Below are 56,753 nucleotides of genomic sequence, written 5' to 3'. Positions count from 1 at the left end.
CACCCGTGGAGGTGAGCGCCCGGGCGAGGGGAGTGTCGAGGAGGTCGTGGCCATTGACCTTCTCCATTGCGAGCTTGTCCACCGCCCCGCCGCGCACCACGTCGACGAGAGCACGCGCGGCTGGGGCCAGGACGTCCTCGTCGTCCGTGAAGGCGAGCAGCGTCTTCCCGCCGCGTTCCACGTACAGGGTGAGCGCGCCGTCGACCGTCACGACGAGCGCTCCCGCCTTCCGTCCGGGTCGGTGCCCCGTCGCGGCGCCCGGGACCTCGGGCCACGCGAGCGCGGCGCCGTACGGGTTGGCCGGGTCGGTGGCCGCGAGGGCAAGCGCGCCGTGCGCGGGAGCCTGGCCCGGATCGGTTGAGAGCACATCGTCGCGGGAGAACGTGCGCAGGCGGTCCACGGTGGCGGGGACCGCGAACTGGGCCGCGCCAAGCCTGTCGACGAAGTAGCCGCGCCGGCACACCCCAGACTCCTCGAGCCGTGAGAGGACCTTGTACAGCAGCCCGAATCCGCCGGCGACATTCTCGGCGGTAACCGAGCCGCGGGTGAGCACGCCGTAGCGGTCCATGAGCAGCTGGGCGAGAGCGTGCATCCTGACAGTCGTGTCGAGGTCAGTGTGGGGGACCGCGGACCAGCGTCCCACGGCCATGGGGGGCGTCGGGGCCGCGAGCGGTTCGAACCCGCGGCCGCCCAGCCCTCCGAGCCGGCCGGTGCGCGGCGGCCGCCCGTACCCGTAGGACCGGACCCTCGGGGTCCGCGACGGCTGCCGGTGCGCGGTGTGGCCCGCGTCGAGCATGGCGCGGACGGGGGCGAACGTGTCGCCGGTGAGGCGGCCGGCCCACACGAGGTCCCAGATGGCTTGGATCGCTGCCTCGTCCGAGAGCACTGAGTCCATCTGTCCTGCGCGGGCTGCGCCCGCTTCGGCCACTTGGCGGAAGAAGTACCCTCCGCCCCCGGCGAGGAAGTCGAGGATGCGCTGCTGGGCGTCGTCGGGGGTGAAGTCGGTGTCGGGGGCCAGCGTCAGGGCAGCCGAATCGGCCACGTGCAGGCTGATCCAGCCGTCATTGCCGGGGAGCGAGCCAGCACCCGTCCACAGGATCTCGCCGCTGGCCATGAGCTCGTCCAGGAGCGAGGGGGAGTAGTCCTGAATGCGCGATCGCAGGACGAGCGGCTCCCACGCGCTCGCGGGGATCGGCACGCCGGCGAGCTGGTCGACGACGGTCAGCACGCCGTCGTGCCCCTTGAGGGAGCCGCGCGGGCGCCCCTGTCCATGGCCGTCCCGCCTGCCGTCCTGAATCTGGCCGAGGTGCTGCCACGACGCGAGGAACCGGGCGAACGCACTCTGGTCCACGGGCTCGATGTCGGCCCGCAGGGCCGCGAGCGAGCGGCGCCGGATCTTCCGCAGGACCTCGGCGTCGCACCATTCCTCGGCGGGCGACGGCGCGGCGTCGCCGCTGCGGGGCCGGAAGCTCCCCTCGACGACGCGGCCGTCGGCGGCGAGCCGCCTGAGCGTCGTGTGCACGACGGCGACGCCGAGCCCCAGCCGCGCGGCAGCCTCGCCCGCCGCGAACGGTCCATGGGTGCGCGCGTAGCGCCCGACGAGGTCCCCGAGCGGATCGCCCACGGGCTCGATGAACGCGAGGGGAACGCCGATGGGCAGGGGAACGCCGAGGGCGTCCCGTAGCCGGGAGGCATCCTCGATCGCGGCATACCGTTCGGCGCCCGCAATGTTCACGACAAGGGCCCGCCGGGCAGCGACAAGCTCGTGAAGGTAAGCAGAGACCTCGGTGAGGTGCTCCGAAGCGCCGGAGACGGGGAGGGGGCTGCGGGCGTGGGGGGCGTCCGCGAAGGGGGCGGCGGCCCCCTCCCCGTCGGAGGCGCGAAGCCGCTCCGCGACCTCGTCGACGGACAGCGGCCCGAGCAGCCGGAGCAGGTCCGCGGCGCCCTCGAGCCCCTTGAGCTTGCGGTCCTCGGCGAGCCGCTGCAGTTCGCGCTCGGTCTGCTCGATGACCTTGGGGTCGAGGAGTTCGCTGAGCTCAGCGCGGCCGAGGAGCTCGTTGAGGAGCGTCGAGTCGAGGGACAGGGCGGCGGCGCGGCGCTCGGCGAGGGGCGAATCGCCCTCGTAGAGGAACTGGGCGACGTACCCGAACAGGAGCGAACGGGCGAACGGGGAGGGCTGCTGGGTGGTCGTCTCGACGAGCCTTAGCTCGCGCCGCTCCATGGCGGCCGCGACCTCGCGGAGCGCGGGGAGGTCGTAGACGTCTTGGAGGCATTCGCGCACTGCCTCGAGGATGATCGGGAACTGGGGGTACTTCTTGGCGACGTCGAGGAGCTGGGAGGAGCGCTGCCGCTGCTGCCACAGCGGCTGCCGTTTGCCGGGGTTCGGGCGGGGCAGGAGGAGCGCGCGGGCGGCGCACTCGCGGAATCGCGCGGCGAACAGGGCGGACCCGCCCACCTCCTCGGTCACGATCCCCTCGAGCTCGTCGGGCTCGAACACGAACAGCTCGGCGCCGGGCGGCTCGTCCTCCATCATGGGAACGCGCAGCACAATCCCGTCGTCCGCGGCCATCGCCGAGCCGTCGAGCCCGTACCGCTCGCTCAGCCGCCGCCCGACGGCGAGGGCCCACGGCGCGTGCACCGGCATTCCGAAGGGGGAGTGCAGCACCACCCGCCAGTCCCCGAGCTCGTCCTGGAACCGTTCGACCACGAGGGTCCGGTCGCTCGGGACGATCGAGGTGGCATGCTTCTGCTCGTCGAGGTACTGCAGCAGGTTCCCGGTCGCGAAGGCGTCCAGTCCGGCAGCCTCGATGCGCGCCGTCGCCCGTTCCCCGTCCGCGCCCGAGACCTCCCGCTGGAATGCGCCGAGCGCTCGCCCGAGCTCGATGGGCCGGCCGAGGCCGTCCCCCTTCCAGAACGGCAGCTTGCCGGGCTGGCCGAACGCGGGGGAGACGAGGACTCGGTCGTGCGTGATGTCTTCGATCTTCCAGCTCGTCGCGCCGAGGGCGAAGACGTCCCCGACCCGGGACTCGTAGACCATCTCCTCGTCGAGCTCGCCCACGCGGCGCCCACCCTTGGCGGCCTGCGACGCTGCGGACCCGGCGCCGGGCGCCTCCTGCTCGGTACCCACGATGTAGACGCCGAAGAGCCCGCGGTCCGGGATCGTCCCGCCGCTCGTGACGGCCAGCCGCTGCGCCCCCGGTCGGCCTTCGATGGAGCCCTCGGTGCGGTCCCACACGATGCGGGGGCGCAGCTCGGCGAACTCGTCGGAGGGGTACTTGCCTGAGAGGAGGTCGAGGGTCGCGTCGAAGGCGGAGCGCGGCAGGGTCGCGAACGGCGCGGACCGGCGCACGGTATCGAACCACTCCTCGACGTCGATGGGCCCGAGCGCGGTGGCCGCCACGGTCTGCTGTGCGAGGATGTCCAGCGGGTTGGCGGGGATGCGCAGGGCCTCGATCTGACCCGCGAGCATGCGCTCTACCGTGATGGCCGTGTGCACGAGGTCCGCCCGGTGCTTGGGGAACAGGACGCCCTGGCTGACCTCCCCGACCTGGTGCCCCGCGCGTCCGACCCGCTGGAGCCCCGAGGCGACCGAGGGTGGCGACTCGACCTGGATCACGAGGTCGACGAGCCCCATGTCGATGCCGAGCTCGAGGCTGCTTGTCGCGACGACGCAGCGCAGGCGCCCAGTCTTGAGGTCGTCCTCGATCTGAGCGCGCTGCTCCTTCGACACGGAGCCGTGGTGGGCGCGTGCGAGGACCGGGTCCGCGCCAGCGGTCTGGCCAGCCTGCGCCATCATCTCGGCGGGCGTGCGGGTCTGGTTTCGGCTCCGCTCAACCACGGTGGACACGGCGCGGCCCGCGCTCGTGATCCCGCGTTCTTCGTCTGGGAGCGGTTCATCCCACACGCTCGGCTGCATCCGCTCGGCGTAGATCTCGTTGAGACGCCCCGTGAGCCGTTCGGCGAGGCGGCGCGAGTTCGAGAACACGATCGTTGAGCGGTTCGCGAGGATGAGGTCAACGATCTTCTCCTCGACGTGCGGCCAGATCGACGCCTGCGGCTGCAGGCCCGACGCCGGCCCCATGTCATGCGCAGCGGCCGCGCCGGCCAGGTCGCTCATGTCTTCGACCGGCACCGTGACGGTGAGCTCCCACGTCTTCGCGGCCGGAGGCGCGACGATCTCGCACGGTGCCTGCCCCGCCAGGAACTGCGCGACCAGCTCGCGCGGCTCCACGGTGGCCGAGAGCCCGATCCGCTGGGCGGGCCTGGCGAGGATCGCGTCGAGCCGCTCGAGCGAGACGGCCAGATGGGCGCCCCGTTTCGTACCGGCAACTGCGTGCACCTCGTCGACGATCACCGTCTCGACCTCGGCCAGGGTCTCACGAGCCTGCGAGGTGAGCATGAGGTACAGCGACTCGGGCGTGGTGATGAGGATGTCCGGCGGGTTCGTCAGGAGCGCGCGCCGGTCCGATGCGGACGTGTCTCCGCTCCTCACCCCGACGCTCACCGCCGGGGCGGGCAGGCCGAGCCGGCGCGCGGTCTGCGAGATGCCGATGAGGGGGGCCCGCAGGTTCCGCTCGACGTCCACGCCGAGGGCTTTGAGGGGGGAGATGTACAGGACTCTGGTGTGGTTCTTGGGCGCACGACGGCGCCGCCCGCCCCGCGCGGCCGTCTCGCCCGCGTCCGGGGCCGCCGGCAGTGCGGTGGCGTCCAGCCCCGGAAGCGCGTCTCCGCGCTCGGCTCCCACCGCATGAGGTGCGCCGGAAGCGCCCGGCGACCCCGCGACGTCGTGCGCCAGGAGCCGGTCGAGGGACCACAGGAACGCCGCGAGCGTCTTGCCGGACCCGGTCGGGGCAACGACGAGCGCATGGCGGCCCGAGGAGATCGCCTCCCACGCGCCCGTCTGAGCGGGCGTGGGCTCCCGGAAGGAGCCGAGGAACCACGCGCGCGTCGCAGCACCGAAACGGTCCATGACCGCTGTGCTGCCCCCGCGAGGCTCTCCGCCCGGTTCCCGAATCACGGCACCATCATCCTCCACCCCACCGACAGTCCTCGGGGGAGCGGATCTTCACGCGACATGCGGCGCCGCAGGGACGCCCGCTGTCAGAACGGCTGGAACGCCCTGAGTGTCAGGAGGTGGATGTCTGCATTGCTGCACGCCGTTGCGGGGGCGGGGATGAACAGCGAGCCGTAGTCCTCCGGCGGGTACACGCGGTAGCCGGCGGCCGTGACGACGGTGCAGCCCTGGAAGTTGCCCGCCTGATGCAGGCCGAAGTCCGCGGCCCCGCTCTGTCCCGGCTGGAGCACGATCGGCACGACGGCCACCGATGTGTCCCTGTCCGCCGGCGCACCGATCGGATCGCCCGTGGGCCCGTTCGTGAGGGAGACCCCGGCGAAGCCCTCGAGCAGGCACGCCGTCTGCGACGTGTTCTTCAGGGCGATCTTCTGGTAGACGGTTCCCGCGGCTCCGCCACCGCCGGGCTGGAGGCTTCCCTCGAGCTGGGTCGAAAGGCACCGCGCAGGGCCGCCCGCGACGGGGGTGCCCGTATCGCTCGGTGACCCGGAGCCGCCGCCTGACGGCGTCCCGCTAGGCGAAGCGCTCGGGGACTGGGTTGCTGAGGGCGACGGCGATCCGGCGGTCTGCGACGAGGACGGTGCCGTCCCTCCCGAGCCGCAGCCGGCAAGCGCCGCAGCGAGCACGAGGGGTGACGCGAGGACGAAGGCGCGTTGGAAGCGGTTCATAGTCCCACGATTCACTCCAGTCACACTGGCGTCAAGGCACAATACGACCACGGTCCGAGGACACATCGGCCAACGGGGTCGGACCGCGTGGGGTGCACGCGGACCGACCCGGGCTGCAACGGCTGCGAGTGGCCGACTACGCCCTGCGGCCCCGCGTCCGGAAGAGTGCCACGCCGCCGAGGAGCAGCCCGGCCAGGCCGGCGCCGAGGCCCACCCAGCCTGCGGCGCTGCTACCCTCGGCGGTCGTCGAGGACGCCGGTTCGGCGGTGGCAAGGGCCTCGGTGGCGGTGTGGCCCGTGTGGGTGCCGCCCGCACTGGCCGCCGTGGCCGCCGCCGTCACGGTGATCGAGGGCGCGGGTGCCTTGAGCGAGTCATGGTCCTGGCCAGCAGCCGGGATCTCCTTCCAATCGGTCTGGCCCTGCTCACAGGTCTGCAGCGTCGGGAAGTACAGCGACCGGCCCGCGGCGTCGGCCGGGAGCTTGAGGCTCAGAACGAACGTGTCGCGCTGGTGGGGGTCCAGCGGTGTCTTGGCCGTGTAGACGATCTGCCCGGTCCGCTGGGTGATGGTCGCGCCGTCGGCCGTCTTCTGCGGCGTGTCGAGCTTCTGCGTGACCTTCTCGGCCATCCAGTTCGGATTGACCGTGGGCGTGGCGTCAGGGATCTCGGCGGGGAGCGAGATCGTGAGCTTCGTGGTGGGGCTGTCGCCGCAGCCATGCGGGATGGCCAGGGTGAGGAGGGTGGACGAGCCCGCCGCGGTGGACGTGGGGTCGATCCCCACGTGCGCGGATGCGGCCCCGGCTGCGGCCAGGAGGAGCCCGCCGGCGACGACGGCGGGGGCAACGGCGCGGGTGGCGCGGCGGGTTCGGGTGGTCTGGGTGGTGGTGTTCACAGCATGCCTTTCGCGGCGCGCAGCAGCGCGCCGGCGTGTCAGAAGGGTCCAGTGGCGGCGCCGCCGGAAGCCGGGGCGCTGGTCAGGCGAAGGCGGGTGCTGCGCGGGGCGGCCCGCGTTGGGGCGGCGGCGCCAGCTCGCGCCACGTCCGCGCGTGGCGCACGGGGGCTGCGGCGAACGGCCGGGGCGGGGCAGAAGGCATGACGGCGACCGGTTCCGGCAGGTGCGTGAGGGGCCGGAGCCACTCGGCCATGGCGGCCAGGGCCTGCTCGACCTTCCGGATCGCGAGGGCACAGGCCAGCGTCGCGGCGATGTGCAGTCCGAGCATGAGCGGGGAAGCGTGATCGTTGGCCGCGGAGAGGGACGGCTCGGCTCCGAGCGATTCGAGCGCCGACAGTGCGTCGGCGCTGTGCTGGTGCCGTCCCCTCGCGAGCGCCGAGGCGGCCGACGGCGCGGCGGCACCCGCCGGGGCGAGCGCGGTGAACGCCTCGTGCAGGACCACTTGGCCTGCGCCGAGGGCCGCGATGAGCCCGGGGAGCCGCAGCGGCAGTCGGGCGACCGCTGCCGACACCAGGACTGTGAGGGCGACGAGCGCGCCGAGGATGAGCGGGTGCGGGAGGTCGCCGCCCGCCCACGCGTGCGCCCCGGCGGCGAGGGCCGTGACCGAGCCGCCGAGCGCCGTCGTGCGCAGGGAACGCCGGAGGGAGCCGGGGGCGGGCACGGTGTCGCGTCGACGCGTCATGTGCCTCCCTGCTCTTGGCCGGTCCCCGTGGTGTGGAGGCCAATTCTACCGACCGTAGAGCTCGCTGCAGACGTCTACCTGAAAGAGGCTTCTGTGGATTGTTCGTGTCCGGGCCCCGGCCGTCACCGTTCTCAGCCCGCCGGCTGGGCCTGGCCTCCGCGTGCGCTCGCTGTTGGCGGCCCAGACGCCGCTGCACGTTTGGCGGCCCAGGAGGCTGCCGCGGTAGTGCCTCCGATCGTGACCAGCGCTCCCAACAGGAGGGCGGCGTCCTCCCCAGGCGCGAGCACGCCGAGGCTGTGGCCGATCGTCGCGGCGGCCACGGGCACGCCGAGCTGCGCCGCGGAGGCGATCGCGAATGGCAGCGGAAGGCCCGCGAGCCGGTTGGCAGCGTGTGCCACGACTGCGCCGACGCCAAGGAGCAGGCCGAGCAGGATCATCTGCGGGTGGCCGCCGAGCTGGCGGAGGTCGATCGACGCGCCCAGCCAGACGAAGAAGACCGGGCCGAGGAAGCCGTCGTTGAGCGCGAACAGCTGCCGAGCGAGGCGGCGCGGCTCCCCGACCGCGGAGACCGCGAGGCCGAACGCGAACCCCGCGAGCATGATCGACACGTGGGTGAAAACGGCCAGACCGGCCAGCGCGAACAGGATTGACAGCTGGATGCGCAGCTCGAGCGCAAACTTCCTCGCCTCCGACATGTCGTGGAGGCGTTGGCGTGATCCGTCGTTCTCGAAGCGCCGCAGCCCCCACCAGAGGACGATGGCGCACACGGCCACCGCGAGAGCTCCGAGGGCTTTCGGACCGGCGTTGGCGGGATCGATGGCCAGTGGGAGTGCAACGATCGCGGCGACGTCCGCGAGGGCCACCTGTGCGGTCAGTTCGAGGACGCTCGGACCGCTGAGCTTGAGCGAGTCGACGATGGGCAGGACCAAGGCGGCCGACGACGACGCCATGAGAACCACGTACAGCGGCGCATTCGCCGACCCCAAGAGTATGGCGACGCCGATTCCGAGCGCCGCGGCCAGGACCGCCGTGATGACGACGCGGAGCGCGCCCTTGCCGACCGCGTCGCGGATCGTGCGGTCGCGCATCGGCACGTGCGTGCCGGCAACGAACATCATGAGCGCGAAGCCGATATCCGCCAGGAACGTGAACGTCTCGTTGCCCGCGTTGACCCAACCCAGAAGTGACTTGCCGACGATGACACCCGCGAGGAGCTCGCCCAGGACGAGCGGGAGGTGCCATGACCGCTTTGCGGCAAGTGCGGGGCCCAGGAGCGCGACGACACAGATGAGGGAGAGCTCAACGAACGACACGTGGGCCGGGCCTCACGCGCTCCGGGCGGGGAAGTCCGCGATCTTCACGGGGATGTCCGTGTTCTCGTCCACGTGGTAGCTCGCACACACCCGGTGGTAGCCGTCGGCAACCTGCAGCACCTTCCCAGAGGAGAGGTCTCCGCGGACGAGCAGGATGGGGGAGAGCTTGTCGCCCTTGTGGACCTTGACGAGGTCGGACCGGACGTGGGCGTTCGTTTCCTCGAGCAGCGCGAGACCGGAGGCACGGAGGATGTCCTTGGCCTTCTGGTGCGTGACCGGTGCCTTGCGGAGCGCCTCGACGAGGGTTTTGACATTCTTGGGCCTCGCAAGGAGCTCAAGGTAGGCCGCGGCGGCGGGGTAGTCATGCTCTTCCGGCTCGTCGAGCCATTTCACGGCCAGCGGCTTCCCGTTCTCCGATTTCCCACCCATTGACGCTCTCCTCTTCGACCTCGTGTGGCCTGCATCATACGCTGGAGAGCTGGCGGTCGGGGAGATGACGAAGGCCCCTGTTTCCCCGGGATACCGGGGCCGCAGGGGCCTTCGTGCTGGGCGGTGGTGGAGGGATTTGAACCCCCGTTGGGTTGCCCCAAACATCATTTCGAGTGATGCACCTTCGGCCGCTCGGACACACCACCAGCAGGCATCAACTCTACCGGGCGGTGGCTTCTGCGCCAAACTGAGGATCCTGAGGCGCCCGTGTCGGGTGGGTCAGAGGTACGCGGCGGCCGTCCACAGATGGACCAGGGCATACGCGCGGAACGGGCGCCAGACCTCGCTGCGGGCCGCCGCCTGCGCGGCCGATATCCCCCCGAGTGCGCGTCGGAGCACCAGATCGCCCGGCGCGAACGCGTCAGGGTTGCCGGTGCGAACCTCGAGGTAGTCGACCGTCCACGGTCCGATTCCGGGCAGCGCGAGCAACTCGTCCCTGGTGAGGTGAGGCGTTGCGGCATCGTTCTCCGTGGTGTTCTCGGCCCCGCGGCGATCGGCGAAGGCCAGCGCCACCGCATGCACCGTCCGCGCCCTCGCCGCCGTGAGCCCGACGGCGGCCCGTAGCTCCCCGGGATCTGTGCCGGCGAGGTGCGCGGGGCGCGGGAAGAGCAGGAGGCCGCCTGGTCCGGGCGTGCCGTAGGAGGCCACGAGCCTGCCAGCGAAGGTCCGACCGGCCGCGAGCGATACCTGCTGCCCCAGGACTGTCGTGACGACTGTCTGGAACACGTTCGTTGTGCCGATGACCCGCAGGCCCGGGCGGGCCAGGACGAGGGGCCGGAGATCGGGGTCGCCGACCAGCGCGGCCCGCACGTCGTCCAGATCCGCGTCGAGGTCGAGCCACGTTCGGACGGCAGCCAGGGCTTCTCCTTCGGCTTCCCGGGGACCCTCCAGGGTTACGTCCACGCCCGACGCACGCAGTCTGACCGACGCGGCCACAGGGCCCTGGGTCGTGCAGACGAGCCGCTCGTGGATGCCCGCGCCTGCTTGCGTGCGCTCGGCGCCCGGAATCGAGTGTGCGGCCAGGCTCGCGAGCATCGCGGCGGGCTCAAGGCCCCCGTTGGCTTCGAGGTGTATGGGTCTTGACTCCGCTTCCCAGCGCTCGATGACCGGGGGTCTTGCTTCGCTGGGCCCGGCCACCGTCAGCTGGCTTCCGTCCAGATGCCCGAGCTGCCGCGCCGGTGGCTGCCCACGAGGTGGGTGTCGATGATGCCGATGGCCTCCATGAGGGCGAACATGGTGGTCGGTCCGACGAAAGCGAATCCTTTCTTCCTGAGGGCCTTCGAGAGGGTCACCGACTCAGGGGATGAGGAGGGGATGTCGGCGAATGAGCGCGGAGCCGGTGTTTCGGCGGGCTGGAACGACCAGACGAACTCCACGAGGCCGCCCTCCTCGCGCAGAGCGAGGGTGGCCTTGGCGTTGGTGATGGCCGCATTGATCTTGGCGCGGTTCCGCACGATGCCCGCGTCGAGCATGAGCCGCTCGACGTCGTCCTGCGTGAAGAGGGCCACAGCCTCCGGATCGAAGTCCGCGAACGCTGCGCGGAATGCCGGCCGCTTCCGAAGGATCGTGGCCCAGGACAGGCCCGCCTGGAAGCCCTCGAGGGAGATGCGTTCGTAGAGACCCTGCTCGTCCGTCACGGGCATGCCCCACTCGGTGTCGTAGTACTCGCGCATGAGGGTGTCCACGCTGGCCCAGGACGGCCTCGCGAGGCCGTCCTCGCCCGTGACGAGTGCTGCCTCACTCATGGGTGCTCTCCTTCTGCTCCAGTCCGGTGACTCTCAGGGTGATGTTGATGCGCCCGGCCCCCATGCCGCATCCGGCGGGTGCACTGCAGGGGTAGGTCTTCATGACTCCGTGGTAGGCGAGGCGGGACGGCCCACCGAAAACGAACAGATCGCCGGAGGCGAGAGTCAGGTCCTCATAGGGCCTGGTGCGGGTCTCGGTGTTGCCGAAGCGGAACAGGCACGAGTTGCCGATAGACAGGGAGACGACGGGCTCGAGCGAGATTTCATCCTTGTCCTGGTGCATGCCCATCTTGGCAGCATCGTCGTAGTAGTTCACGAGTGCGGTATCCGGCGCATAGCCCGCGGCCTCCGGGTCGTTCCCATAGGCCTCGGCCACCGCGAGGCGCCCCACTCGCACGAGCCACTCCGGTAAGGCCGAGACGCGGACTCCGTTCACGTCGATTGCCTCGCGCGTGTAGCGATACGGCTGCCAGTGCCAGCCGAGGCAGACGGTCTTGACGGACATTTCATGGCCGCGCACGCTCGCCGCCCGGAGGGGGACAGGCCCGGCCGACCATTCGCGGAAGCGGTCAGCCATCCATGCCTGCTGAGTAAGGCTCAGCCAGCCGGGCACGTGGACTGCGCCGGGGGCCAGCTCCCGGCGGGGCCGCTCGAGGAGCTCGTCGCCGAACAGAGCCGTTGTCACGCTGCCGCCGCCTCTAGCGCCAGCAGAGTTGCCTTTGCCTCAAGGCCGCCGATGTACCCGCCCAGACTGCCATCGGAGCGTAGGACCCGGTGGCAGGGCACCACGACGGGCAGGGGATTGGTGGCGCACGCCGTACCCACCGCACGCACCGCTTTGGGGTTGCCCACTGCGCGCGCCACCTCGGTGTAGCTTTCGGTGCGCCCGAACGGGATATCGCCCAGGTGGGCAAGGACCGTGCGGCGGAACCCGGCTGAAAGCCGCAGGTCGAGGGGGAGGTCGAAGCGCATGCGCTTGCCGGAGAAGTACTCCTCGATCTCGCGCGCCGCGGATCCAAGGCGTGCGGGTGCTTCAAGGATGCGGGGACTGAGCTTGTCCGAGAGTGATTGCAGCACCGCGTCGAGACCTTCGCGCTCGTACGCGACGCGGACGATTCCGCGGTCTGTCGCGGCGACGAGGAGCCGGCCCACCGGGGAATCGACGATGCGGTACGCCACGTCCACGAGGCCCTCGCGGCTTGCCTCAGCAGCAAGGGAACCACGCAGACGCTCAAGCGTGCCCGGCTCGATGACCGTGAGGTACGGAGGGAAGGCAAGGTCGACCGGGCCCGGCCCGTCCACTGACGCCGTCTGGTCAGGCGGCACGGTCTCAGCGGTGCCCGTCGGCGCGTGGTTGTTCGTGTCAGTGCTGTTCATGACTGTCTCCTTCGGGCAGATCTGCCGAGGTGAGGATGCGGAGCTTCTTGATGCCGTCCGCCGCGGAACGGCGGGCCGCGGCAGGCGTGCCGCCAACGATTGCGGCGATCTCGGTGAAGGGAAGATCGGCCAGGTAGCGGTAGGCGATGACCCGCCGCTGCTTGTCGGGCAGCCGGGCGACGTGGTTCCAGACACCGTCACCGGGCGGGTCCGGAATCCCCAGAGGCGATTCGCGGTCCGGGACTGACTCGATCGGAACGGCGCGCCGAGCCGAGGCCCGGACGGAGTCCAGGGAGCGCCGGTGAGCGATGGTCACGAGCCACGCCTCGATGTTCGCGTCTGCCGGTAGCTCGGTGTAGGCCCGCAGTGCGGAGATGAAGGTCTCCTGCCAGACGTCGTCGGCGTCAAGCGGGCCGACGACTGCGCGGCAGACGCGCAGCACCGCGGCGCCGTGGAGCTCGACGAGCTTTTCGAAGGGCTGTTTCGTGTCCATCACCATGTAGACGCTGCAGGGGCCGGAAGTGTGAGGTCGGGGTGTATTGCGACTATCTTTCCACCGACGCACCGGTGGACGGCGCCGAAGGTGCCCAACCTTGGGCCCTACTGGAGCGTCGGTGCCCGCTGCTAGGGTCTCGGCCATGGGGGAAACGCACAGCGGCGGCCCGCCAGCCATCGCCATCTCATCACTCACCAAGCGCTACGGCGACAAGTTCGCCCTCGACGGCATCTCACTCATGATCGCGCCCGGCGAGGTCGCCGCCGTTCTCGGTCCGAACGGCGCCGGAAAGACCACCCTGATCGAGCTCCTGCTGGGCATGAGGACCCCGACGGCCGGCACGATCGAAGTGTTCGGTGCATCGCCGTCCTCGAGAGCAGTCAAGTCCCGGGTGGGCGCCATGCTCCAGGACACCGGAGCGCCGGATGGCCTCACCGTCAGGGAGATCGTCACCCTGGTCTCGAGCTACTATCCGGTGGGGATTCCTGTGGCCGAGGCCCTCGAGCGCGCCGGCCTCACGGAACACCTGCGCAAGAAGACCAACGAGCTCTCTGGCGGTCTGCGGCAGCGGCTCTCGTTCGCCATGGCAGTCGTCGGGGACCCCGACCTCATGTACCTCGACGAACCGACAGCCTCTCTCGACGTCGCCGCGCGGCGCGAATTCTGGACGCAGGTGCAGGGCTTCGCCGGCCTTGGCAAGACGATCCTCTTCTCGACGCACAACCTCTCCGAGGCCGATGAGTTTGCCCAGCGCCTCATCCTCCTGGACAGCGGCCGCGTCATCCAGGACAGCACGCCCGAGGCCGCCAAGCGCCTCGTGGCCGGCCGCCGGGTGGCCCTCACGACCGACGCACCGCTCGACGTCCTGTCGACGACCGCGGGAGTCATCCACGCCGAGTTCGACGGCGGCGACCCGCCGCCCACTTCAGCGTTGCCGGGGAAGGCGCGCGCCGCCGTCGTGCGCTGCAACAGCCCGGAGGCACTCCTGCGCAGGCTCTTCACGGAGGGCTGGAGCGTTGCGGACCTGACGGTCACCGAGGCGACGCTCGAGGATGCCTTCCTGCACCTGACCGACCGAACGACCAAGCCGCAGCCAAGCGATGGGGGAACGCCTTGACCGCCCTTCCGGAACGTCGTTTGAGCCCGACCGCCCGCCGGGGAGGCGGCCTCGCGGCCGCGCTGTGGGCGCAGAGCTGGACCGAGGTCGTCAAGGTGCTCCGCACGCCCGAGTACCTGGTCGGCGTCGTGGTGCTGCCGGCCATCCTCTTCGCGATGTTCGGCCTCGCCCAGTCGAGCCAGAGACTGCCGTCGGGGACGGGGGTCGGCGTAATCCTCTTCGGATCGTTCTCCTGCTACGGGGTCGTGAGCCAGGCACTCTTCTCGATGGGCGGCGACATTGCGCAGGAACGCGCCAAGGGCTGGCTGCGACGGCTCTTCGCGACGCCCATGCCGATGATCGCCTACTTCGTGGGCAAGCTCGTGCTCAATATCGTCTTCTCCGTAGGCATCGTGCTGCTCATCAGCGCCGTCGCCCTGTTCGGCGGGATCAGGTTCGAGCTCGGGCCGTGGGCCGCGGCATCGGCGATCGCGGTGACGGGGTCGGTCGCGTTCGCCACGACGGGGACGGCCATCGCCTACTGGGTGCGCACACGCGCCGCCACGACGATCGTCAACCTCGTGTTCCTCCCGCTTTCCTTCCTGTCGGGGTACTTCATGCCCCTGTCCGTGCTTCCCAAGGTCTTCAGCGACGTCGCCCCGTGGATCCCGACGCACCATCTGGGCCTCCTGGTCTGGACCTCGCTCGCGCCGAAGGACGAACTCCACTTCCTGGGGGTCTCCGCGGACTTCAGCCCCCTGCGCAGTTGGAGCATCGTCGTCGGATGGTTCGTGCTCATGACCGTCGTCACGGGGCTCGGCTACCGGCGCGCGGCCCGCCGCGAGCAGCCGTGAAGCCGCGGGACGTCAGCGGTGCGCCGCGAAGAACTCCCGTAGGATCGTCCCGCACTCCTCCTCGAGGACGCCCGGGTACACCTCGACCCAGTGGTTGAGCCGGCGCTCGCGCAGGATGTCGAACACGCTCCCCGCCGCCCCTGCCTTCTCGTCCCATGCCCCGAACACGACCCGCGGGATGCGTGCGAGCACGATTGCCCCCGCGCACATCGCGCACGGCTCGAGAGTGACCACCAGAGTGCAGTCGGCCAGACGCCAGCCGTCGCCCGCGCCGTCGTGCGAGAGGGCGGCAGCGGCGGCGCGGATCGCCTGGACCTCGGCGTGCGCCGTCGGGTCGCCGGTCGCCTCGCGTTCGTTGCGCCCTGCGGCGAGCACGCGGCCATCCGGCCCGATCACGACGGCACCGATGGGCACGTCCCCCGTGGTCTCTGCCGCCTGTGCCTCATGGAGCGCACGCCGCATCCACGACTCGTGGAGAGTCTCCGGCGCAGGCGAGTTGGGTCGGGTGGCGGGCATGGCACCAATGATAGGTTCGGGCCGAGGCAGCCGAGGAACAGCGAGGGAGGCATGATGCGGGAGCGGAGTGCGCTGCACCGCTTCGTCGATGCCCTGGCCCGGAGAGTCGGCCCCAACGCGTCCATGTGGATGCTCCTCGGGGTGGGCGCGGCCCTCGTCGTCGGGTTCTCGTGGGCTGGCGGCGAGGTGTACGAGTCGGTAGTCGAGCATGATGCGCTTGGGGCGCTCGACAAGCCTGTCCTCGACTTCGCCATCACCCTCCGCACGCCCTGGGCCGATGCCGCCGTCACCGCCTTCACGGACGTCGGCGGCGCTGTGATCGCGCCGATCGTCGCCGCCGTGGCGATGATCATCCTCGCCGTGTGGATGCGTCACTGGCTCCCCCTCGTCCTCATCCCGGCTGCAGGGATCGGGGCGCTGCTCGTGACCGTCTTCGGCAAGCAGGTCACCGACCGCGCCCGCCCGCCGCTCGACCTCGCAGTCCCGCCCTACGAGCATTCGCCGTCGTTCCCGAGCGGCCACACCCTCAACGCGACTGTTCTCGCCGGGATCGTCGTCTACCTCATCTGCCTCCAAGTGCACCACGCTTGGGTCCGCGCGGTCGCGATCGGCCTCGGCGGACTGTACGCGCTCGCGATCGGGCTCTCGCGGGTGTTCCTGGGCCACCACTGGCTCACCGACGTTGTCGCCGCATGGTTCCTTGGGTGTGCGTGGCTGACAATCGTGGTCATGGCGCACCAGTTCTTCCATCTCGTTCGGCAGTCGCGCAATGCTGCGGCCCGTGCGCCGGGCGCGCACGACGGCGGTGCCGGACTGCCGCCGTCGGCCTCCTCCCAGCAGGGGTGAGGTGTACGCGGGGGACTGGTAGTTTCTCTGGCATGCGAACTCTCGTCGTCGAGCACCCCCTCGTGGCCCACAAGCTGACCGTCCTGCGGGACAAGAACACGCCCAGCCCCGTCTTCCGCCAGCTGACCGAAGAGCTCGTGACCCTTCTGGCCTACGAGGCGACCCGGGAAGTGCGCACCGAGCCGGTCACGATCGAAACGCCCATCACCACGACGGTCGGCACCGCATTCACGAAGCCGACTCCGCTCGTGGTGCCGATCCTCCGAGCGGGCCTCGGCATGCTCGAGGGCATGGTCAAGCTCGTTCCGACGGCAGAGGTCGGCTTCCTCGGCATGGCGCGGGATGAGGAGACCCTCGACATCGTCACGTACGCCGAGCGCCTCCCCGAGGACCTCACGGGCCGTCAGGTGTTTGTGCTCGACCCCATGCTGGCCACCGGCGGCACCCTCATCGAGGCCATGAAGTTCCTCTTCCGCCGGGGAGCAAGCGAGATCACGTGCATCTGCCTGCTCGCCGCGCCCGAGGGCCTCAAGCGGCTCGAGGACAGCCTCGGCGATGCGAATGTCAGGATCGTCCTCGCCTCGGTTGACGAGCGCCTCAATGAGAAGTCCTACATCGTGCCGGGCCTCGGGGACGCCGGCGACCGCCTCTACGGCCTCGCCAAGTAGCCGAGGTTCTGCCCTGGCTCCTCGGGTGCGGTGACCCAGGCGTCAGGGCAGACCAGGAAGTGGCGGGGCGCTCGGAAGGATCCCCGAAGGCTTCGCCAGCGGGACGAGGTTCGGCGACGAAGGCGCCGGGCTCGGCGCGATTGAGGTCCCGTCCACCGGCAGCGTGGGAAGCGGCAGCGCGCTGGCGGATGACCGGCCGTTCGGCACGGTGGAATCCCTGGCCACGGTTGGGGGGTTCGACGCTGGCGCGGTCGTGCTGTCCTGGGAGGGCGCAGCGGGGGCCAGATGGGTCTCGACGGCTGGCGGTGTGCCCGGAGCCGTCGTGGCAGCCGTGCTCGGATGCCCAGCGACGGAACTGATGATGGACGAGATGGCTCCGTCGGCATCCACGCGGTTCTGGGCGACGGCGGCAGCCCCCGCCGTCGCGGCCGCCGCAGCGAAGGCAACGGCCACTGCCGTCACGACCGGGCGGCGACGCCACGAGCGGGCGGAGGCTGTGCGCGCGTTCCGGGCGGCCGCGAGGTCCACGACGGGCGCGGGCTTGGACTCTGCCTCGGCCAGCAGCGCGGCGAGCCGGCGGTTCGGAGGGACCGGACCTGCCTCCGCGAGTGAGCGCAGTTCGGCGAGGACCGGCCGCAGCGAGTGGGCGTCCCCGGCCTCCATGCCGGCGAGGATCTCGTCGACGACGCTCGTCTCGTCCGGATCATGTGCAGAAGTCATGGCCTGCTCAGTTCTGTTGTGGGCACGTGGTTGCGGAGTGCTGTAAGGGCCCGGCGCTGGAGCTGCTTGACCGCTCCGGCGGTCCGATCCATGATCGCCGCAGTCTGCTCGATCGAGAGGTCCGCGACTACACGCAGGAGGAGCACCTCGCGGTAGTCGTCGGGGAGGATGTCGAGGAGTTCGAGCGCACCGCTGGTCTCGACCACTGAGTCCTCGGGGGTCGTGGGGGCCCGGCGAGGGTCGGTCTCCGCTTCGTGCGGTACGAGGTGCGGGGTCCGTGCGCGGCGCCGGTGGTGGTCTACCGCGCGGCCGTGGGCGATCGTGAAGGCGAGCGCCTTGGCGCCGTCGAGCCCGCCGGAGACCCCCGGCGAGCCCGCACCCTTGGGCGGCTTCATCCTGGTGTAGAGCGCGAGGAAGACATCGTGCGTGACGGCGTCTGGGTCGTCGACGCCCCGCGCGTGGAGATAACCCCTGACGGGACCCGAAAACGCGCGGTAGGCGGCCGTGAAGAGCGCGGTCGGGCCACCGTGGCCTTCCACAGTGTCGACGGGCCCGGGGCCTTCTGCTGTCTGCAACCAGCGCATCCTGTTCTTTGACTTTCGGCGCGTCCGCAGTCGGGGAGCGACCCCGCCGCGCGCCTGGGCGGTGTCAGCGGGGTCCCGCTTCCGGCGGGACCCCGCTGGCACGGTGAGCCAGCCTACTACGGGGTGTTACTGGTGAGTTCCCGGCTGGGCTGCTGCCGGGAGCGCCGGCACGGTGGCCGGGAGGGACGGGGTGGACGCCGGTACCGATGGCTCCGACGGCAGCGTGCCCTGGCCCGGGAGGGAGGACGCGGACGGCAGTCCCGGCGTGTTGGGGAGGGCCGCGTTCATGTCCCCGGACCCTGCTCCCTGGGCGGAGGCGGACTGGCCGGCACCGCTGCAGTAGGCGGACAGGTTGGCCTCGCCCTTCGCGGCAAGGACCAGGCTCTTGTAGCCCGCCGAGGCCGCGTCGAGGCTTCCCTGCGCGTTCGCGTGGCAGAGCCCGACGACGTCGAGGTCTGCGGCCCCCGACGCCGTGGCAGACTGCGCGGCGTGTGCCGCCGCGTCGCTGGCGGCCTCGGAGGTCGTGGAGGTGGCCGAGCCAGCGGTCTGGGCTCCGCGGGCCTGGCTGTCGGCAGCGGCCTTTGCCGCCGCGGCCGACGCGGCGGCCTGCGCGTCTTGGACAGGCTCCGGGGCGGGGGCGCCGATCATCTGGTGCGCGACCTGCTGGGCATCGGTGGGCAGCGCGCCGGTGTAGGCAGCGGTGCCGACGCCGCCAACAGTCAGGGCGCCGAGGGCGGCTGCGCCCGCCGCGATCTTGCTCGAGGCGAGCACGGTGAAGACAGACATGGAAAGCTCCTGGGGGTTCGAGGCCAGTGGACAGGCCGCGCTGCGGCGGCCTACATGCTCTGAACCGACCCGCAGCCCGGAAAGGTCACTCGCCGCGGAAAAGAATCCTCAGCGGGGCTGCGGACCAATACTGTCCGCAGCGCGCCCGCGAAAGGTTCCGCCCGCCGTCGTGCGCCTCTAGCGTTGGCCGCATGGACTGGAAACTCGAATTGGCCTTCATCCCCGTCAGCGACGTCGACCGCTCGATCGACTTCTACGTCAACAAGGTGGGCTTCCACCTCGACTATGACCAGCGTGTGAACGAGAACCTGCGTTTCGTGCAGATCACGCCGCCCGGGTCCGCGTGCTCGATCGCGTTCGGCGAGGGCCTCGCGCCCGTCCCGCCGGGCACCTCGGCGCTCCAGATCGTCGTAGGCAACATCAACCAGGCCCATGACGAGCTCGCCTCGCGGGGGGTGGCCGTGAGCGATGTCCAGATCCTGGACTGGGGGCACTTTGTGAGGTTCGAGGATCCCGACGGCAACCGGTGGGCCATCCAGTATCTGCCGAACCGTCCCAACGGCTGAACCCGGGGCGGGGGAGCAGGCGCCCGGGGAATGCTACTGGTTCCCGGCCAGCACCGAGGAGAGGTCGTAGTTGACCGGCTCCTCGAGCTGGCCATAGGTGCACGACTCAGGCGTGCGGTCCTCCCGCCACCGCACCCACTGTGCGGTGTGGCGGAAACGGTCGCCCTCCATGTGGTCGTACCGCACCTCGATGACCCGTTCCGGGCGCAGCGGGGAGAAGGAGAGATCCTTGTTCGCGTTCCAGCGGGAGTGGGCCGCCGCCGTCGGAGTGCGGGGGATCGATTGGTCGCGGTTGTCGGGGGTCACGTCTGCGGGCTGCGCCCAGGCCCACGGATGGCCGTCAAACGTCGTGACGAGTGGCTGCAGCTCCGTGAAGAGCTCGCGGCGGCGGGTCATCGGGAAGGCCCCGATGACCCCCACCGAAGACAGCTGGCCGCCCGCGTCGTACAGGCCCAGGAGCAGGGACCCGATGGCGTCGGGCTCGTCCTTGTACAGCCGGTAGCCGGCGAGGACGCAGTCCGCCGTTCGCTCATGCTTGAGTTTGGACATGACCCGCTTGTCCTCGGCGTAGAGCTCTCCGAGGGGCTTGGCGATGATGCCGTCCAGGCCAGCCCCCTCGAACGCACTGAACCACTCGAGGGCCAGAGCGGGGTCCTTGGTCGCCTGGGTGAGGTAGACCGGCGGCTCGGCGTCCTTCAGCGCCTCCTCGAGCGCCGTGCGCCGTTCTCGGAAGGGACGCGCGACGTAGTCGACCTGCCCCAGCGCGAGCAGGTCGAACGCGACGAAGCTGGCGGGCGTCGCAGCGCTGAGCTTGGCGACGCGCGAGGCCGCCGGGTGGATGCGCTGCTGAAGGGCGTCGAAGTTGAGCCGATCCCCGGACGCGGGGTCGATCAGGATGATCTCGCCGTCGATGACGGAGTGGTCGGGCAGGTTCCGCACGAAGGCTTCGACGAGTTCCGGAAAGTAGCGGGTCATGGGCAGGGCGTTCCGCGATCCGATCTCTACCCGGTCGCCGGAGCGCCACACGATGGAGCGGAAGCCATCCCACTTGGGCTCGTACAGGAAGTCGCCTTCGGGGAGCTTCTTCACCGGCTTCGCCAGCATCGGCCCATACGGCGGCGCGATGGCGGTGCCCCACTCGGCGTCCCGCTCCGCCTTCGGCGCCGTGTATTCGGAGTCCGCACGGTCAGCCTTGCGCCGGCTCGGCGGGACCCGCGGCGGTTCGCCGGGCATCTTGGGGTAGTCGGGCGGGAAGTTGAGCTCACCGAGTCCGCGTTCGAGGTCCTGTTCCCACAGGGCCAGCGCGCCAGCGACATCGCCGGGAGCGGCGTCGATGTCCGCCCACGGGCAGTCCCGCGAGGACAGGAGCGCCGGAACCGTGCGGACCGTGAAGTCGCGAGGGTCCGCCTCGGCCAGCTCGTCCCACGTCAGCGGGGTGGAGACCGGCGCGTGCGGCAGGGGCCTGGGCGAGTAGGCGGCGGCGATCGTGCGGTCGCGGTTGGCCTGATTGAAGTCGACGAAGACGCGTTCGCCGCGCTCCTCCTTCCACCAGGACGTCGTCACCAGTTCCGGCATGCGCCGCTCCAACTCGCGTGCGATGCCGATGACGGCGTGCCGCACATCCTGGAACTCGTGCGTGGGCCGGATGCGCGCGTAGACGTGGACCCCCCGATTGCCTGAGGTCTTCGCATAGGCGGTGAGGCCGGCCTCTGCCATGACCTCGCGCAGGGCCTGGGCCGCGATGACGGCGTCGCCAAACGCCCGGCCGGGCTGCGGGTCCAGATCGATGCGGAGCTCGTCCGGGTTGTCCAGATTGGCCGTGCGCACCGGCCACGGGTGGAACGTGACCGTTCCCATCTGTGCTGCCCAGGCCAGCGCAGCGGGTTCATCGAAGACGAGCTGGTCGTGACGCCGATGCGACGGGTAGGTGCACGTCACAGTCCTCAGGTATGGCGGCGCGCCACGCGGCGGACGCTTCGAGAAGAACTCCTCCCCCTCGATCCCCTCTGGAAAGCGCTGCAGCGTCATGGGCCTATCGCCGTTGAGGCGCAGGAACGGGGATGCCACCGCGATCAGGTACTGGGCCAGGTCGCGTTTGGTGATGGGTCCGCCGCCCTCGACGCCGGGCCACAGCACCTTGTCGGGACTGCTCAGCTTGACGTCTCGAGCGCCGTCGGGCCCGTCCACGTGCAGGATCTCAGAATCCGCCATGCGCCCAACGGTAGCCGCCGCAGCAGCTCTTGCGGCACCCCACGCTCACCCGAGCCCGCGGATGTCCACGAGGCGGCGGTCCGCGGGAGGTTCCACGCGGCGTCGTGCGCCCCTAGCGTGGTGGCAGGGGCCCGAGATGGTCTGGGCTGTCGATTGCGCAAGGTCGTACGCGTCGGGTAGGTGAGGGCCAGCCCGGTCCCATCCTTACAAGGAGGAACACGATGTCCGAATACCTGATCCTCATCTACACCGACGAGGCTCGCTTCCCCGAGCCGGTGGGTGACGAGGTCGATCCCAGCTTCCTGAAGTTCATGTCCGACAACCAGCACGTGCTGCTCGGCGGCGCCGGCCTGCAGCGCACTGGGACGGCCACGACCGTCCGCCGCGACGGTGACGGCAGCTTCGCCGTCACGGACGGGGCGTTCGCTGAGACGAAGGAAGCCCTCGGCGGGTACTTCCTCATCGACGTCCCGGATCTTGACGCCGCGATTTCGGTCGCGCGGCAGATCCCGCAGCCGTGGGGCGGCGGGGTGGAGGTGCGTCCGCTGCGGGTCCGGTCCTGACGGTGCCGACACGGGCGGAGGTCGCCGCCGCGGTGGCGGAGGCGCACAGGGCGGAGTGGGGCTTCGTCCTCGCTTCGACCCTCCGCTTCGCCGCGAGCATCGACGAGGCGGAGGACGCCGTCCAGGACGCCTACGTACGCGCCCTCGCCGCATGGGAGTCCACGGGGATCCCCGCCCGGCCCGGGGCCTGGCTGACGACGACGGCCCGTCGCCGCCTGCTCGACGCGCGTCGCCGCGACGCGACCGCAGCCCGCCATCTCCCCGAGCTTGTCGGGCAGGACGACCCCGGCCCGGAACCCGCGGACCCGTCCGATGGTCCGTGGGGCTCGGACAGCCCCGCCGACGACAGGCTCCGCCTCATCTTCACGTGCTGCCACCCGGCGCTGGCGCCCGAGGCACGCGCGGCGCTCACGCTCCGGCTCCTGTGCGGCCTCACGACGGCGGAGATCGCGCGCTGCTTCCTCGTCTCGGAGCCGACGATGGCCGCCCGGATCACGCGCGCCAAGAAGAAGATCGCACAGGCCCGTATCCCCTACCGCGTCCCGGGCATCGACGAGCTCCCCGAGCGGCTGGAGACGGTCCTCGACGTGGTGCACATGATCTTCACGGTCGGCCACACGGCCCCCGCCGGAGAAGACCTCGTGCGGGCCGATCTGATGGAGCGAGCCCACGAGACGGCCCGCCTGCTCCACCGCCTCCTCCCTGAGGAGCCCGGCCCTGCCGGACTCCTCGCGCTCATCGTCCTCACGGACGCGCGGCGCGCCGCCCGCCTCGGGGCGGACGGCGCGTTCATCCCCCTCGAGGACCAGGACCGCGCCCTGTGGGACCGCCGGGCCATGCGGGAGGGGACGGCGCTCGCGAAGGAGGCGCTGCGCCGTCGCCCCCTGAGCCGGTTTGCGCTCATGGCGGCCATCGCGGCGGTGCATGACGAGGGGTCGAGTTGGGAGGCCACGGATTGGCGCGAGATCGTCGGACTGTATGACGTTCTCCTCGGGCTCTGGCCGTCCCCCGTCGTGGCGCTCAACCGGGCCGTCGCCGTCGGATTCGCGGACGGCCCCGCGGCGGGTCTCGCTGCCATGGCCCGGCTCGAGTTCGAGCCGCAGCTCGCCCGCTATGGCTACTTGGCAGCCGCCCGAGCCGACTTCCTGCGGCGCATCGGGAGGCTCGACGAGGCGCGGATCGCCTACGAGGAGGCGCTCGTTCTCACGGACAACGAGGTCGAGCGGGCCTACCTCGAACGCAGGCTCGGCGGCGGCTGAGCAAGCGCTCGCCCTTGGGGCGGGCCCCCGGGGCGTACCGTTCTCCCGCGGATCACCCCAGCTGGTATACCGTGGCGCCGCCGATGGTCTGTGCCGTGTAGTTCGCCTGGACCCACGCCGCGATCTGCGCAGCCGCATTCGAGCCGGAGCTGCCTCCCATGATGCTCGCGGGGATGAACCAGTGGATCCTCTTCTGCGCCACGAGCTGCTGGAACTCGGCGAGGGTGGGCGAGGGGTCGGTGCCGTTGAACCCGCCGAGCGCCATGACGGGCAGGCCGGACGCCAGCTGGTAGCCGGCTGCGTTGTTGGATCCGACGACCGCCGCGGCCCACGTGTACGCGGACGCGTCATTCTGCAGGGCGGCCGTGAGCCCGGACGACGGCGTGCTCGCGCCGAGGAGCCCGCCGGCGCCTCCGCGACCGCCGCCCAAGCCGCTTTGGCTCGTCCCTCCGGGGCCCGTGCCACCGGGGCCCGTCCCACCCGTCTGGCCGAAGCCCTGCGGGGCTGCGGCGCCGCCCTGGCCGAACTGCCGCTGGGCCTGGCCGAGCCCTGGGTTGAACCCGCCGCGGCCCCCGAACCCGAATCCTGAGGACGGCCCGGCACTCACGATCGCGCCTGTGTGGGGGGTCGAGACGGTCTGCACGGTGAACGCGAAGGGCCCGGCGAGGGACGCGACGAGGGCGAGTGCCGCCGTCGTGCGCGGAGCCCACGCCACCCAGCGCGGGGCGAGGCGGGCGCCGAATGCGGGGGCCAGCACGCCGAGGGCCGCGAGGATCCCCGCCACGACGAGGACGGGCGGCAGCCACGCGAGGAAGCCCGTCGCGCGGCCCATCAGGAGGGCGCCCATGAGGCCCGAGGCCAGAACCCCCGCGGCGAGTGCTGCGGCCTCGAACCGCGCGCGCCGGCGCTGCCACAGGATCCCGCCGCCGATGCCGACGAGCGCCGCGATGCCGGGGGCGAGTGCCACCGAGTAGTACTCGTGGATGATGCCCGCCGCGAGGCTGAACGTGAGGCCCGTGACGAGGACCCAGCTGCCCCACAGGATCACGGAGGCACGCACTGGATCGGTGCGCGGCGCGCGTCGGCCGGCCCACAGGACGGCTGCGCCCACGAGGAGCGCGCTGGGCAGGAGCCATGCGATCTGGCCGCCGAAGGAGTCGGAGAACAGCCGCATGAGCCCGGTCTGGCCCCAGCCATTGCCGCCGCCCACCGAGCCGACCTCGCTGCCGTCAAGCCGGCCGAAGCCGTTGTACCCGAACGTGAGCTCGAGGATCGAGTTGGTCTGGGAGCCGCCGATGAACGGCCGCGCGCTCGCCGGAGTGAGCTCGACCGCAGCGATCCACCAGCCCGCGGCCACGATCATCGCCCCAAGCGCGGCCAGCAGGTGGAGGAGCCGGCGCCCGAGCCCGTGCGGGGCCGCCCACACGTACGCGAGGGCGAACCCCGGCACCACGAGCAGCACCTGGAGCTGCTTCGTGAGGAACCCGAGCCCGAGCAGGACACCGGCGAGGACGATCCACCTCGCCTTCGCATCCTGCACGGAGCGCACGGTGGCGTAGGCCGCCGCGGTCATGAGCAGCACGAGAAGCGCGTCCGGGTTGTTGAACCGGAACATGAGCGCCGCGACCGGCGTCAGGGCGAGCACGACGGCGGCCAGCAGGCCCGCGCGGTGGGCTGCGGTCTCGCTTCCGGTCGCTGGGCGGACGGCGCGCCGCACGGCGAGGTAGAGGATCCACGCCGTGGCCATGCCCATGAGGATCTCGGGGATGAGGATTGACCATGAGCTGAGCCCGAAGACCCGCACTGACACGGCCGTGATCCACAGCGAGGCGGGGGGCTTGTCCACCGTGATCGAGTTCGCCGCATCCGAAGATCCGAAGAAGAACGCCTCCCAGTTCTGGCTCCCGGCCTGGGCGGCCGCCGAGTAGAAGGCGTTGGCCCAGCCGTTCGCCGAGAGGTTCCACAGGTAGAGAGCGGCCATCGCCACGAGCACGACGACGAGTTCCAGCCGCCGCCGGACGGCTCCGGCCGCCGCAGCCTGCCGCACCGCGGAACCCGCGAGACTTGACCTCCAGGAGGTGACTCCCAGACGGTTCGGGCGGGGCGTCCGACCCCCGGGCGGGGTTGAGACGGGGGACTCGTAGTCGAGCGAGCTGGACATCAGCCCACCAGCTTGTAGACGGTGGTGGAGCCAACGGTCTGCGCCTGGAAGTTCGCCTCGACCCACTGGGTGATCGCCGAGGTGTCGCTGCCCCCGCGGCCGCCGAATCCGCCGCCCATGCCCCCGCCGGCGATGAAGTAGGTGACATCGCCCTTGGCCACGAGTGCCTTGAACTCGTCGAGGCTCGGGTACGGGTCGCTGCCGGTGAAGCCGCCCATGGCGATCACGTTCGTGTTCGAGGCGAGCTCGAGGCTCGCCGCCGAGTTGGAGCCGTTGGTCGCCGCGGACCACTTGGTGGTGGTCTGCTGCAGGAGTGCGACGAGTTCGCTCGACGCCGTGCCGCCCTCGGGGCCGCCCTGCTGTCCCGCGCCGGCCTGCGTGGCCGATCCATTGCCGGTGCCCGTAGCCGAGGTCCCGGAACCGGTGCGGTCGCGGAACTGGGTGAAGCCCGCGCCGCGGGCGCCGAAGCCGCCGCTGCCTGTGGGACCGGACGTGGGGATCGCGCCGCTATGCCCGATGGAGGCCGTGGCGAGCGTGAACGAGGCCGTGCCCAGTCCACCGGCCAGGAGCGCGGCGACGGCGAGGGCCACCGCGCCCGTCTTGAACCGGCCGGACTGGAGGCGGTCCACCCGGATCACGAATCCGGCGGCCGCCAGGACCCCGAGCACCACGATCACGACGCGCAGCCACGGGAGCCAGGACGCGTTGGACCCGAGGAGCATTGCGGCCCAGAGGCTCGTGCCGAGCACCACGACGGCGAGCACGATCCGCGAGGGCCAGTACGCACGCCCTCGCCACAGCTCGGCCGCGCCGATGCCCACCACACCGGCAATGCCGGGGGCGAGGGCAATCGCGTAGTAGGGGTGCACGGTGCCGGTCATGAAGCTGAACACGCCTGCGGTCACGAGCGTCCATCCGCCCCACACGATGAGGGACGCGCGGACGCGGTCGGTGCGGACCGCGCGGCGGGTGAACCAGAGGCCGGCCACGAGGAGGATGAGTGCTGCAGGCAGGATCCACGAGATCTCGGTGCCGAAGCTCGAGCCGAACATGCGCAGGATCCCGGCGCTCCCGCCGAAGCCCGCGTTGCCGCCACCCGGTCCGCCGCCTCCCGGCGCGCCGCCCGCGAAGCCGCCGGCGCCAGAGGCTCCCAGACCGCCCGAGGCGGCGGCAGCACCGGCGTCGGCCGCGGACCCGGTTCCCCGAGTCGCGCCGCCGAAGCCCGCCTGCCCTCCCGCCTGGCCTCCCGCTCCGCGGGTGCCGAAGATGCGCGCAAGGCCGTTGTAGCCGAACGTGAGCTCGAGGAAGCTGTTGGTCTGCGAGCCCGCCATGTAGGGGCGAATGCTCGTCGGGGTGAGTGTGAACGCGAGGATGTAAGCGCCTGCGACGGCGATGATTCCGCCGAGCGCGCCGAACAGGTGCGCGAGGCGTCGGCGCAGCGTGGTCGGCGCGGCCCACAGGTACGCGAGCCCGAGGGCGGGGACGATGACGACGCCCTGGAGCATCTTGGTCAGGAACGCGAGGCCGATGACTGCACCTGCGGCAGCGAGCCACTTCCAGCCGGCCTTCTCGATCGCGCGAACGGTCAGGTAGGCGGCGAGCACGAGGCAGAACGTGAGCATCGCGTCCGGGTTGTTGAACCGGAACATGAGCGCCGCGACCGGTGTGGCCGCGAGCACGCCGCCCCCGATGAGCCCCGCCGCGGGGCCGCTCACGCGCTTGACCGCCGCGTACATGAGGGCCACCGACGCGACGCCCATGAGCGCCTCGGGCAGGAGCATCGTGAACGAGTTGAAGCCGAAGATGCGTCCCAACAGGCCGGGGATCCAGAACGCGGCCGGGGGCTTGTCCACGGTGATGGCGTTGCCGGCATCGATCGAGCCGAAGAACCACGCAGTCCAGTCCTTGCTGCCGGCCTGGATCGCGGCGGCATAGAACTCGTTGGCCCAGCCGGAGTTGGTGAGGTTCCACAGGTAGACGAACGCCGAGGCGACGATGAGGCCGAACGCCGACGGGCGTACCCACCGGGGCTGGTCCAGGCCGAACGCGACGCGGCGCCAATCGGGCCGCCCTCCGGCGCCTGCGGTGAGCGGACGACGGCGGGAGGCGCCCGACGTCGTCCGCTCGCCGCGGATGGCTGGAGACTCGGTGGTGTCATCCGGGGACCCTGGGGTGGGGGAGGACGTGGTGCCGGGGGCTACGGAGGTGGTCATGGGGTTGGCCTTTCGGTCAGCAGGTTTCGTCTGGGGGTCACCTTCTGGTGGTCACCTTCTGGAGGTCACACCCTGAGGGTGTGGGCGGCGTCGGAAGACCCAATGGCGGAAGAGGAGGAACTTGACGGCGGTCGCGGCGAGGTTGGCGACGATGAGCACGCCGAGCTCGATCCACGTGGCGGGGTGGGTGAGCGAATGGACCCACATGAGGGCACCCGCCGTGAGCGCCCAGCCGATCGCGAAGACGATGAGCCCCTCGAAATGGTGACGGCCGAGCCGTGCTGAACCGAGCACGCCGAACGTGAAGCGCCGGTTCGCTGCCGTGTTGGCCACCGCCGTGATGAGGAGGGCGACGAAGTTGGATGCCTGGGCATCCATGAACTCGCGGCCGAGCACGTACAGCGCCGCGTAGGCGAGGGTCGAGACGAGACCGATCACCGCGAACCGCGCGAGCTGCCCGAAGAGGCTCTGCCGAGGGCCGGCCTCGGCCAGGCGCTCGCCGGCCGGCAGCGGACCGCGGGCCAGAGCCGCGCGGAGCTCGGTGAGGGGGATCCGGCCGCGGGCCATGTCCGTGGTGAGGCGGTACATGCCGCGGAGGTCGTCGAGGGCGGTGCGGACGATGTCGACCTTCGAGTTGGGATCGTCCGTCCAGTCCACAGGAACCTCGTGGCAGCGCAGCCCGCAGCGCTCGGCGATCACCAGCAGCTCGGTGTCGAAGAACCACGCCGTATCGAGGGTGTGGGGGAGCAGCTGCTGGGCCACATCGGCCCGGATGGCCTTGAACCCGCACTGCGCGTCGGAGAAGCCGGCGCCCATCAGGGAGTGCAGGAGGAAGTTGTAGGAGCGCGAGACGAATTCGCGCTTGGGCCCGCGCACCACGCGGGACGTCCGCGCGAGGCGCGTGCCGATCGCGAGGTCCGAGTGGCCGGACAGCAGCGGGGCCACGAGCGGGCCGAGCGCGTTCAGGTCGGTCGAGAGGTCCACGTCCATGTACGCGAGGACCGGTGCGTCCGAGGCGAGCCACACGGTGCGCAGCGCGTTGCCGCGGCCCTTGCGTTCGAGATGCACCGCGCGGACCTCGGGCAGCTCGCGGGCCAGCCGCTCAGCCACGCGCAGTGTGCCGTCCGTCGAGGCGTTGTCCGCGATCGTGATGCGGAAGCCGTGCTCGAAGGCTCGTCCGAGGTGGGCGTGGAGCCGGCGCACGCACTCCTCGAGGTCCGTCTCCTCGTTGTACACGGGGATCGTCACGTCGAGGACCGGGATGCCGGCGGCGTCGAGCGCGCCGACATCGATCGCCGTGCCCGGCCGAAGGCGGGGAAGCTGGGGCGTGTCGGCGTGGAATCCGGGATGAACGACGACGCCGCTCGCCGCCTGCGGGATCGGCCCGCCGGAGCCCGTGGCCGGGTTTGTTCCCGTGGCCGGGGCGCTGGCGGCGGCTTCCGTGAGGGTGGGGTCCGTGAGCGTCATGAATCCACTGTCCCGTTCGGGGTTGTGACGGCCTTAGAGCGATCCTGTGCGCCGACTGTGAGGGGCAAGAGCGCGCGGGGGCGGGGAGGATTCGGTGTGGGCCGAATCGTTCAGAGATGTCGGAGGGCGGGCCTAGAGTGTGCTCGTGACATACACCACTGCTGCTCGGGTGATCCCCGCATGAGCCGCCGAGCCTGGATCCTCTTTGTGGCCATGAGCCTCATCTGGGGGATCCCCTACCTGCTCATCAGCCAGGCCGTCGCCGAGGTGAGCCCCGCCGTCGTCGTGTTTGCGCGTACGGCGATCGGCGCCGTCGTGCTCCTGCCCTTCGCCCTGCGCGGCATGCGCACCGTGTGGCAGCACCGGTGGCCCGTTCTCGTCTTCGCCCTGCTTGAGATGGTCGGTGCGTGGTTCCTGCTCAGCGATGCCGAGCGCTTCATCACGAGCTCCCTCGCCGGACTCCTCATCGCCTTCGCTCCCGTGCTCGCGCTCGTCGTGGCCCGTCTCATCGGGCTCGAGAAGAGAATCGGGACGCTGCGGATCGTGGGGCTTGTGGTGGCCATCGGAGGCGTGGCGGCCCTCGGCGGGGGCGGCATGGAGGCCTCCGGCCCGTGGCCTGTCATCGAGATGATGCTGGTGGCGGTCTGCTACGCGGTGGCGCCGCAGGTGGCCGCGACCAGGCTTCGGGGCGTCCCCACCCTGCCCCTGACCGCAGCGTGCCTGAGTGTCACCGCGCTCATCTCGGCGCCGTTCGCGGCCCTGTCCTGGCCCGCCGAGACCCCGTCCGGGCTGGCCATCGGATCGCTCGTGCTCTTGGGCCTCGTGTGCACAGCCATAGCGTTCCTGCTGTTCTTCCGGCTCATCGCCGACGCCGGGCCCGCGCGGGCCACCGCGATCGCGTACGTGAACCCGGTGGTGGCCCTCGCGCTCGGCGTGAGCCTGCACGGCGACCCGCTCACGCCGCTTATCGTCGTCGGCGCTGTCCTCGTCCTCGCGGGCGTATTCATGGCGACGCGCAGCAGCCTGCACGAGACGGAGCCCGGCCCCCGCGCTTCTGCCCGCGCCGAGTCGGCCCAGTCCCCGACCTGAGTCCTGGCCTCGCGCGGTCATCGCGAGCCGTGCGTTCCATGACCGCCTCTGCGGCACAACAGGCCCTGCGCGGCACAACAGGCCCGCGGAAGCGCCTGTCATGCCGGTCAGGGCATGCCATGCGCCGGGCGCCGGCCATCGGCCCGACGGGCGCCGCCAGCGCAAGGCAGGCCCTACCCGGCGGGTGCGGGCGCCGGCGCCGCTGTACTCAACGCCCCCGGCAGGTACACCGCGAACTCGGTCCGGCCCGGCTTGGAAGTCAGGTCGATCGACCCGCCGTGGGCCTTGACGATCGCGTCGACAATCGAAAGGCCGAGCCCCGTGGACCCCTCGCCCCCAGACGTGCGGGCCTTGTCTGCCCGAGCGAATCGCGAGAATACCGTGCTCTGGAGGTCAGCCGGGATCCCGGGCCCGTTGTCGGTCACCGTCAGGACGGCGTCGCCGCGGGCGGACCGCCCGGCGGACGCGGTCACGGTGGTGCCCGCCGGGGTGTGCTTGCGTGCATTGCTGAGCAGGTTCACGAGCACCTGGTGGAGCTTCGCGCCGTCGGCCGTGATCTCCACGGGATCCTCCGGGAGGTTGAGCCGCCAGACATGGTCCGGCGAAATGACCTTCTGGTCCGTGACCGTCTCGACGAGCAGCTGCGTGAGGTCCACGGGGCCGCGCTTGAGGGGCTGCCCTTCGTCGAGCCGCGCGAGCGTGAGGAGGTCCTCGACGAGCCGGGACATGCGCAGGGACTGCGTCTCCACCCGGCCCAGCGACTCGGCGCCCTGGTCCGTGAGCGGCTCCGTGAGCTTGAGCATGTCCGTGTACCCCCGGATGGCCGTGAGTGGAGTGCGGAGCTCGTGCGAGGCATCGGCGACGAACTGCCGCACCTTCATCTCAGAGGCCTGCCGCGCCTCGAGGGCCCCGGCGACGTTGTCGAGCATGCGGTTGAGGGCATTGCCCACCTGCCCCACCTCGGTCCCGGGGTTCGCGGCGGCCTGCGGCACACGCATCGCGAGGGCCACCTCGCCGGCGTCGAGGGGCAACTGGGCGACCTGTCCGGCAACGCGTGAGAGCTCGTCCAAAGGCTTCATGGTGCGCCGGATTACCACGGTGCCGATCAGCCCGACAAGCACGAGCCCGCCGAGGGAGACGAGCACGGTTGTGAGCACGAGGGAGTTGAGCGTCGACTCCGTGGACGCGAGCGGCAGGCCGGTCACAACCACGTCGCCGTAGGCCGTCTTGACCGCGACCAGACGGTAGGAGCCCGCGCTCAGACGGCGTTCGACGGCGGTCGGAAGGTCTGCGCCCGGCCCGCCGGTCTGCTGGGAGGCCACGGGAAGCGACGCGAGCGTTGCTGCGTCGGACGGCGTGAGCGCCACCCGCGTGCCGTCGGAGGTCCGCAGCCCGCTCGTGACGAGGACGCCGTTGCTGATGCGCGCGTTGAGCGTCCCGGCACCCTGGCCGGGCGCGTCGAGGGGGTCGCGACTCGGTCCCGAGGAGCGGCCGGGTGTGCCGTACTCGGCGGCCCGATAGCTCGCCTGGGCGAGCTGCCCGTCAAGCTGCTGCGTGAGGACCCGGTCCATCGTTGCGTAGAGGAGGGCCCCGACCACCGTGCAGATCCCCACGAGCAGCAGCGTCGTCACGATGACGAGCTTGGTGCGCAGGTGCCAGGTGTCGGGATGGAGCCAGCTGCGCCCCGAACGCGGCTCGGCGCCCGAGAGCTTTCCCACGTTCACGCCTCGTTCCTGGGTGTTCACGCCTCGGCTGGCTTGATGACGTAGCCGGCGCCGCGGACGGTGTGGATCATGGGCGCACGGTCCACATCGATCTTCTTGCGCAGGTAGGAGATGTAGAGCTCCACGATGTTGGCCTGTCCGCCGAAGTCGTACTGCCACACCCGGTCGAGGATCTGGGACTTGCTCACCACGCGCTTGGGGTTCTCCATAAGGTAGCGCAGGAGCTCGAACTGGGTGGCCGTGAGCTGGATGTCCTCGCCGCCGCGGGTCACCTCGCGGGTGTCCGTGTTCAGCACGAGGTCGCCGACGACGAGTTCGGCGTCGTCCTGCGCGGCCACACCGGAGCGCTGCACGAGCCGGTGCAGGCGGAGCATGACTTCCTCCATGCTGAACGGCTTGGTGACGTAGTCGTCGCCGCCCGCCGCGAGGCCCGTGATGCGGTCCTCGACAGCGTCCTTCGCCGTGAGGAACAGTGCGGGTACCTCGGGCAGGAACTGCCGGATGCGCGTGAGGGCCTCGACCCCGTCGAACCCGGGCATCATGACGTCCAGCACGAGGACGTCCGGCCTGAACTCCCTCGCGGCCTTGACTGCGGAAGGACCGTCGGACGCCACCTGGACGCTCCATCCCGTCATGCGCAGGCCCATGCTCATGAGCTCGGAGAGGCTCGGCTCGTCGTCGACCACGAGGGCACGGATGGGCGTGCCATCCGGGTGGGTGAGGGCGGGCAGATTGTTGGTGGAGAAGGGGCTTGCCATGGTTCCAGCCTCCCTGTGAGATGTAGCCCGAGCCTGAGCGGCGGCTGTGAATGGACTGTGGAGGCAAGCCTAGCGCCGCGACGTCGCGTATCCCGGGGACCCATGGCTTCTGCCGCCGCAGGACGCCCTGCAAACCACAGCCGGCCCATTCGAGCGGCACAGGGGGAGCACAGGGTGGTTCTGGATTCTGGGGTAGTCACCTGACCAGACGACGAAGGATGCCTCATGTCGAACGATCCAGCGAACGCGCCAGCCCCGGGGAACCAGGTTCCGCCCGAGGGCACCGTGCCGCAGCCTGCGGTCGGGTGGGGCTCCCCGAAGCAGGGCCCCGTCGCCGATGGCGCCGCGACGCACGACGCCGAGCCGGCAGCAGGCGGGCAGCCCGCCGCTGGCTGGGGTGCGCCGCAGCAGGACCAGAACGTCTACAACCAACCGAATCAGCCCGCGCAGGGCTGGGGTGCGCCGCAGCAGGGCCAGCCTGCGTACGGTCAGCCGGGTCAGCCCGCGCAGGGCTGGGGTGCGCCGCAGCAGGGCCAGCCTGCATACGGTCAGCCGGGTCAGCCCGCGCAGGGCTGGGGTGCGCCGCAGCAGGGCCAGCCTGCATACGGTCAGCCGGGTCAGCCCGCGCAAGGCTGGGGCGGTCCCGAGCAGCTCTATCCCCAGCAGGGCACGGGGTGGGGCGCGCAGCTCCCGTCGGGCCCCCGATCGGTGGGCAGCCGCTGGCACGGATTGACCACGACTCAGAAGGGTCTGGCGGCCGCGGCCGCGGCGGTGGTGATCGCGGGCGGTGCCGGCGCCGCGGTGTGGGCGGCGACCTCATCCTCGGCGGACGCGAACGGGCTCGCCGCCGGAGGCCAGGGATTCGGCGGCCAAGGCGCGGCCCAGGGTGGGCCGGGCGGCCAGAACGGCGCGCAGAACGGCCAGGGCCTCGGCAGCCAGGACGGCAGCGCGCGCGGCGGCTTCGGCGCGGCGGGGCTCGGCATGGGCCTGCTCGGCCAGGTGCTGCATGGCGAGTTCGTCGTCGTGCAGAACAACACCAACGTGACCATGGTCGAGCAGACGGGCACCGTCACGGCCGTCTCGGGGCAGTCGGTGACCGTCAAGAGCACCGACGGGTTCGAGCAGTCCTACGCGATCTCCTCCAGCACCCAGATCGGGGCCCGTGCCGTGCGAGGCCAGGCTGGCTCGGGCAGCGGCAGCCAGTCCTCGACCACGACCTCGCTGGCCCAGGGCCAGACCGTCATGGTCATCGCGCTCAAGGACGGCCTCGCCGCCCAGACGATCGCGATCACCGGGACCAACTGACACCCCCGCCCGCGGGACCCTCGCTGAGGCGATGAGCATAGGCTGGCGCCATGCTCATCGCCTCAGCTGTCCTCGCCGCGATGGCCGGCGCGCTGCACGTGTACATCTTCGTGCTCGAGTCGGTCCGCTGGACCCACCCATCGACCATGCGCACGTTCGGCGTCCGCAGCCGCGACGAGGCTGAGACCACGCGGCTCCTCGCGTTCAATCAGGGCTTCTACAACCTGTTCCTCGCGGTCGGCGCACTCGTGGGGGCGGGCCTGGTCCTCTGGGTCCCGGCCTTCCATCAGGCGGCCCGCGCACTCCTCGTCATGGCCTGTGGTTCCATGTTCGCCGCGGCGATCGTCCTGATCCTCAGCGACAGCACCAAGGCCCGGGCCGCGACGGTCCAAGGCGTGCTGCCGCTCCTCTCGCTCGTCTCTCTCGCCCTCGCCGGCCGCGGATAGCCACGTCGGCCTCGGCCGCGATGAGCCTTCGCCGTGCCTCAACCCAGCAGCGCGGGAGCGGTCGATGTGGGCGGTGACGCACGACGGCGCCGCCCACCTCGAGCGTGAGGCGAGCGGCGCCGTCGTGGGGGGGGGCCCCCGCCGCCGGGCCCGGCGCCCGGGGCCGGGCCCCCCGCAACGGGGGAAGGTGGCGGCTCAGTACCAGTTGTGGGCGAGGTGCCAGCCGAGGGCGTTGGCGGGGGAGCCGTAGCGCTCCTTGATGTAGTTCAGGCCCCATTCGATCTGGGTCTTGTAGTTGGTCTGCCAGTCGGCGCCGGCACTGGCCATCTTGCTGCCTGGGAGGGACTGGACAATGCCGTAAGCGCCGCTCGAGGCGTTCGTGGCGGTCGTGGACCAGCCGGATTCCTTGTTCCAGAGTGTGATGAGAGCGCTCATCTGATCCTGGCCCCAGCCGTAGGCGGCGAGGCGGCTCGCGGCGTACGCCTGTGCGCCGGCCGGGTCAGTGACGGCCTGCGGCGGTGCGGCCTGCGCGGCGGCGTCGGCAGCGGCCTTGTCCGCGGCAGCCTTGTCAGCCGCGGCCTTCGCTCCTGCGGCCTGATCGGCAGCAGCCTTGTCGGCCGCCGCCTTGTCCTCGGCCGCGGTCCGTGCCTCGGCGGCGGCCTGGGCGAGGACGCTCTGCTCGCTCGGACCCTCAGCGGTGGCAGAGGCTGACGCCGTCGGCGTGGTCGTCGAGGTGCGGGCCAGATCAGTCGCGTTGGCGGTCGCAGCGGCGCCGCCTCCTGCTACAGCCAGGAGGCCGAGGGAGAGGGCAACCACCGCGCTGCGGTGGCCGAAGCGGTCGGATCCGGGCTTGATGCCGGACTTGGAGGCTGCGCGGGCCAGGGCGGACGTGGCGGGGGCAATAGCGCGGCGTCGGCCATGAGGGCGTGCGGCAGCGCGGGCGGGGGACTTGCTCAAAACGGTAGGGCCTCTCGTTGGCGCCTGCGAAGTTAGCTGTCGGGTTCGAATGAGAGTCATCCGGCCCGGCCAATGGCCTGGGCTTCACCCCAAGGCCGCACCACACGCTCGTGACGAGCGGGCGCAGCCCGGTTGTGGGTCCTCCGTCTCTGCCTTGACATGTCCTCCCAGGCAGTCGGCAGAGCTCGGCGAACAGGGCCTGGGGGGTGCACACCGTGGGGCGGGCACCAGATCACCCTACGGGAAGATCTCATGATTGTCACATTTAGATAACGACAGATTGGAGCGATGCCCCCGCACGACTAGCGCAGTGAAAGGATCGAAGTCCAACCGACTTGACAGCTCGACGAGGCGTGTCGAGTCATGTCCGCATTGTGAGATGTCCGCCACTGGTGCGTCATTGAGAACCATAGGGGGAAGTTGTCGAACAATGTTCGGTGCAGGTCGTCGCGACTGGTCAAGATGTGAAAATATGCGTTCATATCGGGCATTCATCGAATGGTGAGATGCCCCACACGAGTCCGGGCCTATCTCGCATCGTGAGACGATCCACACTTTGTTACTTGCCTGTAGGCATTGTTACGGGCCACACTTCTCAGTGTGAACAAAGACTCAGCAGCACCTGCAGCCGCAGAACACCTCGTCGGCACACCCGCCGGCCGCGCCATGTGCTCCTGTCGAATGTCGAGCTGACGGCACCGCCCCAGCAACCAGCGTCAGTCTTTTCGCCGCCCAGCGTCGGGCACCATCCCCCTCGCGGGCGCACTGCTTCCGCATTCGAAGCCATCACGGCTAGTTCATCTCGAGGTTGATCCCATGTCTGTTGCATCCGGCTACGTCCACATCTCAGTCCGCAACGCCCAGAAGGCCCAGAACCCCGGCTACCGCCAGCCGCTCGGCTCCCGGTTCGCCCCCGCACCCGAGACCTACCAGCACAACGCCGCAGCACCGCTGCGCGCGGCACAGCCCCTCCGGCCCGTCGAGGAGCCAGCGCCCATGACGGCGCCCACGCCCGTGGTGCAGCCCGGTGCGGAGCCCATCCGCGCCGTTGCTGCGGACAACGTGGCGCACGGCTTCGTGGTCTACGTGGGCCTCTCCGAGCAGGAGGCGGCGGGCGCCGGCACCTCGATCGCGCGCATCGCCCAGGAGCTGCGTGCCTACGCGCAGACCCTCGTCGAGGGCCTCGAGAGCTATGCCGCCGTGGCTGTGGCTCCGGCTGGCGCCACCGGTTCCTCGCTCGACGTCGTGCGCTCGACGTTCGGCGACCCGACCATCGCGTCCCGGCAGCAGCGCATCGAACCCCGATCGGCCGCGGCGCCTGACGCCCGGCCGTCAGGCGTGCTCATCGACCTGGCCCGCCGCGAGGTCCACCTCGACGGCGATTCTCTGAACCTCACCTTCAAGGAGTTCGAGCTCCTCAACTACCTCGTCGAGAACGGCACCCGCACCGTGAGCCGCGACGAGCTGCTCGAGAGCCTCTGGAAGAACGCCGAGGAGGTCCCCAACGAGCGCACGATCGACGTGCACATCCGTCGCCTGCGCTCCAAGCTCGGCCGCCTCGCCAACACGGTCCGCACGGTCCGTGGCCAGGGCTACCGGTTCTACGAGCACCCCGAGGTCATCGTCTGGGCTGCGCCCGAGTACTCGATCTAGCCTCGGGCGCAGCGGCGCCGGTCTCCGCGGATCCGGGGAGGCACCGCTGCCCGTAGGCTAGGGGGGTGAGCAAGCATCACGTGAAGCACCTCATCGTCCTGCGCCATGCCAAGGCCGCCTGGCCCGAGGGGGTCGCGGATGCTGACAGGCCCCTCGCCGAGCGAGGGCATGCCGACGCCCAAGAGGCTGGCAGATGGCTGCTCAAGCACGACTTCGTCCCTGACTTCATCCTCTGCTCCACGGCGCTGCGCACCCGGCAGACCACCACATGGGTCTGCGAGGAGCTCGGCGACAAGGCACCGACCCCGAAGCTCGAGTCCGGACTGTACGCGGCCAGCGCGTCGCAGATGCTAGCCGTGGTGAACCACGTTCCCGAGACGGTCCGCTCGCTCCTGATCGTCTCCCACATGCCCGGCGTCCAGGACCTCGCTCTGCGGCTCGCCTCGCGCGATTCCGATCAGGAGGCCTATATGGATGCAGCGAGCCACTTCCCGACCGCAGGCTTCGCGGTCTTCGAGACCGAGGCCCCCTGGGCAGAGCTCGACGGACAGGACGCCCGGCTCGTCAGGTTCGCCTCGCCCCGCGCAAAGAAGAGGCGCTGATCCGGGGTCGGTTCGTGGCCCCTGCCTTGCGCACCGGCGTCGTGGAATGCGGTGTGCTCGGTCCCGGCGTGCGGAACGCGGACGACGGCGCCCTCTGAGGGCGGCGAGCGGCCGCGCCCGCTGATCCGAGCCTTGGGGAATGCCTTGAGGCGCGGCGCCGCTCGGGCCACACAGCGCTCCCGAACAGCACCGCGAGGGTGGCGGCAGTTGCCGCCACCGCGCCGAAGAAGTAGGGGTCAGCGTCCGCGCCCGAGACGGTCGTCACCGTTTCCGGGTCCTGATCCCACGCGAGGCCGAGGAGCCGGAGGAAGGCGAGGGCCGAGCCGATCGCGAGCGAAGAGCCGGCGGCGGCCACGACAGCCACGGCATACCGTGACAGGCTCAGCACGGCGTACAGCGCGCAGGCCACGAAGGCGCCGAGCGCCACGAGCGCGAGCGAGACGGCCGTGGCGTCGAGGGTCACTCCCGCGATCGCGGTGGCGGCCACAGACGCGCCCGCGGCCCAGAGAGTTGCGCGGGCGCCCGTGCGCAGGGGCTTGAAGCGGGAGGCCATGAATCCAGTGTGACAGGAGTTTCTCCTGTTTCTGGTGTTACTGCTGTTACCTGTGTGAGTTTCGTGTCGCCTGGCTGTTGGGCCCCGGATGCCGGCCTCGACTGGACTGCTGGGCTCAGCCGCCGAAGGCCCCAATGGCGAGGGCTGTGATCGCCTCGGCAGCCGGAGCCAGCGGTTTCGGAGGCGTCGTCGAGACGCGGTCCATGCCGACCATGAAAGCTGCGCCGAACAGGGCCGTCGCGACGACGTCGAGGTCCTGGCCGGGCGCGGGTTCGCGGCGCGCCGCGACTCGGTCGAGGGCCCCGCGGATCACCACGAGAACCTCGGCGCGCCTCGCAGCGAGCAGCGTGTGCCACGTCCCGTCCCCCCGCCACTGCTCGCCCATCCATAGCCGGACGAACCCGGGGTACGCCTCGATGAACCTCAGCGCGCGGGTGACCATTCCCCGGACCTCGTGGAAGGTGTCGTCCGCTGGGCTCGGCGCAGCGACAGCGCCGCGCTCAGGTGAGGTGCGCGCGTGGGGCGAGGGACCGGCGTCGTGCGCGGCATGCTGCGCTGGCTCTGCACGGCCGGCTGGGGCCAAGGCGGCCATGAGCATCCCCATGCCGTGTTGGAGCAGCTGGGCCACCAGCTCGTTCTTGCTGCCGAAGTTGTAATAGACGGTGCCTTTGGCGACGCCGGCCGCGGCCGCGATCTCGTCGACCGTGACCGCCTCGGCACCGCGCTGGCCGATGAGCTCCATCGCGGCATCGAAGAGCCGCTGCCGGGTTGCCTCTGTTCGCGTGCTCATCCTGGCCACCCCACTCACACTGCGATCTCGGGCTGGAGGGTCTTGAGGCGCCACGTCATGTTCTTCCGTGTTCCGGCGAAGTTGAGGACGCCGCCGAGGACTGTGTAGCCGACTAGGCCGAGGACGATCGGCAGGATCCCGGACAGGTCGCCGCCATAGATGAGGTGGCGCATGCCCTGGACCACGTAGCCCATCGGCAGCACCTGATGGGCGATCCGGAACGGCTCCGGCGTCATCTGCCAGGGGAACGTTCCGCCCGAGGAGACGAGCTGGAGGATGAGCAGGATCAGCACCACGAACTTCCCGGACGTGCCAAGGAGCGCGACGATCCCGTGGATGATCGCGCTGAACGCGATTCCGCCCAGCAGCAGGAAGAGCCACATGAGCACGGGATGCGCGGGGTCGAGGCCGAGAGCGAAGTCCACGACGGTGGTCAGGAGCGTCGCCTGGACCGACGCCACCACCGCGAACGGCAGCCAGCCACCGAGCGCGATCTTCCACGGTGGAGCGTTCGAGGCGAGCGCGCGGACCGTGAAGGGGCGCATGGCCTGCATGAGCATGAAGATGCCCACCCACATCGCGAGGGAGAGGAAGAACGGCGCGAGGCCCGCTCCGTAGGACGCCGCCTTGGTCTGCGAGGCGTGGTCGACGGCGACCGGGTCGCCCATGACATTCGAGACATCCGTGACCTGCTTCTGCGACGGATTCGGAACCTTCCCGGCGCCCGCGTTCAGGCCGTCGGCGAGCTGGTGGGCGCCGTCGTCGGCCTGCGCCAAACCGTCCCGCAGCTGGGCCGCGCCGGTGTCGAGGCGGGCGGCGCCGTCCGCGAGCCGGCCCGCGCCGTCGGCAAGCTGGGCGGCTCCGTCGGAGAGCTGGGACGCGCCCGACGAGAGGGACTTCGACCCGTCCACGGCGCGCTGCTCGCCCGCCGCCAGCTGGTTCGCTCCCGTCGAGAGCTGCGCCGCGCCGTCGTGCGCCTGCGAGATCGCGGACGTCAGGGCCGGCATGCCGTCTGCGAGCTGGGCGGCGCCGTCCGAAACCTGCTGGGAACCTGTTGCGAGCTGCTGGACCTGCCCTGCGGCCGTGTGGAGCTGGGATCGGGCGTCGGCGATCGGCGTCGAGGCCTGGAGCGTGGCGACCTGCGTCAGGAGCTGGTCGGCCTGGGACTGCGTGAGCACGCCTGCGGCCACGAGCTTCTGCGCGCTCGTGGTCACCGTGCCCTGCAGCGCGGCGTCGGCGGAGTCGGCTGCGGTGACGGCCTGCTGGACCTTTGCGTTCAGCTGGGCGTTGCCTGCCGCGACCTGCGCCGCGCCGGCCGCGAGCCTCTGCGTGTCGGCGGGCAGGGACGCCGTCTTCTGCTGGAGCGTTCCAAGGCCGGAGGAGAGCTGCGATGCGCCGGTGCTGAGCGCTTGTGCTCCGGTGACCAGCTGCTCTTGGCCCGCGACGAGCTGGTTCGCGCCCGCGCTCAGCCGGGATGCGCCGCTGCTGAGCTGGTCTGCACCGGTCGTGAGCTGCTCGGCGCCCGTATGGAGCTGGCCAGCACCGTCCGCGAGCTGGGAGGAACCGTCCGTGAGCTGGTCGAGCCCGCTGGCCAGCCTCGTGGCGCCGTCGGCCGCGGTGGCGAGCTGGGTGTGGATCACGCCGTAGCCGGTGAGGAGGCGGGCGGCCGTCTCGGTGCCTACTTGCCTTGCGACGGCGTCGTGCACGGCCGTCGTGACCTTGTCGACGATCGTGCTCAGGAGGTAGTTGTTGGCATCGTTCGTGGTGACCTTGAGCATGGCCTGGCGAGCGGAGTCGAAGCTCGCCGGGGAGACGAGGTTCGAGGAGAAGTCGGCCGGGAGGGTGAGCGAGAAGCCGTAGGTGCCGTTGCGGACGCCCTCCTCGGCCTCGGCCGCGGTGCCCACGCGGTGCCAGTCGAACAGGTGGCCGTCCACGAGGTTCTGGGCTACCTGGCTTCCTGCTTCGAGGCGCGTGCCGTCGGTCGAGTCGGCGCCTTGGTCCTCGACCACGAGGGCGGCCGGGATCTGGTTCATGTTCTTGTACGGGTCCCAGTTGGCGTACAGGTAGACGGCCCCGTACAGGAGAGGCACGGTCACGAGGGCGAGGATCGTGAGCTTGGGCAGCAGCCCGTAGGTCATCCGCTTGAGCTCGGAGCGGGCCAGCCGGAGAACCGTCACGCGCGGACCCCCTCGCCCAGCGCGAGGTCACCGCGTGTGGCGGCGAGGTCACCGGGTGTGGCGGCGACGTCACCCTGTGGGGCGCCGAGGTCACCCGGTCTGGCGGCGACGTCACCCCGTGGGGCGCCGAGGTCACCCGGTCTGGCGGCGAGGTCACCCTGTGCGGCCAGCCGCCGGATCGAATTGCCCACGACGGCGGCCGGTCCCGCCCAGTGCTCAGGGAACGTCGCGACGACGGCGACGACGGCGAGCGGCCGGCCCCCGCGTGCTGCCGTCCCGGCGAGGAACGGGAGCCAGTCGGCGGGATCGTCCGAGTGGCGGTCGGGGGAGTCCAGGACGAGCAATTCCGTCTCGGGGTTGGCAAGGGCCAGTGCTGTGAGGAGCTCGGTGCGTCGGGCTGCGGGCAGGTCCTGGGCCCAGCTGTCGGCGATGTCCGCGAAGGCGTTGACCGTGAGCCAGGCGTCTGGCTTGCCGGGGCCGCGGTGGCGCCGGGGGAGCAGGGCGAGGTCCTCGGCTACGAGATCCTTGACGCGCAGGTGGAGCTCGGCCTCGTTGATCGCTGGCGCATCCACGAAGGCGCCCACGCGGCGCAGTCCCTTGAGATCCCGAACGGGTTTTCCCGAGTGGCTGCCCCAGGCTGCCGTTCCGTCGGTCGGCGCGAGCCGGCCGGCCGCGGCGAGGGCGAGGGCCGTGCGGTGTCCCTGGCCGTCCGCGCGAACGAGGAGGAGCTCGCCGCGACGGGCCTCGAACGAGGTGCGCGGGACGAGATCGCTGTGACGCCCGGCAACCGTCAAATCACGAACTGAAAGCATACTCTCAATTGTAGGAAAACTGACCGGTCAGTACAAATCCGGGAGCGCGCCCAGCGCGGGAGTGAACCTCAGGCTCAGGGCAGCTCGCGGGTAGCCGGCCGATCGGCGCCGCGCTTGCCCTCGCGCGGCACCTCGCGCACGGAAGGTCCCTCCGCCCCGAAGCTGCCGAGCAGTGCGAGCGAGTCCTCGGATGGGGAGCCGGGCTTGGCCGTGAACACGCGCAGCGTCTGGTCGGGATCGTGCAGCGGGGCGAGGTCCTCGAAGGCCAGCTCGAGATCGCCCACCACCGGATGGCGCATACGCAGGGTTCCGGCGTGCGTTGTGATCACGCGGTGACCCGCCCACCAGCGGCGGAAGTCCTCGCTGTGAACAGCGAGATCGCCCACGAGTTGGTTGGCCTGAGGGTCGCTCGGGTGCCGGCCGATGTCGACCCGCAGGGCTCCCGCAGCCTCGGCCGCCACGGCGTGCCAATCGGTGAACAGCTCGCGTGCGGCCGGATCCAGGATGATCCAGCGTGTGAGGTTCCGTTCTTCCACGGGCAGTGCAGGGAAGTCGGCGAGGAGGAGGTAGGCGAGGCGATTGCCCGCGAGCACGTCGGTGCGGCGGCCGAGGACGAGGGCGGGCACGTTGCCCACGGCTTCGAGGAGCTGGCGCAATGCAGCGCGCACGCTCTCCGTGTGGATCGGCGTCCTCTGCGACTTGGCGCAGTGCTCGAGGAGATCGATCATGTGGGCGCGCTCGCCCTCATCCAGACGCAGTGCCCGCGCCACGGCGTCGAGCACCGACCGCGAGGGGTGGATGTTCCGCCCCTGCTCGAGACGTGAGTAGTAGTCCGTGCTCACCCCGGCCAAGAGGGCGATCTCCTCCCTCCGCAGCCCGGGGACGCGGCGCCCGGTCGAGGCCGCCGGGATCCCCGCCTCGTCGGGGGACAGGCGCGACCGCATCGCCTTGAGGAACCTTCCGAACTCAGCACTCTGACCCATAGCATCCATTCTGACCGGGGTCGCGGTGCTCCTCCATGGCCGAAGGTAGGCCTGCGACTCCTAGGAAGCACAGGGTGCGGCTCCTGCCATGACTTCCGTGCCCGGAGCCGCATAGCGTTGAAGGCGAGTCGTCCACCACCCGGTGGACCGTGAAGAAGAAGGACCATGGAACACTCAGCGCTGATCGCCTTTGCGCTCATCATCCCCACCCTGAACGACGAGAGCCGCAGTGCGCTCCCGAACGCCCCGATCGTCGACGACGGCCGGGGTCATACCCCGAGGCTCGCCGCGGCCCGCGCGCGGCTCGCCACGGCGCTGCACCGAGCGGCCTGGGCGGTCGAGCCGAACCCTTGGACGACGGCGGCCGCGCGCCTCGCGCCGTCGTCCTCGTAACGCTTCAGCCCCTGCTTCTGGAGAACACGACACGGAGGAAGACCCCATGCACACCCCTGAGATCATCGTTCCCACCGTCACGCTCAACAACGGCGTCGAGATCCCGCAGCTCGGCTTCGGCGTCTTCCAGGTTCCGCCGGAGGAGACCCAGCGTGCGGTCGAGGCCGCGCTCGAAGCCGGGTACCGGCACATCGACACCGCCGCCGCGTACCGCAACGAGGCCGGGGTCGGTGCCGGGATCGCCGCCTCGGGCATCCCGCGGGAGGATCTCTTCATCACCACGAAGCTCCGCAATGGCGACCAGAGCAGGCCCCGCGAGGCCTTCGAGGACAGCCTCGCGGCGCTTGGCCTGGACTACGTGGACCTCTACCTGATCCACTGGCCCGTGCCGTCCCAGGCGCTGTACGCCTCGGCGTGGCGGGCCCTCGAGGAGGTCTACGACCGGCGGCAGGCACGTGCTATCGGCGTCTCCAATTTCCTCACCGAGCACCTCGAGACGCTCGCGGCATCGGCGCGGGTGACGCCGGCGGTGAACCAGATTGAGCTCCATCCGACCTTCCAGCAGCGCAGTCTGGCCGCTGCGACCCGGTCGCGGGGGATCGCCGTCGAGGCGTACAGCCCCCTCGGACAAGGTGCGGACCTTGGCGCCGAGGCGGTGCTGGAGGCCGCCGCCGCGCACGGAGCGTCCCCGGCGCAGGCCGTGCTCGCTTGGCACCTCGCCCAGGGAACCATCGTCATCCCGAAGACGGCCACGCCCGGGCGCATGCGGGAGAACCTTGCGGCCGCCGCGTTGACCCTGAGCGAAGCCGAGGCCGCTGCGATCGGCGAGCTCGAGACGGGGGAACGCATCGGCGGCGACCCTGCCACGGCGGTCCACACCCAGCTCTGATCTGGGATGGCCTACGGCCTCTGACGCGTCAGAGGCCGTAGGCCTCGAGGAACCGGAGCCAGATCTCGCTTACGGTGGGGAAGGACGGCGTCGCGTGCCACAGGCGCTCGAGGGGCACCTCTCCGACGATCGCGATGGTGGCCGCATGCAGCAGCTCGGCGACGTCCGGCCCGGCGAAGCACGCCCCGATGAGCGTCCGCGCGTCCTCGTCCACGAGGAACTGCGCCCAGCCCTCGTAGTCCTCGGCGTGCTGCCACGCGCCGGCCACGGAGATCGGCAGCTCCACGGCGCGCACTCTGATGCCCGCCTCCCACGCGTCCTCCTCGGTGAGGCCCACGGACGCGATCTCGGGGTCGGTGAAGACCACGTGCGGCACAGCGAGGACGTCGGCGGTGCGGGCCCAACGGCTCCACGGTTCCACATCGGCGTCGAGCTCGTCGCGCGAGCGGGCAACGATCGCGTCCCCCGTGATGCGGGCCTGGTACTTGCCCTGATGCGTGAGCTTCGCGCCGCCCGAGCAGTCGCCCACGGCATAGAGCCACGAGAGGCCTTGGACGCGCCCGCTCTCGTCGATGCGCAGCAGGTGCGGCTCGATCCCGAAGGCCGGCAGGCCGAGGCCGTCGAGTGCCGGGCGGCGTCCGGCCGCCACGAGCAGCCGCTCCGCCTTGAGCGTCCGGTCACCGGGGAGCGTGAGCCGCACGGCGCCGTCGTCCGTCCGCTCCGCGAATTCGGGGGAGACGCCCTCGAGGATCTCGACGCCGTCCGCGCGCAGGCCCTCGGCCACGAGGTTGCGGGCGTCCTCGGGGAAGGCGCTGAGGAACGAGCCGCGGGCGAGCATCGTGACCTTCGAGCCGAGCCGCGCGAACGCCTGGGCCAGCTCCGCGCCCGCAACGCCCGCGCCGATGACCGCGAGGCTCTCCGGGACCTCCTGCGTGCTCGTCGCGTCCGGTGTGGTCCAGACACGGACGTTGTGGAGGCCCGGGACTTTGGGGATGACCGGCAGCGAGCCGGTCGCGAGCACGACGGCGTGGCGCGCCGTGAGCGTGAAGTGGTTGCCGTCGTCGTCTGTCACCCAGAGGCGTCTCGCGCCCGTGAGTCGGGCCGTGCCGCGGATAACCTTGATCCCCACGCCCTCGGCCCATTGGGCCTGACCCGAGTCGTCCCAATGGCTTGAGGCCTCGTCGCGGTGGGCCAGGACGGCGGGAACGTCGAGCTGGCCCGTGACTGCCTCGCGCGAGCCCGGGACGCGGCGCGCGGCGTGGAGCGCGGTGCCTGGGCGCAGGAGGGCTTTGGACGGCTCGCATGCCCAGTATGAGCACGCTCCGCCCAGCAGGCTCTTTTCCACGATCGCCGCCGTGAGGCCACCCTTGACTGCACGGTCCGCGGCGTTCTCGCCGGCCGCGCCGCCGCCGACCACAATGACGTCATACTCGCTGTCCACCCCAGCATGCTACGGGAGCCGTTGACGCCGTGCCCGACCCGGGGTCAGCTTCCAGCGATCCGGGGTCAGCTTCTAACGTGCCCAAACGCGTTCTAGAGAGGTGAATCCGCATCGCGGGGAGGTGACTCCGCATCGCAGGGAGGTGACCTCAGATCGCAGGGGTTGCGGGGGCGGGGGCGCGTCAGGCGAGGGCGTCGCGGAACCAGCCAGTGATCGTCGCGGGATGCGTGATCGCCGTGCCGACCACGACGGCAAACGCGCCCGCATCGACGGCGGCCCGCGCCTGGGCGGGCGTGTGGATGCGGCCCTCGGCGATGAGCGGGCGGCCGAGGTCCGCCGCGGCCACAGCGGCGAGGAGCTCGAGGTCCGGACCATCGGTCTTGGGCCGTTCCCCGGTGTACCCGGCAAGCGTCGTCCCGATGAGGTCTGCACCGGCTTCGGCGGCGGCACGGGCGTCCTCCAGCGACCCGCAGTCGGCCATGACGAGCGCGTGCGACTCGCCGTGGATCTCGGCCACCGTCGCGGCGAGGGAGAGCCCGTCCGGCCGCGGGCGCCGCGTGCCGTCGATCGCCACAACATGCGCCCCTGCAGCGGCGACGGCGAGCGCGTGCCGCAGCGTCGGTGTGATGAAGGTGCCCTCATGCCCGTCCTTCCACAACCCGATCACGGGCACGTCGACGGCCGAGCGCGTGAACTGGACGTCGGCGACGCCCTGGACCCGGACGGCCGCGGCCCCGCCGCGCACCACCGAAGCGGCCATCTGCCCCGTGATGTGCGGCTCCCGCAGCGGCTCGCCGGGGTTCGCCTGGCAGGAGACGATGAGCTGGCCGCGGAGGGCCTCGAGGGCTTGGGGCGTGAGGATCACAGCAGGCCTTTCGCGGGGGTGAGGATTTCGGGTGTGAGGACGAGCCGCGCCGCACCGATGAGCGCCGCAGCCCCGCCGAGCGAGGCCCGCAGGAGCGGCATCGACGCCAGCGGCGGCATGAGCTCGGCCCGGAAGGCTGCCTCCATGGCATCCCACCAGAGGGGTCCGGCATCGGCGAGCCCGCCGGAGATCACGATGGCCTCGGGATCGAGAGCGTTCGCGAGCCCGCCGGCGGCCTGGCCGGCGGCCCGCGCGGCCACGCTGACGGCCGCCCGCGCCGTGGGATCGCCCGCCGACCCGCCCGCACCCTGCGCGAGTGCGAAGACCCCCCGGGCGTCCGCCACGGCGGGATCGCCGCCGCGACGGAGGTATTCGGCATGCAGTGCAGGGCCGGAGGCGATCGCCTCGACGTGCCCGGCGGCGCCGCACACGCACGGCAGCGGCGACCCATCGGCGTCGTGCGCGAACGGCGAGGCGAGGTGCCCCACGTGGCCGCCCACCCACCGGTGCCCCAGGAGCGGCCGGCCGTTGACCACGAAGCTGCCGCCCACCCCGGTGCCGAAGGCGATGAGGAGGGAGGACGACGTCGGGGCGGCAGCACCGCGCCACGCCTCGCCGAGGGCGTGGGCGTGGACATCGTTGATGACGGCGGTGCGCAGCCCGGTCCGGCGCGCCAGGCCGCCGGCGACCTCGGTGCCGGCCCAACCGCGGATCGCCTCCGTGGCGGACACGACTGTTCCGCGCGCGGCGTCGATGACCCCGGCCGAGCCGACTCCGGTCCCGGCCACGCCAAGCCCCGCAGACGCGGCCCGACGGCGAAGGCGCAGGACGAGCTCGGCGGTGGCGTTGAGGATCGCCTCGCCGCCCTCGCGCGAGAGCGTCGGGATGGTTGCCGAGAACACGAGGTCGCCGTGCTCGGTGACGAGTCCCGCGGCGGTCTTCGTTCCGCCGAGGTCGACGCCGATCGCGTGCCGCACGCTGGGGGCCTCCTTAAGTCCTGGGCTGCTGGGGTGCTGGGGCAGACGTCACCGGAGAATGCCGGTCTCGACGAGGATCCCGCGGATGGTCTCCGCCTCGGTTTCGTTGAGCGAGAGCATGGGAGTGCTCATGGTGTTGGACTCGATGACGCCCATGAGCGCCAGCGCGGTCTTGAACGCGCCGAGGCCGGCGGCGCCGCCCGAGACCCGGCCGTTGGGTGCGAAGACGATGCCGAACAGGCGGGCGAGGCGGTCCTGCTCGGCGGCGGCTCCAGCCCAGTCCCCGGCCCTGGCGAGGTCATAGAGCCTGCGGTAGCCGGCGGGATCCACGTTGCCGAGGCCCGGCACCACGCCGTGTGCCCCGCCCAGGAGCGCGCCGTCCACCACGACCTCGTGGCCCGTGAACACCGAGAAGCCGGGAAGATCCTTCGTGGCCAGGAGCAGCTGGCGGAAGGAGACATCGTCCCCCGAGGAGTCCTTGACCCCCACGATCACGCCGTCCTCCGCGAGGCGCACGAGCACGTCGGTGGGCAGCTTGAAGTGCGTCCGGACGGGGACGTCGTAGGCGAAGATCGGCGTGGTGACAGCCTCGTGGATCGCACGGAAGTGGGCCTCGGTCTCGGCTGCGTTCCCGAGGGCGTAGTACATCGACGTGACGACGAGCGCGTCCGCGCCGAGGTCCACCATCTTCCTGGACTCTTCGATGACGCGGTGGGTGGTCTGCTCGTTCGCGCCGACCACGAGCGGGACCGTGCCGGCGTTGGCCTCGGCGATCGTGGTGACGGTGAGCTCGCGCTCGGCGTTCGTCAGGTAGGGGACCTCGCCGGAGGAGCCGAGCGCGAAGAGCCCGGTCACGCCGCCGTCGATGAGGTGCTTGGTGACGCTCCGCAGCGACTCGACGTCGATGCTCCCGTCGGCATGGCGGGGCGTGATGACGGGTGGGATGACGCCGTGGAATGCGGTGGGCACAGGTTCTCCTGAGGGTGGGCGGGCGGAACGGGAAGCGAGTGGGTCTCAGACGTGCAGGAGGCTGGGCGCGGCGCCGAGCAGCTTGCGCGTGTAGTCATGGGTGGGGTGGTCGAAGACGTCCTCGGCGGTGCCCTCCTCGACGATCCTGCCCTGGTAGATGACGCAGATGCGGTCGGAGATGTAGCGCACGGTCTGGATGTCGTGGCTGATGAACACCATGCCGAGGTTGAGCTGGCGCTTGAGGTCCGAGAGCAGGTTGAGCACCTGCGCGCGCACCGAGACGTCGAGTGCACTCGTGGGCTCGTCGGCGATGATGAGCTCGGGCTCGAGGGCCAGCGCGCGGGCGATCGCCACGCGCTGACGCTGGCCGCCCGAGACGTTCGACGGCGTGACCTCGGCCGCGGATTGCGGGAGCCCCACGAGGGAGAGGAGCTCCTTGACCCGGGCGCGGCGCGAAGTGTCGTTGCCCATCCCGTGGACCACGAGCGGGTCCAGGAGGATGTCCTCGATGGTCATGCGCGGGTTGAGCGCCGTCGCGGGGTCCTGGAAGACGACCGAGACCGTCCGCCCGAACTCCCGTCGGAGGCGCCCGTCGAGCCGCTTGACGGGCCTGCCCTGGAACGCGAGCGTCCCGGACGTCGGGGCCTGCAGGCCGACGAGCACCGAGGCGAGGGTGGACTTGCCCGAGCCGGACTCGCCGACGATCCCGACGGTCTCGCCGCGGCGCACCGAGAAGTCGATCCCGTCGACCGCCTTGACGATCGTGGGCCGGAAGAGTTTCCCGCCGCGGGCCCGGAAGTGGACGGTGAGGCCCTTGAGTTCGAGCACGGGTGCGCCGGACGCGAGTGCACCGTCGATGGGAGTGCGGGTCATTGGGCACCTTCCTTGATGAGCTCGCCGGTGCGGGCCGTCTTCTCGTGGCTCGCCCAGAAGTGCCCGGGATCGCCGGGAACTTCGACGAACTCGAGCAGCTGCCTCGGGTCCGCGTCCGGGCGCAGGGACCGTTCGGCGAAGCGGTCGCCGGGCGCGAAGTCCCGCGGTGATGGGACGGTCCCGCGGATCTGGTGCAGGCGCGGCGCGTCGGCCTCGACGGACAGGACGGAGCCGAGGAGGCCGCGCGTGTACTCGTGCTTCGGGCTGCGCAGGAGCGCCGCGGTCGGGGCGGTCTCGACGACTTGGCCGGCGTACATGACCACGACGCGATGCGCGAGGGAGGCCACGAGCGCGAGGTCGTGGCTCACGAACACCATCGCGAAGCCGAGTTGCTCGCGCAGCTCGTTCAGAAGGTCGATGACCTGCTTCTGCACGGTGACGTCGAGCGCCGTCGTGGGCTCGTCGGCAACCACGATCCTGGGGGAGCGTGAGAGTGCCATGGCCATGACCACGCGCTGCCGCTGGCCTCCTGAGAGCTCGTGCGGGTAGGACCTGAGCGTGCGGTTCGGGTCGAGACCGACGAGCTCGAGGAGCTCGCGCGGCGTCTTGCGTCCGTTGCGACGGGTGAGCTGCTCGAGCTGGTCCTTGATGAGCATGGACGGGTTGAGTGCGCTGAGCGAGTCCTGGTAGATCATCGCGATCTCCTGTCCCCGCAGGCCTGCGTAGCGCTGCTCGCGCTCCTTGGGCGAGTTCGTGAGCAGCTCGCGGCCCTCGTACGCGATCGAGCCTGACAGGACGGCCGACGGCGCTTGGAGGCCCATGATTGCGAGGGAGGTGATCGACTTGCCGCAGCCCGACTCGCCGACGAGCGCCATCGTCTCGCCCTCGCGGACCGAGAAGGAGACGTTGTCCACGATCGCGGTGCTGCCGTAGCGGTGCGGGAAACGGATCGACAGGTTGGTGACCTCGAGGATCGTCTTCGCGCTGGCCCCGACCTGCGGGAGGCGGTCGGTGCGGCGCGCCTCGACGGCCGAGAGCCGCTCGAGCTCGAGGTCGAGCAGCGCGTGCGGGTTCTCGTCGAGACGCACGACGGCGGCCAACGCCTCGTCGCCCAGCGTTCCGGCGCCGAGGGCCCGGGCGGCCTCGACCGAGGCGAGGTCAGCGGCAGCCGCGGCCGCAGCGGCGGCCGCCGAGCCGTCGTCGTCCTTCACCTTCGGTGTACCGCGGAGGCGCGGGTTCACCATCGCATCCGTGAGCCCCTCGGCGAGGATGTTGAGCGAGAGGACGGTGAGCAGGATCGTGATGCCGCCGAACGTCGTGGGCCACCACCCTCCGGAGTTGACGAGCTCGCGGCCGTCGCTCATGACGTTGCCCCACGAGGCGGCCGGCTGCTGCACGCCCGCGCCGAGGAACGAGAGGGATGCCTCGAGGATGATGGCGTCGGCGACCATGACCGTGGCGAACACGAGCACCGGGGCGGCGGTGTTGCGGACGATGTGCCTGACGAGGATGTAGAAGCGTCCGGCACCGATGACCCGTTCCGCCCGGACGTAGTCCTCGCCGTACTGCGCGAGGACGTTGGCGCGGACCACACGGGCGAGCTGCGGCGAGTAGACGATCGCGATCGCGAGGATGATGACGGGGACTGTCGAGCCGAAGATGTTGGCCGAGGCGCTCGAGAGCGCGAACAGGAGCGCCGCGGCCAGGGCGATGCCCGGGAAAGCCATGAGGACGTCGAGGATGCGCATGATCGTCTCGTCGACCCACTTGCGGCCCGTCGCGGCGGCAGCGCCGAGTGCGGCGCCGATGATGACGGCGAGGGCAACCGCCCCCAGGCCGATCATGATCGAGATGCGTGCCCCGTAGAGCATGCGTGTGAAGACGTCGCGGCCGCCGACGTCGGTGCCGAAGAAGTGGTCCGGCCCCGGCGGGGTCTTGGGGATGAACGACTCGTTCTCGCCGTAGGGGGCGATGAAGGGGCCGATGATCGCGACGAGGACAATGAAGATGAGGAAGGCTAGCGCGATCTTAGAGCCGGTGGGCATCGCCCTGAAGCGGGCGCCCTGATCGGCGAGACGGTTCGCGAGGCCGGCGCGGGGCGCGAGGGTGCCGGTTGGGCGGGATGGATGCGACATGTCAGACCGTCCGGATCCGGGGATTGATGAGCAGGTAGAGGACGTCCACCACGATGTTGACGAGGACGAAGGTCGCGGCGATCGTGATGACACCGCCGGCAACGAGGTTGACGTCCTTGCCGTTGAGGCCGTTGATGATGAGCCCGCCCATGCCCTTGAGGTCGAAGATGCGCTCGATCACGATGGCGCCGCCCAAGAGGTAGCCGACGCGGAGGCCGAGTACCGTGACCGGGGTGACGAGGGCATTGCGGAGCACGTTCTTCGCCACGACCGTGCGGTACGGGACGCCGTTGCCGATGGCTGTGCGGACGTAGTCCTTGTCGAGCTCCTCGACCATCGACGTGCGCACCACGCGGATGAGGGACGCTGCGACGGGCAGGCCGAGGGCAAGGGCGGGCAGTGCCATCGAGTAGGCCCAGCCGACGAAGCCGTACTGCTCGGCCCACGCCATGCCGCCCACCGGGAAGAGCGAGCCCTTCGGGAGGGCGAACCACTGGATGAGGAGGATGCCGAGCCAGAACGACGGCGTCGCGATGGCCGCGATCGAGAACACGCGGATGAGCTGGTCTGGCCACTTGTCGCGGTAGAGCGCGCCGAGGATGCCGAGGACAAGCGAGATCACGACGGCGATGAGCACACCCAGGAGCGTGAGCTGGAGCGTCACGGGGAAGGCGGCCGCGATGCGGATGCCCACGGGCTCCTCCGGCGGGTTGGTCACGCCGAAGTTGAGGGTGACGAGTCTGGCTACGTAGTGGAAGAACTGGATGATGAGCGGATCGTTGAGCCCGCGGGCCTCGCGCCATGCGTTCTTCGCGTCCTCCGAGGCATCGGGCCCCAGGACGAACGTCGCGGGGTCGCCCGGGGCCACCTGGAGGACGAGGAACACGAGGATCGTGACGCCCAACAGCATGAAGGGGAGGACGGCGATCCTCCGGCCCAGCAGTCTCAGCAGCGTTGACACGGTGAAGAACTCCAAACTGCTCGTAAGGGGCGGATGACGGCGTCGGGGTCGCCGTCATCCGCCCCGAGGTGCGCTACTTGCGACCGACGCCGATGAAGGACAGACCGGTCGTGGGCAGCGGTTGGAAGCCGTCGAGCTGAGTGGGGTCCCAGGCCGTCGGCAGCTTGCGGTGGAACAGCGGGTACAGCGGCACTTGCTCGGCCACGAGGTCGATGATCTGGCCCTGGAGGTCTTTGGCTTGGGCCGCGTCGGCGGAGGCGGCCTGGGCGAGGAGGTCCTGCACCTGCTTGTACTCGGGGGTGCCGGTCCAGCGGTAGCGCGCCGTCGGCCACACGCCGGCGCGGTAGAACCAGCTCAGGAGGAGGTCGGCGTCGTTCCCGAACACGCTCGGGTCGCCCGATGCGCAGACGACGTCGAAGTCGCCGCCGCCGTCAGCGCGCTGGGCGCTGTAGACCGTCGCCGAGGGGACGATGTCGAGGGTCGTCTTGACGCCGATCGCGTCCCAGTTCTCCTTGATGAGCGGCATGCACTTGTCGATCCAGGAGTTCTGGGTCGAGGTGAGGCGCAAGCTCAGGTTGGACGCGCCGGCGTCGGAGAGCAGTTGCTTGGCCTTGTCCGGGTTGTACGAGTACTGAGTCGCGGCCTGATGGTAGGCCGGGTGGTTCTTGGGCAGGTAGGACGTCGCCGGTGTCGCGTTGCCGAGCAGGGCCTTGTTGATGACGCTCTGGGTGTCCGTGGCGTAGAAGAGCGCCTGACGGACGCGCTTGTCGCTGAACGGCGCCTTGGCGGTGTTGAACATGAGGAACAGGAGCCCGAAGGACTGTACCGCCTCGACAGTGACTTTGCTCTTGAGCGAGTCGATGTCGAGATATGGCACGTCCTCGATGGCCTGGGCGCGGGACGGGATCGAGTTCACCCGAGCGGAGCCGTCGGCGATGAGGAGCCACGTCATGTTGTTCGACCGGGCCGGGTACTGGCCCTTGTAGCCGTCGAATTTCGCGAAGACGATCTTGTCTTCCTTGGTCGCGGAGACGAACTTGTACGGGCCCGAGCCGATCGGCTTCGCGTCGAAGGCCTTGGCCTTCTCTGCGGTGTCCGTGAGGGCCTTGGGGACGACCTTGACCACAGCGATGCGCTCCTTGAAGCCAGCGAACGGGGCCTTCAGCTCGAATGCGACCGTCTTGTCGTCCTTCTTGGACACGGCCTTGATGAACGGGATGAACCCCGCGAAGAGGGACTTGCTCGCCGGATCGAGGGTGCGGTTGAAGGACCACACGACGTCGTCCGCGGTCACGGGCGTGCCGTCGTGGAACGTCGCGCCCTGCTTGACCTCGACCTCCCAGTGGGTGTCGTCGACCTTCTTCGGGTCCGACGCCGCGAGGGCCAGGTAGGCCTGTCGGGTCGCCGGGTGGAGGTCCACGAGGCCCTCGAAGAGGTGGTTGTTGGCCGCCTGAGGCGTCGCACCGCTCGCGGCGATCGGGTCGAAGCCGGTCGAGAGGGCGAATGAGATGCCGGCGACGAGCTCCTTGGTCGGGTCGACCGCTCCGCCGCTCGTGACCGCGGAGGCCGGCGTGCCGCCGGGCGAGCATGCGGCCAGGGACGCCGTGAACGCCGCGGCGGCGCCGATCGCTCCGCTGAGCTTGAGGAAGTTCCTGCGGCTGGCGTCATTGACCAGCGGGGAGATGGGGTTGCTCATGTACCTCACCGTTCGTGTTGATGGCTCTGTGGATCCGGGTGCGTGGCCTCGTGGACCGAGTCCGGAGTGCCCTCAGGAAAGCACTTATCGGATGTGGGATGTCCGAGGTTCTCGGCAACTGTAAGGCTCATCACAATCACGAGTCAAGGGCGAAGGGCTGGCCCGGTGGACCTCTGGGCCCGGAAGTGGGACATCCGATATCATGGCCCGAAGTGATGCCGAGCACAGGTCCGAAGCGTCCCTCTGCGTGCCTTCGGTACGCAGCACTCTCATGCTAACTGGAGGATTCCATGGCCACGACGACGTCGGCTCCCGCGGCGCGCTTCAGCGCGCAGGCGCGGCTCCGAGCGCTTCAGGCGGAGATCATGGACCTTATCCTCGACCGAGGACTTGAAGCGGGCGACCCGTTGCCCACGGAGAGCGAGCTGACGGCGACCCTCGGGGTCGGCAGGAATACCCTGCGTGAATGCCTCAAGGTCCTGCAGGCGCTCGGGGTGGTGGAGATCCGGCACGGGTTTGGCATGTTCGTTGCGCCGAGCAATTTCGATGCGCTCGCCGATGGGCTCTCCTTCCGCGGCCGGCTGTCTCTCCGCCACAAGGGGCATGAGGCGATGGAGCTCGTCGATGTCCGCCAGGCGCTCGAGTCGGGGCTTGTCGGAGCGTCGATCGACGTCATCACTCAGGAGCAGCTCGCGCGCATCGAGGCTGTCGTCGTCACGATGGAGGAGTCGGCCGAGCGCGGGGACGAGTTCTCTGAGGCGGATGCACTGTTCCATCGCCTGCTCTTCGAACCACTCGACAACGAACTGCTCCTGAACCTCATGGGCGTCTTCTGGAAGGTCTACCGCAAGATCCACGCGGAGGTGGGACCCTCCAACGCGGATCTCGTCGAGACGGCGGCCGCGCACCGTCGCATCCTCGAGGCCGTGGGCGCGGGGGACAAGGCTGCGGCGTCCGAGCTGCTCAACCGGCATTTCGACGGCATCCGCCGGATGCTTCAGGCCCACGCCGACGGGTAGTGCCCGGCGGGCGGTAGTCGGTCCGTCCGCGCAGGAGGGACCCTGGGCTGGCTCTTGGCCCCGGCAGGGGAGGACGAAGAAGCCCCCCAGCCTTAGGCTGGGGGGCTTCTCTCTTCACATCTGTGCGCCCAGAGGTGTGTGATGTCAGGACATCGTTGACGCATGTGGCGGGACATCGTTGACAGGTGACAGTTGACTGCTGTGGCGGGACATCGTTGACGCCTTCCGGCATGTCGCGGGACATCGTTGACACCTCGCCCATTGGGCTTCTGCCATGTCGAAGAACAAGGTCATCGTCCTCGCAGTCCTGGAGGGTGGGATGTCCAAGGCCGAAGCAGCCCGCCGGTACGGCATCAGCCGCCAATGGGTCCACCAACTCATCGCCCGCCACGCAGCCGAAGGAGAGGCCGGCCTCGAGGCCCGCTCCCGGCGGCCCCGCACCAGCCCGCAGCAGACGCCGGCCAACGTTCAGGAGAGGATCCTGGTCCTACGCGCCGACCTGCAGGCCAAGGGCCTGGACTCCGGGGCCGAGACCATCGCTGCCCATCTCGGACGCGAGGGCCTCCCGGTGCCCGCGAGCACCACCATCCACCGCATCCTCCGGGCCGCCGGCGCGGTCGCCCCCGAACCCCACAAGCGTCCCAAGTCCTCCCTGCGACGCTTCGCCGCGGCCCAGCCCAACGAGACCTGGCAGTCCGACTTCACCCACTGGCACCTGGCCGACGGCACCGACACCGAGATCATCGACTTCCTCGACGACCACTCCCGCTGCCTGCTCCACCTCACCGCCCACCCCAGGACGACCGGCGCCATCGTCGTGGACGCCTTCCTGGACACCGCACAGGAACACGGCCTGCCCGCCAGCACCCTGACCGACAACGGCATGGTCTACACCACCCGCCTGGCCGGCGGGAAAGGAGGCCGCAACGCCTTCGAGAGCCTCATCGCAGGGCTCGGGATCGTCCAGAAGAACGGATCCCCCGGCCACCCCCAGACCCAGGGCAAGATCGAGCGCTTCCACCAGACCCTGAAGAAATGGCTCCACAGCCAGCCTCCGGCCCAGACCATCGAGGACCTGAACGACCAGCTCACCAGATTCCGCCACGTCTACAACCACGAACGCCCCCACCGCGCGCTCGGCAGGCACACACCCGCCGAGGCCTACGCCCAGACCCCCAAGGCCGGCCCCGCGGCCGCCGCCCAGGGGGCACACTTCCGCGTCCGGACCGACCGCGTCGACGCCGACGGCAAGGTCACCCTCCGCCACGCGGGACGCCTCCGTCACCTCGGCATCGGCCGCGCCCACAGGCACAAACGCATCATCCTGCTCGTCCACGACGCCGAGGCCACCGCCATCGAGCACGGCACCGGCGAGATCCTCGCCGA

Annotated in this window: 51 protein-coding genes, 1 tRNA gene and 1 riboswitch (1 of these 53 running past the window's edge); of the genes, 16 read left to right on the top strand and 36 right to left on the bottom strand. The window is 70.6% G+C overall.

All coding sequences use genetic code 11. The features are described 5' to 3' along the window. The 12 genes from RBS60_RS06835 to RBS60_RS06780 form a co-directional block, all read right to left on the bottom strand. Window positions 1-4,969, bottom strand: partial view of a DEAD/DEAH box helicase gene (locus RBS60_RS06835; protein ID WP_307956792.1) — the 5' portion only. 38 nt of this gene lie to the left of the window's left edge; 4,969 of the gene's 5,007 nt are visible here — the first part of the coding sequence; the start codon lies at window positions 4,967-4,969; its stop codon lies beyond the left edge, outside the window. Between the two features lie 131 nt (window positions 4,970-5,100). After that, entirely contained in the window at window positions 5,101-5,739 is a 639-nt protein-coding gene (locus RBS60_RS06830; RefSeq protein WP_307956791.1) for a DUF4232 domain-containing protein, read from the bottom strand. Window positions 5,740-5,875: 136 nt separating this feature from the next. Further along, the gene (locus RBS60_RS06825; RefSeq protein ID WP_307956790.1) at window positions 5,876-6,628 is read right to left on the bottom strand and encodes a YcnI family protein; all 753 of its coding nucleotides are present in this window, start codon (window positions 6,626-6,628) and stop codon (window positions 5,876-5,878) included. An 82-nt stretch (window positions 6,629-6,710) separates the two neighbouring features. After that, complete coding sequence (locus tag RBS60_RS06820) at window positions 6,711-7,370, bottom strand: hypothetical protein (protein ID WP_307956789.1); 660 nt, start codon at window positions 7,368-7,370, stop codon at window positions 6,711-6,713. Window positions 7,371-7,501: 131 nt separating this feature from the next. Further along, window positions 7,502-8,683: a cation:proton antiporter gene (locus RBS60_RS06815; protein WP_307956788.1), complete on the bottom strand. Its 1,182-nt coding sequence runs from the start codon at window positions 8,681-8,683 to the stop codon at window positions 7,502-7,504. Window positions 8,684-8,695: 12 nt separating this feature from the next. Beyond that, window positions 8,696-9,112 carry a hypothetical protein gene (locus RBS60_RS06810; protein ID WP_307956787.1) on the bottom strand — a complete coding sequence of 139 codons (417 nt, stop codon included), beginning with the start codon at window positions 9,110-9,112 and terminating at the stop codon, window positions 8,696-8,698. Between the two features lie 121 nt (window positions 9,113-9,233). Then, window positions 9,234-9,318, bottom strand: a tRNA-Ser gene (locus RBS60_RS06805). 73 nt (window positions 9,319-9,391) lie between these two features. Continuing rightward, entirely contained in the window at window positions 9,392-10,246 is an 855-nt protein-coding gene (locus RBS60_RS06800) for an AlkA N-terminal domain-containing protein (protein WP_307957087.1), read from the bottom strand. A 65-nt stretch (window positions 10,247-10,311) separates the two neighbouring features. Next, complete coding sequence (locus RBS60_RS06795) at window positions 10,312-10,917, bottom strand: DNA-3-methyladenine glycosylase I (protein WP_307956786.1); 606 nt, start codon at window positions 10,915-10,917, stop codon at window positions 10,312-10,314. Then, complete coding sequence (locus RBS60_RS06790) at window positions 10,910-11,602, bottom strand: alpha-ketoglutarate-dependent dioxygenase AlkB (protein WP_307956785.1); 693 nt, start codon at window positions 11,600-11,602, stop codon at window positions 10,910-10,912. Before RBS60_RS06790 ends, RBS60_RS06795 begins: the two co-directional genes overlap by 8 nt. Continuing rightward, window positions 11,599-12,294: a methylated-DNA--[protein]-cysteine S-methyltransferase gene (locus tag RBS60_RS06785; RefSeq protein WP_307956784.1), complete on the bottom strand. Its 696-nt coding sequence runs from the start codon at window positions 12,292-12,294 to the stop codon at window positions 11,599-11,601. The genes RBS60_RS06790 and RBS60_RS06785 overlap by 4 nt, the downstream gene beginning before the upstream one ends. Then, window positions 12,281-12,787, bottom strand: a complete 507-nt coding sequence (locus RBS60_RS06780) for a sigma-70 family RNA polymerase sigma factor (RefSeq protein ID WP_307956783.1) — start codon at window positions 12,785-12,787, stop codon at window positions 12,281-12,283. Before RBS60_RS06780 ends, RBS60_RS06785 begins: the two co-directional genes overlap by 14 nt. A 145-nt stretch (window positions 12,788-12,932) precedes the next feature. On the opposite strand from RBS60_RS06780, the gene RBS60_RS06775 reads away from it, so the two are divergent. Further along, the gene (locus RBS60_RS06775; RefSeq protein ID WP_307956782.1) at window positions 12,933-13,907 is read left to right on the top strand and encodes an ABC transporter ATP-binding protein; all 975 of its coding nucleotides are present in this window, start codon (window positions 12,933-12,935) and stop codon (window positions 13,905-13,907) included. Between the two features lie 20 nt (window positions 13,908-13,927). Beyond that, window positions 13,928-14,740, top strand: coding sequence for an ABC transporter permease (locus tag RBS60_RS06770; protein WP_307956781.1), 813 nt, complete (start codon window positions 13,928-13,930; stop codon window positions 14,738-14,740). Window positions 14,741-14,752: 12 nt separating this feature from the next. Here the strand turns inward: RBS60_RS06770 and tadA are convergent, their stop codons facing one another. Beyond that, window positions 14,753-15,256 (bottom strand): tRNA adenosine(34) deaminase TadA, encoded by a 504-nt coding sequence (tadA, locus tag RBS60_RS06765; RefSeq protein ID WP_307956780.1) that lies wholly within the window; start codon window positions 15,254-15,256, stop codon window positions 14,753-14,755. A 54-nt stretch (window positions 15,257-15,310) separates the two neighbouring features. Here tadA and RBS60_RS06760 point away from each other — a divergent pair, with 54 nt between their 5' ends. Together RBS60_RS06760 and upp are read left to right on the top strand one after the other, a co-directional pair. Continuing rightward, window positions 15,311-16,102, top strand: a complete 792-nt coding sequence (locus RBS60_RS06760; protein WP_307956779.1) for a phosphatase PAP2 family protein — start codon at window positions 15,311-15,313, stop codon at window positions 16,100-16,102. Between the two features lie 32 nt (window positions 16,103-16,134). Further along, window positions 16,135-16,770 carry a uracil phosphoribosyltransferase gene (gene upp / locus RBS60_RS06755; protein ID WP_307956778.1) on the top strand — a complete coding sequence of 212 codons (636 nt, stop codon included), beginning with the start codon at window positions 16,135-16,137 and terminating at the stop codon, window positions 16,768-16,770. A 42-nt stretch (window positions 16,771-16,812) separates the two neighbouring features. Here upp and RBS60_RS06750 read toward each other — a convergent pair whose 3' ends face one another. From RBS60_RS06750 to RBS60_RS06740, 3 genes are all read right to left on the bottom strand, one after another. Beyond that, the gene (locus RBS60_RS06750; RefSeq protein WP_307956777.1) at window positions 16,813-17,490 is read right to left on the bottom strand and encodes a hypothetical protein; all 678 of its coding nucleotides are present in this window, start codon (window positions 17,488-17,490) and stop codon (window positions 16,813-16,815) included. Next, window positions 17,487-18,065 (bottom strand): sigma-70 family RNA polymerase sigma factor, encoded by a 579-nt coding sequence (locus RBS60_RS06745; RefSeq protein ID WP_307956776.1) that lies wholly within the window; start codon window positions 18,063-18,065, stop codon window positions 17,487-17,489. Before RBS60_RS06745 ends, RBS60_RS06750 begins: the two co-directional genes overlap by 4 nt. A gap of 135 nt (window positions 18,066-18,200) precedes the next feature. After that, window positions 18,201-18,860 (bottom strand): protein tyrosine phosphatase, encoded by a 660-nt coding sequence (locus RBS60_RS06740; protein WP_307956775.1) that lies wholly within the window; start codon window positions 18,858-18,860, stop codon window positions 18,201-18,203. Window positions 18,861-19,051: 191 nt separating this feature from the next. Here RBS60_RS06740 and RBS60_RS06735 point away from each other — a divergent pair, with 191 nt between their 5' ends. Beyond that, a complete protein-coding gene (locus RBS60_RS06735; RefSeq protein ID WP_307956774.1) occupies window positions 19,052-19,426 on the top strand; it encodes a VOC family protein in 375 nt (124 codons plus the stop codon). Between the two features lie 33 nt (window positions 19,427-19,459). Here the strand turns inward: RBS60_RS06735 and RBS60_RS06730 are convergent, their stop codons facing one another. Continuing rightward, entirely contained in the window at window positions 19,460-21,637 is a 2,178-nt protein-coding gene (locus RBS60_RS06730) for an ATP-dependent DNA ligase (RefSeq protein WP_307956773.1), read from the bottom strand. Window positions 21,638-21,858: 221 nt separating this feature from the next. Between RBS60_RS06730 and RBS60_RS06725 the strand changes: the two genes are divergently transcribed. Together RBS60_RS06725 and RBS60_RS06720 are read left to right on the top strand one after the other, a co-directional pair. Beyond that, window positions 21,859-22,200 carry a YciI family protein gene (locus RBS60_RS06725; RefSeq protein ID WP_307956772.1) on the top strand — a complete coding sequence of 114 codons (342 nt, stop codon included), beginning with the start codon at window positions 21,859-21,861 and terminating at the stop codon, window positions 22,198-22,200. 2 nt (window positions 22,201-22,202) lie between these two features. Then, entirely contained in the window at window positions 22,203-23,459 is a 1,257-nt protein-coding gene (locus tag RBS60_RS06720) for a sigma-70 family RNA polymerase sigma factor (RefSeq protein ID WP_307956771.1), read from the top strand. A 52-nt stretch (window positions 23,460-23,511) separates the two neighbouring features. On the opposite strand, the gene RBS60_RS06715 is transcribed toward RBS60_RS06720, so the two are convergent. The 3 genes from RBS60_RS06715 to RBS60_RS06705 are packed head-to-tail and all read right to left on the bottom strand — an operon-like array spanning window position 23,512 to window position 29,300. Then, window positions 23,512-25,620 carry a glycosyltransferase family 39 protein gene (locus RBS60_RS06715; protein WP_307956770.1) on the bottom strand — a complete coding sequence of 703 codons (2,109 nt, stop codon included), beginning with the start codon at window positions 25,618-25,620 and terminating at the stop codon, window positions 23,512-23,514. Then, a complete protein-coding gene (locus RBS60_RS06710) occupies window positions 25,620-27,833 on the bottom strand; it encodes a glycosyltransferase family 39 protein (RefSeq protein ID WP_307956769.1) in 2,214 nt (737 codons plus the stop codon). The genes RBS60_RS06715 and RBS60_RS06710 overlap by 1 nt, the downstream gene beginning before the upstream one ends. A gap of 51 nt (window positions 27,834-27,884) precedes the next feature. Then, complete coding sequence (locus RBS60_RS06705; RefSeq protein ID WP_307956768.1) at window positions 27,885-29,300, bottom strand: bifunctional glycosyltransferase family 2/GtrA family protein; 1,416 nt, start codon at window positions 29,298-29,300, stop codon at window positions 27,885-27,887. Between the two features lie 180 nt (window positions 29,301-29,480). Between RBS60_RS06705 and RBS60_RS06700 the strand changes: the two genes are divergently transcribed. After that, complete coding sequence (locus RBS60_RS06700; protein ID WP_307956767.1) at window positions 29,481-30,389, top strand: DMT family transporter; 909 nt, start codon at window positions 29,481-29,483, stop codon at window positions 30,387-30,389. A gap of 173 nt (window positions 30,390-30,562) precedes the next feature. Here RBS60_RS06700 and RBS60_RS06695 read toward each other — a convergent pair whose 3' ends face one another. Both RBS60_RS06695 and RBS60_RS06690 read right to left on the bottom strand, forming a co-directional pair. Further along, window positions 30,563-32,107, bottom strand: a complete 1,545-nt coding sequence (locus tag RBS60_RS06695) for a HAMP domain-containing sensor histidine kinase (RefSeq protein WP_307957086.1) — start codon at window positions 32,105-32,107, stop codon at window positions 30,563-30,565. Between the two features lie 23 nt (window positions 32,108-32,130). After that, complete coding sequence (locus RBS60_RS06690; protein ID WP_307956766.1) at window positions 32,131-32,871, bottom strand: response regulator transcription factor; 741 nt, start codon at window positions 32,869-32,871, stop codon at window positions 32,131-32,133. Between the two features lie 225 nt (window positions 32,872-33,096). Here RBS60_RS06690 and RBS60_RS06685 point away from each other — a divergent pair, with 225 nt between their 5' ends. Both RBS60_RS06685 and RBS60_RS06680 read left to right on the top strand, forming a co-directional pair. Next, window positions 33,097-34,176, top strand: a complete 1,080-nt coding sequence (locus RBS60_RS06685; protein ID WP_307956765.1) for a hypothetical protein — start codon at window positions 33,097-33,099, stop codon at window positions 34,174-34,176. A 50-nt stretch (window positions 34,177-34,226) separates the two neighbouring features. After that, window positions 34,227-34,622 (top strand): DUF1304 domain-containing protein, encoded by a 396-nt coding sequence (locus RBS60_RS06680; protein ID WP_307956764.1) that lies wholly within the window; start codon window positions 34,227-34,229, stop codon window positions 34,620-34,622. Between the two features lie 195 nt (window positions 34,623-34,817). Here RBS60_RS06680 and RBS60_RS06675 read toward each other — a convergent pair whose 3' ends face one another. Further along, window positions 34,818-35,579, bottom strand: a complete 762-nt coding sequence (locus RBS60_RS06675; protein ID WP_307956763.1) for a hypothetical protein — start codon at window positions 35,577-35,579, stop codon at window positions 34,818-34,820. A 6-nt stretch (window positions 35,580-35,585) separates the two neighbouring features. Next, a riboswitch (cyclic di-AMP (ydaO/yuaA leader) is annotated at window positions 35,586-35,780 on the bottom strand. 615 nt (window positions 35,781-36,395) lie between these two features. On the opposite strand from RBS60_RS06675, the gene RBS60_RS06670 reads away from it, so the two are divergent. Both RBS60_RS06670 and RBS60_RS06665 read left to right on the top strand, forming a co-directional pair. After that, the gene (locus RBS60_RS06670) at window positions 36,396-37,232 is read left to right on the top strand and encodes a winged helix-turn-helix domain-containing protein (RefSeq protein ID WP_307956762.1); all 837 of its coding nucleotides are present in this window, start codon (window positions 36,396-36,398) and stop codon (window positions 37,230-37,232) included. A 65-nt stretch (window positions 37,233-37,297) separates the two neighbouring features. Continuing rightward, window positions 37,298-37,834 carry a histidine phosphatase family protein gene (locus tag RBS60_RS06665; protein ID WP_307956761.1) on the top strand — a complete coding sequence of 179 codons (537 nt, stop codon included), beginning with the start codon at window positions 37,298-37,300 and terminating at the stop codon, window positions 37,832-37,834. Here the strand turns inward: RBS60_RS06665 and RBS60_RS06660 are convergent. From RBS60_RS06660 to RBS60_RS06640, 5 genes are all read right to left on the bottom strand, one after another. Further along, window positions 37,797-38,387 carry a hypothetical protein gene (locus RBS60_RS06660; RefSeq protein ID WP_307956760.1) on the bottom strand — a complete coding sequence of 197 codons (591 nt, stop codon included), beginning with the start codon at window positions 38,385-38,387 and terminating at the stop codon, window positions 37,797-37,799. The two genes, RBS60_RS06665 and RBS60_RS06660, sit on opposite strands and share 38 nt — an antisense overlap. A gap of 115 nt (window positions 38,388-38,502) precedes the next feature. Continuing rightward, window positions 38,503-39,177, bottom strand: a complete 675-nt coding sequence (locus RBS60_RS06655; protein WP_307956759.1) for a helix-turn-helix domain-containing protein — start codon at window positions 39,175-39,177, stop codon at window positions 38,503-38,505. Window positions 39,178-39,191: 14 nt separating this feature from the next. Continuing rightward, window positions 39,192-41,354 carry a YhgE/Pip domain-containing protein gene (locus tag RBS60_RS06650; RefSeq protein WP_307956758.1) on the bottom strand — a complete coding sequence of 721 codons (2,163 nt, stop codon included), beginning with the start codon at window positions 41,352-41,354 and terminating at the stop codon, window positions 39,192-39,194. Continuing rightward, window positions 41,351-42,166, bottom strand: a complete 816-nt coding sequence (locus RBS60_RS06645) for an ABC transporter ATP-binding protein (RefSeq protein WP_307956757.1) — start codon at window positions 42,164-42,166, stop codon at window positions 41,351-41,353. Before RBS60_RS06645 ends, RBS60_RS06650 begins: the two co-directional genes overlap by 4 nt. Before the next feature lie 74 nt (window positions 42,167-42,240). Further along, window positions 42,241-43,149: a helix-turn-helix transcriptional regulator gene (locus tag RBS60_RS06640; RefSeq protein ID WP_307956756.1), complete on the bottom strand. Its 909-nt coding sequence runs from the start codon at window positions 43,147-43,149 to the stop codon at window positions 42,241-42,243. A 165-nt stretch (window positions 43,150-43,314) separates the two neighbouring features. Between RBS60_RS06640 and RBS60_RS06635 the strand changes: the two genes are divergently transcribed. Both RBS60_RS06635 and RBS60_RS06630 read left to right on the top strand, forming a co-directional pair. Further along, entirely contained in the window at window positions 43,315-43,542 is a 228-nt protein-coding gene (locus RBS60_RS06635) for a hypothetical protein (protein WP_307956755.1), read from the top strand. A 46-nt stretch (window positions 43,543-43,588) separates the two neighbouring features. Then, window positions 43,589-44,431, top strand: coding sequence for an aldo/keto reductase (locus RBS60_RS06630; RefSeq protein WP_307956754.1), 843 nt, complete (start codon window positions 43,589-43,591; stop codon window positions 44,429-44,431). A gap of 28 nt (window positions 44,432-44,459) precedes the next feature. Here RBS60_RS06630 and RBS60_RS06625 read toward each other — a convergent pair whose 3' ends face one another. The 8 genes from RBS60_RS06625 to RBS60_RS06590 form a co-directional block, all read right to left on the bottom strand. Further along, window positions 44,460-45,872 carry an NAD(P)/FAD-dependent oxidoreductase gene (locus RBS60_RS06625; RefSeq protein ID WP_307956753.1) on the bottom strand — a complete coding sequence of 471 codons (1,413 nt, stop codon included), beginning with the start codon at window positions 45,870-45,872 and terminating at the stop codon, window positions 44,460-44,462. Window positions 45,873-46,053: 181 nt separating this feature from the next. After that, complete coding sequence (locus tag RBS60_RS06620; RefSeq protein ID WP_307956752.1) at window positions 46,054-46,737, bottom strand: N-acetylmannosamine-6-phosphate 2-epimerase; 684 nt, start codon at window positions 46,735-46,737, stop codon at window positions 46,054-46,056. Further along, window positions 46,734-47,714: an ROK family protein gene (locus RBS60_RS06615; RefSeq protein WP_307956751.1), complete on the bottom strand. Its 981-nt coding sequence runs from the start codon at window positions 47,712-47,714 to the stop codon at window positions 46,734-46,736. Before RBS60_RS06615 ends, RBS60_RS06620 begins: the two co-directional genes overlap by 4 nt. Before the next feature lie 48 nt (window positions 47,715-47,762). Further along, window positions 47,763-48,683 carry a dihydrodipicolinate synthase family protein gene (locus RBS60_RS06610; protein WP_307956750.1) on the bottom strand — a complete coding sequence of 307 codons (921 nt, stop codon included), beginning with the start codon at window positions 48,681-48,683 and terminating at the stop codon, window positions 47,763-47,765. A 45-nt stretch (window positions 48,684-48,728) separates the two neighbouring features. Beyond that, a complete protein-coding gene (locus RBS60_RS06605) occupies window positions 48,729-49,556 on the bottom strand; it encodes an ATP-binding cassette domain-containing protein (protein ID WP_307956749.1) in 828 nt (275 codons plus the stop codon). Next, complete coding sequence (locus RBS60_RS06600; RefSeq protein ID WP_307956748.1) at window positions 49,553-51,691, bottom strand: dipeptide/oligopeptide/nickel ABC transporter permease/ATP-binding protein; 2,139 nt, start codon at window positions 51,689-51,691, stop codon at window positions 49,553-49,555. The genes RBS60_RS06605 and RBS60_RS06600 overlap by 4 nt, the downstream gene beginning before the upstream one ends. A 1-nt stretch (window position 51,692) precedes the next feature. Further along, window positions 51,693-52,652, bottom strand: a complete 960-nt coding sequence (locus RBS60_RS06595; RefSeq protein ID WP_307956747.1) for an ABC transporter permease — start codon at window positions 52,650-52,652, stop codon at window positions 51,693-51,695. Between the two features lie 73 nt (window positions 52,653-52,725). Then, window positions 52,726-54,348 carry an ABC transporter substrate-binding protein gene (locus RBS60_RS06590; RefSeq protein ID WP_307956746.1) on the bottom strand — a complete coding sequence of 541 codons (1,623 nt, stop codon included), beginning with the start codon at window positions 54,346-54,348 and terminating at the stop codon, window positions 52,726-52,728. Window positions 54,349-54,638: 290 nt separating this feature from the next. Between RBS60_RS06590 and RBS60_RS06585 the strand changes: the two genes are divergently transcribed. Both RBS60_RS06585 and RBS60_RS06580 read left to right on the top strand, forming a co-directional pair. After that, window positions 54,639-55,367 carry a FadR/GntR family transcriptional regulator gene (locus tag RBS60_RS06585; RefSeq protein WP_307956745.1) on the top strand — a complete coding sequence of 243 codons (729 nt, stop codon included), beginning with the start codon at window positions 54,639-54,641 and terminating at the stop codon, window positions 55,365-55,367. Window positions 55,368-55,641: 274 nt separating this feature from the next. Beyond that, window positions 55,642-56,753: IS481 family transposase (locus RBS60_RS06580; protein WP_307956744.1), on the top strand; the 1,112-nt coding region annotated here is incomplete at its 3' end.

Origin of the sequence: Sinomonas sp. ASV486 (assembly GCF_030908215.1) — a bacterium.
GTDB classification, from domain to species: domain Bacteria; phylum Actinomycetota; class Actinomycetes; order Actinomycetales; family Micrococcaceae; genus Sinomonas; species Sinomonas puerhi.
This window is presented reverse-complemented; position numbering and strand designations above follow the sequence as displayed.

Coding starts and splice junctions, on each gene's coding strand:
- RBS60_RS06830 (WP_307956791.1), bottom strand. CDS start 5,739: ATGAACCGCTTCCAACGCGCCTTCGTCCTCGCGTCACCCCTCGTGCTC.
- RBS60_RS06820 (WP_307956789.1), bottom strand. CDS start 7,370: ATGACGCGTCGACGCGACACCGTGCCCGCCCCCGGCTCCCTCCGGCGT.
- RBS60_RS06810 (WP_307956787.1), bottom strand. CDS start 9,112: ATGGGTGGGAAATCGGAGAACGGGAAGCCGCTGGCCGTGAAATGGCTC.
- RBS60_RS06795 (WP_307956786.1), bottom strand. CDS start 10,917: ATGAGTGAGGCAGCACTCGTCACGGGCGAGGACGGCCTCGCGAGGCCG.
- RBS60_RS06785 (WP_307956784.1), bottom strand. CDS start 12,294: ATGAACAGCACTGACACGAACAACCACGCGCCGACGGGCACCGCTGAG.
- RBS60_RS06780 (WP_307956783.1), bottom strand. CDS start 12,787: ATGGACACGAAACAGCCCTTCGAAAAGCTCGTCGAGCTCCACGGCGCC.
- RBS60_RS06775 (WP_307956782.1), top strand. CDS start 12,933: ATGGGGGAAACGCACAGCGGCGGCCCGCCAGCCATCGCCATCTCATCA.
- tadA (WP_307956780.1), bottom strand. CDS start 15,256: ATGCCCGCCACCCGACCCAACTCGCCTGCGCCGGAGACTCTCCACGAG.
- RBS60_RS06760 (WP_307956779.1), top strand. CDS start 15,311: ATGCGGGAGCGGAGTGCGCTGCACCGCTTCGTCGATGCCCTGGCCCGG.
- upp (WP_307956778.1), top strand. CDS start 16,135: ATGCGAACTCTCGTCGTCGAGCACCCCCTCGTGGCCCACAAGCTGACC.
- RBS60_RS06750 (WP_307956777.1), bottom strand. CDS start 17,490: ATGACTTCTGCACATGATCCGGACGAGACGAGCGTCGTCGACGAGATC.
- RBS60_RS06740 (WP_307956775.1), bottom strand. CDS start 18,860: ATGTCTGTCTTCACCGTGCTCGCCTCGAGCAAGATCGCGGCGGGCGCA.
- RBS60_RS06735 (WP_307956774.1), top strand. CDS start 19,052: ATGGACTGGAAACTCGAATTGGCCTTCATCCCCGTCAGCGACGTCGAC.
- RBS60_RS06730 (WP_307956773.1), bottom strand. CDS start 21,637: ATGGCGGATTCTGAGATCCTGCACGTGGACGGGCCCGACGGCGCTCGA.
- RBS60_RS06725 (WP_307956772.1), top strand. CDS start 21,859: ATGTCCGAATACCTGATCCTCATCTACACCGACGAGGCTCGCTTCCCC.
- RBS60_RS06715 (WP_307956770.1), bottom strand. CDS start 25,620: ATGTCCAGCTCGCTCGACTACGAGTCCCCCGTCTCAACCCCGCCCGGG.
- RBS60_RS06710 (WP_307956769.1), bottom strand. CDS start 27,833: ATGACCACCTCCGTAGCCCCCGGCACCACGTCCTCCCCCACCCCAGGG.
- RBS60_RS06705 (WP_307956768.1), bottom strand. CDS start 29,300: ATGACGCTCACGGACCCCACCCTCACGGAAGCCGCCGCCAGCGCCCCG.
- RBS60_RS06700 (WP_307956767.1), top strand. CDS start 29,481: ATGAGCCGCCGAGCCTGGATCCTCTTTGTGGCCATGAGCCTCATCTGG.
- RBS60_RS06690 (WP_307956766.1), bottom strand. CDS start 32,871: ATGGCAAGCCCCTTCTCCACCAACAATCTGCCCGCCCTCACCCACCCG.
- RBS60_RS06685 (WP_307956765.1), top strand. CDS start 33,097: ATGTCGAACGATCCAGCGAACGCGCCAGCCCCGGGGAACCAGGTTCCG.
- RBS60_RS06680 (WP_307956764.1), top strand. CDS start 34,227: ATGCTCATCGCCTCAGCTGTCCTCGCCGCGATGGCCGGCGCGCTGCAC.
- RBS60_RS06670 (WP_307956762.1), top strand. CDS start 36,396: ATGTCTGTTGCATCCGGCTACGTCCACATCTCAGTCCGCAACGCCCAG.
- RBS60_RS06660 (WP_307956760.1), bottom strand. CDS start 38,387: ATGGCCTCCCGCTTCAAGCCCCTGCGCACGGGCGCCCGCGCAACTCTC.
- RBS60_RS06655 (WP_307956759.1), bottom strand. CDS start 39,177: ATGAGCACGCGAACAGAGGCAACCCGGCAGCGGCTCTTCGATGCCGCG.
- RBS60_RS06645 (WP_307956757.1), bottom strand. CDS start 42,166: ATGCTTTCAGTTCGTGATTTGACGGTTGCCGGGCGTCACAGCGATCTC.
- RBS60_RS06640 (WP_307956756.1), bottom strand. CDS start 43,149: ATGGGTCAGAGTGCTGAGTTCGGAAGGTTCCTCAAGGCGATGCGGTCG.
- RBS60_RS06635 (WP_307956755.1), top strand. CDS start 43,315: ATGGAACACTCAGCGCTGATCGCCTTTGCGCTCATCATCCCCACCCTG.
- RBS60_RS06630 (WP_307956754.1), top strand. CDS start 43,589: ATGCACACCCCTGAGATCATCGTTCCCACCGTCACGCTCAACAACGGC.
- RBS60_RS06605 (WP_307956749.1), bottom strand. CDS start 49,556: ATGACCCGCACTCCCATCGACGGTGCACTCGCGTCCGGCGCACCCGTG.
- RBS60_RS06600 (WP_307956748.1), bottom strand. CDS start 51,691: ATGTCGCATCCATCCCGCCCAACCGGCACCCTCGCGCCCCGCGCCGGC.
- RBS60_RS06590 (WP_307956746.1), bottom strand. CDS start 54,348: ATGAGCAACCCCATCTCCCCGCTGGTCAATGACGCCAGCCGCAGGAAC.
- RBS60_RS06585 (WP_307956745.1), top strand. CDS start 54,639: ATGGCCACGACGACGTCGGCTCCCGCGGCGCGCTTCAGCGCGCAGGCG.